Below are 57,671 nucleotides of genomic sequence, written 5' to 3'. Positions count from 1 at the left end.
CGAGCTTGAACAGCTAAGTAATTATACAGCCTGGGTTGACCTTACCAAAAAAATCGTAGTTTAAATAATAAAGAAAATTTTTAACTATTAAAAATATTTTATACTAAATTAAATAGTAGAAGTTTAAAAATTAAGTAGAAGTTAGGTAATTTTAAAAAAGTAATTTTAGCAATAAAGTAGGGGCTTGAACAAATTTGTTCAAGCCCCTAAAAAGTAATTTTGGTTTTGTTATACTTTTTAGTACATATCTGGATTTTGCGGAGCGGTAGGAGCTACGGGTGGAGTAGGTATATCGCAAACTAAGCTTTCGGTTGTAAGCAAGGTGCTTGCAATACTGCCTGCATTTTGTAGCGCGCTTCTTACTACTTTTGTCGGGTCAATAATACCGCTATCAACCATATCGACATACTTGTCGTTAAGAGCGTCGTAACCATAATTAGTTTTGTTAGCTTGTAGAATATTATAAACAATTATACTGCCTTCTACGCCTGCGTTATTTGCAATTTGCATTATTGGAGCGTGTAAGATGTGTTTGATTATCTCAGCGCCTGTCTTTTGGTCGCCCGAAAGAGTAAGAATAAGTTTTTCAACGTCGCTTAGAGCCGATAAGAGCGCAATTCCGCCACCGGGAACAATGCCTTCTTCTACCGCCGCTCTGGTTGCATTAAGAGCGTCTTCAATACGCAATTTTTTCTCTTTCATTTCAAGTTCGGTTGCTGCGCCTACGTTTATAACGGCTACTCCGCCTGCAAGTTTAGCCAGCCTTTCTTGATATTTTTCTTTGTCATAGTCGCTTGTGCAAGCTACCATTTGAGCTTTAATTTGTTCTACTCTTTGCTTGATAGCTTTAACTTTGCCCGAACCCTCTACAATAATTGTATTGTCCTTGTCAACTTTTACTTGTTTAGCTCTGCCTAGCATATCAAGGGTTGTAGATTTAAGGTCAAGACCTAGTTCGTCGGTAATTACTGTTCCGCCTGTAAGAATTGCGATATCTTCTAGCATAGCTTTTCTTCTATCGCCAAAGCCGGGAGCTTTAACCGCTACGCATACAAACGAACCACGAAGTTTGTTAAGTATAAGCGTAGTAAGCGCTTCGCCCTCCACGTCTTCGGCTATAATAAGTAGTTTTTGTCCTAATTTTACAATTTGTTCTAATATAGGTAGAATATCGGCAATAACGCTAATCTTTTTGTCGGTAATTAAAATATAAGGGTTATCTAGGCTTGCAACCATCTTTTCTAGGTCGGTTGCCATATAAGGAGAAGCGTAACCTCTGTCAAATTGCATACCTTCAACTACGCTTAATTCGGTACGCATAGTTTTACTTTCTTCTACCGTGATAACGCCGTCGTTGCCAACTTTTTCCATAGCGTCGGCAATTAAAGCGCCGACTTCTTCGTCGCCTGCCGAGATAGAAGCGACTTGGGCGATGTTGGTTTTTCCGCTTATAGGCTTGCTAATTTGTTTAAGTTTTTCTACGCACGCGTCGATTGCTTGCGAAATACCCTTTTTAAGGATAATTGGGTTTGCGCCTGCGGCTACGTTTTTGCTACCTTCTTTAATAATAGCTTGCGCAAGTACTACGGCTGTTGTTGTGCCGTCGCCTGCTACGTCGTTAGTTTTTGTCGATACTTCTTTAATTATTTGAGCGCCCATATTTTCAAAGGGGTCGTCTAGCTCTATTTCTTTGGCGATTGTAACGCCGTCGTTAGTAATTAACGGCGAGCCATATTTGCGTTCAAGCACTACGTTTCTGCCTTTTGGTCCAAGCGTAATTTTTACCGTGTCGGCGAGTTGATTAACTCCGCTTTCGAGAGCTTGTCTTGCTTCTTGTCCATATTTTAATTGTTTTGCCATAATTGTTTTCTCCTTTATTCAACTATTGCTAGTATGTCATTTTGACGAATAATTGTAAATTCTTGTCCGTCAAGTTTAAATTGACTGCCTGCGTATTTGCTGTATAGCACCTTGTCGCCGACTTTTACTTTCATAACAATTTCTTTTCCGTCGATAATTCCGCCTTCGCCAACAGCTATAACTTCGGCTATTTCTTGTTTTTCTTGCGCCGAAGTAGGAAGAATTATACCCGAAGCGTTTGTCTTAGTTTCTTCTGCCGTTTTTACTACCACTTTGTCAAATAATGGTTTTACTTTCATATTTTGCCTCCAATATATTTATTTTTTATTTTACTAATGTAAATTAGCAGTCTATCTATTAGACTGCTAATATTTTAAACCATATAAAATGAAATGTCAAGATTTAATTACCACTTTTTTTATAAAAAAATGCAAATATTTATAGATTTTGTTTAATTATGTAAAAGAGCTTTTTAAAGCTTTGCGGTAATTTTTGTTTTACTATAACGGCAATTCATAATCGCATTTTTCTACCGTAAGATTAGCTTCTTTAAATAGTTGAAGGGCAAATTCGTCGGGGTAGCCTTCGTTATATACAATTCGGCTAATACCGCTATTGATAATCATTTTTGCGCATATTATACAAGGTTGATGCGTGACATACATAGTTGCGTTGTTTAGGCTTATGCCAATTCTTGCGGCTTGTATTATTGCGTTTTGTTCGGCGTGAACGGCGTAACATAATTCCTGTCTTGTGCCGGAAAGAATGTCTAGTTTTCTGCGCATACATTCGCCTTTATCTAGGCAACTTGTAATATTGCTAGGCGCTCCGTTATAGCCCGTTGTCAATATGCGTTTATCTTTGATAACGACAGCCCCAACGTGTCTATTTGTTTGATAACAACTACTCCACGATGCAACGGCATAGGCAAGTTGCATAAATCTTTTATCCCACTTATCCATACTTGTTTTCTCCTTATTATAGATTAATTGTAGTTTACCGCTAACTTAGTTGTCAAGTGTTAATTAGTAATATTGTTTAGCATATATTTAGTAAGGGCTAATCAAATTTTGTAAAAAGTCTTATTTTATTATAAATATGTTGTGAGGTAAAAACAAATGTTAGGAATTATAGGTTACGGCGCTTTGGGCAAGGCGGTAGAGCAACTTTTGCAAGAACATAATGAGCAAGCCATTATTTATACTTCGCAAAAGAATATTTCTACTTCGTTTGATTATTTTGATTACGATAAACTTGGTAGACACAACTTAACTTACGCTTATATGTGCCTAAGCTCGACCATATTGCCTCAAAAGCTCGGCGAAGTTTTGCGTTATACTTCTACCATTGATTGTTACGACGTTCACGGTAATTTTAAAGAATATTTTGATACCGCTGACAAAAATGCAAAAAGCAATAATAATATCGCAATAGTTGGCGCAGGGTGGGACTGCGGACTTTTTTCGCTTGCTAGGGCAATTTCAAGTCGATTAGGCAATACTCATACTTTTTGGGGCAAGGGCGTTTCGCTAGGTCATTCTTCCGCCGTAAGAAAAATTGAAGGGGTAGAAGACTGCGTAGCTTATACTATACCTGTCGAAAGCGAAATTTCTTTGGCTTATCAAGGTCAACCAAGTAAAAAACCTTACCAAAAACATATAAGAAAAGTTATAGTTTTACCTAAAAACAATGCCGATAACGCAAAGATTGCAAGGCAAATACTAGGCGACTACAACTACTTTGCCGATTATCCCTGCGAAATAATCTTTGTAAATCAAGAAGAATTTGCTTCTGTTAAGAATGATATTTCTCACAAGGGCGAAGTAATTTGCGTAGGTAAAAACTACGACTTAACGCTTGCTTGTCGTATGAAATCTAACCCGTATTTTACGGCTTGTATTATGCGGGCTATATCGTTTTCTATTGATAAATTGACTCAAAAAGGGGCATATACCTTGATGGATATACCATTTAAGTATTTTTTAAGTGAAAGAAGCGACATCTGGACTTTAATTTAAAATAGCTTACCGCTTGCGAAAAATGTTAGAACATTTAAACAAATTGCTATTGACTTATGCCCTAAATAATGTTAAACTCTTTAAGGTTATACTTTAAAAAAATATATTTATACATACCAAAGGGGGAAGACAATGAGCTCAAAAGTAATTCAAGGTGATTTTTTAGAAACAGCCGAACAGGCAAAGAGATTACAAGCCGTTCTTGACAAGTATGCCGGTATTAAAGATTCGGCGGTAGCCGTGCTTGAAGAAGTACAAGTAATTTATGGTTATTTGCCTAAACAAGTACTTACTAGGGTTAGCAAGGCTATTAATAGGTCGGAAGAAGAATTGTACGGTATCGGCACTTTCTACTCACAATTTAGCTTATTTCCTAAGGGAAAATACAATTTTGCAGTATGTTTAGGCACAGCTTGCTATGTCAACGACGCCAAAGCCGTCCTTGATAGGCTTATTACCGTACTCGGTATTAGCGAAGGCGAATGCACAGACGACGGCAAATTCTCAATTACAGTTATGCGTTGCGTAGGTTGTTGCGGTCTTGCGCCGGTGCTTACGGTAAACGAAGACGTATACGGCAAAATGACACCCAAATTAGTTGATGAAATTGTAGATAAATACAGAAATTTATAAGGAAGTAAGTAGTTATGACTATAAGAGAAGTAGCAACTTTATTGAGCGCAGATGTGCTAAACGGAGAAGATTTACTTGATACTAACATCGTATCGGCTTGCGGTAGCGATATGATGTCCGACGTGCTTGCTATGGTCAAAGACCAAGCTGTTCTTCTTACCGGGCTAGCCAATCCGCAAGTAGTTAGAACTGCTCTTATGATGGATATGAAATGCGTTTGTTTTGTTCGTGGCAAGTTGCCCGACGACAAGACCATTCAACTAGCCAAAGAAAACAACATAATTTTGCTTACAACCAAAGAGAAAATGTTTACCGCTTGCGGTAAGCTCTATTCCGCCGGCATAATAGGTGGTATGTGATGCCAAATATAGAGTGGAAGTTTGAGGTAGACGGCAGTAATTTTGACCTTGCCGGTCACGCCTCTCAACAGATTAAATCTAGGCTTAAACAACTAGGTATTGCCGACGAAACAATTCGCCGTGTGGTAATAGCTATGTACGAGGGCGAAATAAATATGGTTATCCACGCAAACGGCGGTTACGCTATTGTTACAATGGACCCTAGCGTTATTACCGTTACGCTTGCCGACACCGGCAAGGGCATAGAAAATATCGAACTAGCGATGAAGGAAGGTTATTCAACCGCTACTTCGCAGATACGAGAATTAGGTTTTGGCGCAGGTATGGGACTGCCAAATATGAAAAAATATAGCGATTCTATGGATATTCAATCAACGGTAGGCGTAGGCACTACCATAACAATGACATTCAAAATGTAATTTTTATTAGGTGGACAATATGACTAAGGGGTTTAAGTCAATTCAATTAGACACCGCTAAGTGTGTGGGCTGTACTAACTGTATGAAGAAATGCCCAACCCAAGCAATAAGAGTTCGTCAAGGTAAAGCGTCAATCAATTATGACAAGTGTATTTCTTGTGGTAATTGCGTTAGAGCTTGCCCTTCTCACGCCATTTCCGCCCAATGCGACGGTTTTGATACGCTAGGCAATTATAAATTTAACGTTGCGCTTGCGCCTTCGTGCTTATTTGCTCAATTTCCTCACTTAGACGACCCAGATTTAATCCTTAATGGTTTATATAACATAGGTTTTGACCACGTTTACGAAACTGCTCGTGCCTCAGACTTATTGTCCTTAATCAAACGTGAAACCTTTATTATGGGCGACTGCAAGACTCCGGCAATTTCAACTGTTTGCCCGGCTTGCGTAGAACTTATTTTAACAAAATATCAATGTTTAAAAGATAATTTAGTAACTCATTTACCGCCTCTTGTGCTTGCCGCAAAGGAAGCCCGAGCCGAAGCGAGAGAGCTTAGCGGTTTACCCGACAGCGAAATCGGCGTATTCTACATTTCTCCTTGCCCGGCAAAAGCGCAAGCTATAATCGATGGTTTTTATTCAAGCGTACCCGAACTTTCTGGGGCGTTAAGCGTGTCAGAAGTTTGCAAACGTTTGCAAAAGGTAGATAAAGACGACGTAGTTATCAAGCAAAGGCTTAAAGCGTCAAGCAACGGCATAGCTTGGTCGACTAGCGGAGGCGAAGCGGCAAGTTTTCCTAACACTCGTCAACTTGCGGCTGACGGCATTGACAACTGCATTTCAATTTTGCGTGAGCTAGAAGACGGCAAATTAGAAAATATTGACTTTGTCGAATTACACGCTTGTCACAGCGGTTGCGTAGGCGGAGTGTTTAACGTTATCAATACTTTTATCGCTAAGAGCAAAATTCACACTTTGCGCAAGACTACTTTATTAAATAAGACAAATTCGTGCGATAGATTAGATAAGCCCGTAGAATATTACCAAGACTCTTGGGAATGGCAAACTAAGGACGTGTACAAGCTAGATAGCGACATAACCGTAGCTATGGATAAGATGGAACACCTCGAAAAAGTTCTTAATTGTTTGCCTAGATTAGATTGTGGCGTATGCGGTTCGCCTAACTGCCGTTCTTTTGCCGAAGACGTAGTGCAGGGTCTAGTCGACATTAAACAATGCGTTATGATGAGGCTTAAAAATGACAAATAATATACCCCTTACTAATAGAGATATAGCCAGTATTGTTTCGGCTACGACTTATGTTCCGGGCGAAACTTGTTCGGTTACAAACTTCTACATAGGGGACTTACTTAGCTTTGTAATGGGCAAAGCTCAAACAAATTGTTGTTGGCTAACAATTATGTCTAACGTCAATGTACTTGCGGTTGCTAAGCTTACCGAATGTAGTTGTGTGTTGCTTTGCGATTCGGTTATACCCGACGCTGTTCTACTTGAAAGGGCGCAAACCCAGAATATTTGCATACTCGGCACAAAGTTAACATCATTTGATTCGGCTAGACTAATTGTGGAGTATATCAATGCAAATAAAGGCTGATTTACATATTCATTCGGTATTGAGCGGTTGCGCAGAAGAAGATAATACAATTTCAAATATTGTCAATATGAGCCATCTTCTGGATACCCAAATTATCGCTCTTGCCGACCATAACGCAATCGAGAATTACCCTGCGTTAGAAGCGTATGCAAGACAGTATGGCATAGTTACAATTCCGGCTATGGAAGTTACTACTAGCGAAGAAATACACGTTCTATGTCTTTTTAGAACATATAAGCAAGGGTTAGATTTATTTAAGCGTATTTATCAGCAAATACCAAAATATCCGCTTAACACCTCTTTTTACAACAAGCAACTTGTATTAGATAAAGACGACAACGTCGTTAAACAATACGACGATTTGCTTAACGTTGCGACTTGTTACGATATTTTTGAACTCGTAGACGAGGTGTCAAAGTTAGGCGGGGTTGCAATTCCAGCTCACATAGACCGAGATAGTTTTAGCGTATTGTCCGTACTGGGTAGCCTTCCGCCAGACCTCAACGTAACTACTCTTGAAGTGTCGTCTGTTTGTCCGGCTAGTTTGATAGAACAATATCGTGGCAAATATAACATCATTTGCGACAGCGACGCTCATAATATCGAGGCGTTAGTTAGATTTAGCAGTTATATCGAACTTGACAGTTTGTCAAAGACCAACTTAATTAATATGCTGTCGGTTAGACCAAACAAATTATGAAAGAATTATCACTAAATATATTAGATATAGTCAACAACTCAATTACAGCGGGTTCAACTCAAATTGATATTGTGGTAGATTATAATTTTAGCGTCAATTTGCTTACCCTAGTAATTACCGACAATGGTTGCGGTATGAGTCAAGAGTTTATAGCTAAGGTTTGTGACCCTTTTACCACAACTCGCACAACTCGCAAAGTCGGCTTAGGAATACCACTATTTAAGCTTTCGGCCTTGCAGTCAAACGGCAGTTTTAACATTACCTCTAAGGTAGGCTTTGGCACGACTATTACGGCTACCTTTGAAATAAACAATATTGACCGTATGCCTATGGGCGACCTTGCTTCGACTATTAGTTTGTTAATTCAAGCAAACCAGAATATTAACTACCTATTTACTTACAGAGTAAATAAACAGGAGTTTATATTTAGCACCTTAGAAATTAAAGAAATGCTAGGCGAAGTATCAATAGTTCAACCCGAAGTGACGCAATTTATTAGTAATTATATTTTAGAGAATATAAATAAGACAAATGGAGGATATGAGATTTTATGAAATCTTTACAAGAGCTTAACGCAATCAAAGAAAAAGTGCTTAATATGGGGCTTAATCGTCAAAATGTCGGCGAAGAAACAACCCGAGTTGTTGTTGGTATGGCAACTTGCGGTATAGCGGCAGGCGCAAGACCAGTATTAAACGAATTAATTGCCGAGGTAGCTAAACGCAACCTTAAAAATGTTATTGTCAGCCAAACCGGCTGTATAGGTATGTGCAAATACGAGCCTATCGTAGAAGTGTTTATGCCCAACAAAGAAAAAGTTACTTATGTGTTGGTTACTCCCGAAAAAGTTGCCAGAATTGTCACCGAGCATCTAGTCAATGGCAACCCAGTAAAAGAATATATAAATTTAGTATAAACGGAGGAGAAAAATGATAAGGTCTTACATACTAGTTTGTGGTGGCACAGGTTGTACCTCTAACCACTCACACGAAATTATCGATGCGCTAAACGCTGAAATTAAGGCTAATAAGCTTGAAGAAGAAGTCAAAGTTATTATGACTGGTTGTTTCGGTCTTTGCGCTAAGGGTCCAATTATGGTAGTTTATCCCGAGGGAGCGTTCTACCACTCAATCACGGTTGCCGACGTAAAAGAAATTGTCGCCGAGCATATTATTAAGGGTAGAATTGTCAAGAGATTGCTTCATACTGAGGACGACACTAAGGAACAAGTCCTTTCTTTAAGTCAAACCGAATTTTTAAAGAAGCAAGTAAGGGTTGCGCTACGCAACTGTGGCGTAATTGACCCCGAAAATATCGAAGAATACATCGCTCACGACGGTTATCAAGCCTTAGGCAAGGTTTTAACCGAAATGACCAAAGAAGAAGTTATCAATGTTATCAAAGATAGCGGTTTGCGTGGTCGTGGCGGTGGCGGTTTCCCCACAGGCAAGAAGTGGGAATTTGCATATTTACAAGATAATCCCGTTAAATATGTTTGTTGTAACGCCGACGAAGGCGACCCGGGCGCATTTATGGACAGGTCAATTCTTGAAGGCGACCCTCACTGCGTAATCGAGGCTATGGCAATCGCAGGCTACGCTATCGGTTCAAGTCAAGGTTTTGTTTATATTCGTGCAGAATATCCAATAGCGGTTAAAAGACTTAAAAAGGCAATAGCCGACGCAAAAGAATATGGCTTGCTAGGCAACAATATCTTTGGCACTTCATTTTGCTTTGACCTAGACATTAAATTAGGCGCAGGCGCATTTGTATGTGGCGAAGAAACAGCCTTAATGACTTCAATCGAAGGTAATCGTGGCGAACCCAGAGTACGCCCGCCTTTCCCAGCCGTTAAAGGTCTTTTTGCTAAGCCCACAATATTAAATAACGTAGAAACTTATGCAAATATCGCTCAAATTATAAATAAGGGCGCAGATTGGTTTAAGACAATGGGGACAGAACGTTCTCGTGGCACAAAAGTATTTGCAATCGGCGGTAAAATTGTTAACACTGGTCTAGTAGAAATTCCTATGGGCACTACGCTTAGAGAGGTAATTTATGAGATAGGCGGAGGTATCCGTAACGGTAAGAAATTTAAGGCAGTTCAAACAGGCGGACCTTCGGGCGGTTGTATCCCTGCGGCTCACCTAGATATACCAATCGAATATGACAAACTTATCGAGATGGGTTCAATGATGGGTAGTGGCGGTATGATTATTATGGACGAAGACAACTGTATGGTCGACATCGCTAAGTTCTACCTAGAATTTATCGTTGACGAATCTTGCGGTAAATGTACTTCTTGTCGTATCGGCACAAAAAGACTGCTTGAAATGCTCACTAAGGTTACTAAGGGTACGGCTACAATGGAAGACCTTGACAAAATGGAGTCGCTCGCCGAATATATGGCAGATACCGCTCTATGCGCTTTGGGCAAGACTGCGGCTAACCCCGTACTATCAACATTAAGATATTTTAGAGACGAATATGTTTCTCATATAGTTGACAAAGTTTGTCCTGCCGGCGTGTGCAAAGCTCTTATTAACTTCCACATTGACCCCGAGAAATGTATCGGTTGTACTTTGTGCGCAAGAAATTGCCCAGTTAAAGCAATCTCGGGCGAAGTTAAGAAAGTTCACACCCTAGACGTAACTAAGTGCATCAAGTGCGGTTTATGCGCCGCTAAGTGTCCTAAGGGCGCAATTTACAAGAAGTAAGGAGAAAAATAAATGAAAACAATTACCTTAAAAATTGATAATATTCAATATGAAGTACCCGAGGGTAGCACGGTTTTACAGGCGTGCCGTCACGTAGGCGTTAATATTCCTACATTGTGCTATTTTAAAGACCTTAATCCTCTCGGCGCTTGCCGTATTTGTGTTGTTGAAGTTAAGAATATGCGTGGACTGCAAGCCGCTTGCGTTCTGCCAGCAACTCCCAATATGGAAATTTTCACTCACACAAACAAAGTTTTAGATAGTCGCAAGACTACGCTAGAATTAATGCTCTCTAACCACAACAACGATTGCAACAGTTGCGTGAAGAGCCAAAACTGCCAACTTCAAAGACTCTCGCAAGAATATAATTGTGACGCTAATCGTTTTGATGGCGCAAAGACTAAGGGCGAAGTTGAAGTTACGCCGTATTTAATTAGAGACAATTCTAAGTGTATTCTTTGTCGTCGTTGCGTAGCTATGTGCAAATCTCGTCAACACGTTTCTGTAATCGGCGCAAACGAGCGTGGTTTTAACACTCATATAGGCACATTCTTTGGCGAAGACTTAGACAAGGTCGGTTGCGTAGCTTGCGGACAATGTATTACGGTTTGTCCAACAGGCGCTTTGCGTGAAAAAGATGACACCGACAAAGTTTTTTCGGCTATTGCCAACAAAGATATTCACGTAGTTATGATGCCAGCCCCAGCCGTAAGAGTAGCAATCGGCGAAGAATTTGGTTATCCCGTTGGCACAAATCAACAAGGCAAACTTGTTACGGCTATGCGTAGACTTGGCGTTGATTCTGTTCTTGACATTGACTTTGCAGCCGACCTTACAATTATGGAAGAAGGCACAGAGTTTATCAACAGACTTACTAAGGGCGGAGTTCTACCTATGTTTACTTCGTGTTCTCCCGGCTGGATAAATTATATCGAACAATACTATCCCGAATTATTACCGCATCTATCAACTTGCAAGAGTCCTCAAATGATGGCAGGCGCTCTTGTAAAAACTTACTACGCCGAAAAGCACAACATCGACCCTCGCAAAATTTTTGCAGTAACCGTTATGCCTTGCGTAGCTAAGAAAGTTGAAATTGCTCGTCCCGAAATGCAGAATGCCGAGGGCATAAGAGACTTAGACGCTACAATTACCACTCGTGAACTTGCTCGTATGATTCGTCGTTGCGGTATTGACTTTGCCGAACTACCCGAAGGCGACTTTGATTCTTTAATCGGTCACGGTAGCGAAGCCGGTCTATTATTTGGAGCAACGGGCGGTGTTATGGAGGCAGCTTTACGTACAGTAAGCGAAGTTTTAGAGAAAAAACCTCTTGAAAAGCTTGATTTTAAGGCAGTAAGAGGCACAGAAGGCATTAAGAGAGCAACCGTTAAAGTAGCAGGCGTTGACGTTAAGGTAGCCGTAACTAATGGTATTGAGAATGCTCACCTTATTCTTGAAGAACTTAAAGCCGGCAAAATTAGCGATTATCACTTTATAGAAGTTATGTGTTGTCCGGGCGGTTGCGTAACCGGTGGCGGTCAACCTATCCAACCCGAAAATGTCTGGGACAAAATTGACGTTAGGGCAGTTAGGGCAAAGGCAATTTACGACACCGACAAAAAGAGCTTAGCTAGAAAGAGTCACGAAAATCCCGAAATAATCGAAATTTATAAGGAATTTTTAGGCGAACCCAACTCTCATAAGTCGCACGAACTATTGCACACCCACTATACGGCAAAGCCTATTAAGTAATTTGGTTAGCTGTAATTTAATTAAATAATTATCATTTTTGCCTCGCTGAGTACTCGGCGAGGCAAATTATTTATCCTTTTATATTATCGCTAAGAAATATTTCTTTTATCTAGGCGATAATTTAATTATGAAGAAACTTTTTATAACGCAACTAGTTATAATTTAGTTTTGTCCTTTGCTTGTTGCGTATCGCATTATTGACTATTATAATACAATTTTAAATCTAAATGTAATTCTATGTAAAATTGTTGTAAAAGGCTTTATTTTTTTGCGTTTATATTGTATTATTATAGTGACTTAATGTAAGGAGAATTATATTGAACTTTACCGATTATTTATATAAAACAATAACAAATTTTAATTATATTTCGGCGATTGAGATTGTGTTTATCTTTGTTGTTATATATTTTTCTTATAGTTTTTACAAGAAAAACAATTCAACTTGGTTTTGTTTTGCTGAAATAATTGCAATTTTACTAGTTTTTTTGTTTAACACACTAGGGTTTGTAGGCGGTAAAATTTATATTTTTGCTTTGCTTATGTTGCTTTGTCTTTTTCCGCTTATATTATTTAGCGGTGAGATTAAGAGAGGGCTATTTAGGCTTAGCTGGAAACGAAAGTTTAATGTTTTGTCGGCGCAAGAGCTATCGCAAGAAGAACTTCAACAGTCGGTTAACAATATTGTAAAAGCTTGCCTTAATATGAGTAAAGCAAATATAGGCGCATTGATAATTATTGCCGACAACATAAATCAATCCATAGTAGAGAGCGGTACTTCGCTAAATGCAGAAATTTCTAGTCAACTTATTGAAACTTTGTTTTTCCCTCGTTCGCCTTTGCACGACGGCGCAGTTTTAATAGTAGGGGACAAACTTATATCGGCGGGCTGTTATTTAACGCTTACTTCCCGCACGGACTTATCCAAAGACTTAGGCACTCGTCACCGTGCAGGCATAGGGCATACCGAGCAGTTCCCTCAAAACACGGCGATTATTGTATCCGAAGAAACCGGCATTATCTCGGCTAGCCACGATGGTAGATTAATTAGGTATTTAGACGGCGAAAGTTTGGTCAAGGTAGTCAAACACGCTTTAAACATTTCTGGCGGTAGCGAACAAGAACAGCTAATTTGGGGTGCGAAATATGAAGAATAAGGGTAAAGCCTTTGGCAATTTTTTACGCAAAATATTTGTAAACAATATAGTTCTTAAACTGCTAGCTTTGCTTGCGGCGGTTGTTATTTGGCTACTTGTAGGCTATTTATTTGTATAATATATTTTTTGGAGGCTATAAATGTCAATAAAAATACCCAATATTTATTTACCTAACAGAACGGTAGATTATTCTAAGTGGGCGGTTATCGCTTGCGACCAATTTACATCTCAACCTGCTTACTGGGATAAGGTCAACGAACTTACCAAAGATGCTTATTCTACTCGCCACATAGTTTTGCCGGAAATTTACTTAAACAAAATTAATGACGCTATGCTTGACGACATCAATACTACAATGCAACAATATTGCGATAACAATGTTTTAGTGTCGCAAGGACAGTGCTTTATTTTAACCGTTCGTTCAACCCCGTTTACGCCTCGAAGAATTGGTCTTATGATTGCAGTTGACCTAGAAGATTACGATTATGCGGTTGGTTCGACTACGCCAATTAGGGCAACCGAAGGCACAGTTCTTGAAAGAATTCCACCAAGAGTTCGTATCCGCAAGAACGCTTTGCTTGAACTTCCTCATATTTTGGTTTTATTTAATGACAAACAAAATAAAGTCCTAGGTTCTCTTTATGAAAACCGTAAGAATTTACCCAAACTTTATGATTTTGACTTAATGTGCAATGGCGGTCATATCGAAGGTTACAGAGTAGATAATTGTTTTGAAATAATTGAAAAACTTAAAGCTACTCAAAAAGACAGCAGTATTTTACTTGCAGTAGGCGACGGCAATCACTCGCTCGCTACCGCTAAGGCAATTTGGGAAGAAACTAAGAAGACCTTAACGCCCGAACAACGTGTAAATCACCCCGCTCGTTTTGCTCTTTGCGAAGCTACAAACTTGTACGACGAAGGCATAGCTTTCGAGCCTATTCACCGTGTAGTGTTTAATGCAAATCAATCTTTAATCGACAGTTTGCAAGCTATCGGCGGTAAGGCAAAACATAAAATTTATTTTGAGGGTAAGGAACTTCAACTTAATTTACCTTCCGGCACAGTCGAAGCAATAAAAATTGTTCAACAAGTAATAGACGACTTTGTCAAGGCAAATCCTAATTCGTCTGTCGACTACGTTCACGGCGATAAAGACGCTGTCGAAGTAAGTAACGCTAATCCGTCTAGTCTTGCTATACTTTTGCCCACCCTTGCTAAAAAAGAATTATTCGCTTACGTTGAAGAACACGGAGCGCTTCCTCGCAAAACTTTCTCAATGGGCGAAGCCGTCGAAAAGCGTTATTATATCGAAGCAAGAAAAATTAGATAATTACAAATATCCGTAAGCTGTTTTTAGTTTATAACAATTTTTCAACTAATTAATAAATTTTTATTAAAGTGGCAAGAAATGTTTCTTGCCACTTTTAATTTTACGACTGTATTGACAGTTTTTCATATTATTTAAAGGTTTTTATATAGAATGTCGGCAATTTTTTCTTTGGTAAAGAATAGACAATATTCTTTTTCTACCTCGCCGTAAATAATCGGTTTTTTGTACTCTTGCAATACCTTGACTATTTTTTGACAGGGCAAACTGTCTCCGTACAATATTTGAGTTGAAGTTATTATTTCTTGCGTTATTTTGTAGTTGCAAAATTGTTTGCTAAGTAACTCAAAAATATCAATATTTGTGGAAAAGTAAGTTTTTTGTCGTCTATCTACTAGCATAATATAATTGTTGTTTAATATCCCAGCTAGTTTTTCTAATTTGCAGTTGCTTTTTTTGTAAATTGTATATAGATAGGCTTTTTCGCTTGTTATAGCGATTAGGCCGTATTTGTTTGGATTATGGCATATTAGAGTGCCTTGATTATCAGGGTTGTATAAATTTTTAATATTTATAGGTATATTCTTATCAATTAACGGTAAAATCGTATCTTTATGAAGCACGTCAGCGCCCATTTGACTTAGGTCAAGTAATTGCGAATAGCTTAATTTTGGCACAGTTTGACTTAGCGAGACAATTTTGGGGCTAATTTGCAAATAGCCGTTTACGTCGATATAATTTAAATATATGTCGGCGTCGACTCCGCTTGCAAGCAAAGCTCCGCTTATATCGCTACCGCCACGAGTAAAAAGTTTTATTTTGTCTAAATATTTGCCGTAAAAGCCAGTTAAAAGTCCGCTTTTTTTATTTTTGAAAGCTAATTTAATGTTTTTTACGCTTTTTTTAATATTTAGCCCCGACTTATCAAAAACAATATAATCTTGACTGTCAAAAAACTCTATATCAAGAAATTTTGCGACAATTCGACCCGACAAATATTCTCCCCGAGAAACAATATAGTCGTAATAAAGCTCATTTTTGTCAAAACACTTGAAAAGTTGGTCAATATCAATTTCAATATTAAATTCTTTTATTAAATTTTTGTGAATTGCATAAATTTGCTTATAAATAGGGCTTGCTAACAATTCTTGTTTATTCTTAATCGAATTTGCAAGTTCTATTAGCATATCGGTAATTTTTGGCAAATTTAAGCCGTCTTTGCCATACGCCGACACCACGATAAACTTTTTGCCCTCTATTTTATCGTATATTTTTTTAACTTTATCTAGATTAAATTTTGTTATGGCAGTTCCGCCAAATTTACAAACAGTTATCATATAAGTAAATTATGTTTGATTTACTTATATTATCAATCATTAATCTGTATAGCGCTTAATTGATATGCTTAAAGTTTCTAGCCACGGTTATAATAATAAAAAATTACCTTAGTTTTTTCTAAGGTAATTTAAAATATTTTTTAATAAATTAAACTTTTTAATAACATTATTTATCTAAACTTTATATTAATATTATTTAGTAAACACTAGTTACTATTGTTAATTCTTTTGTTTGGAAGCGGGAATAAAGTTTTCAAAAATTATGTTGTCAAAAGAAAGATGTTTTTGCGTGATTTCTTGTTGCGAATGAACCGTCCAAGCAAGTACGGGCATACGCTTTTTAACCCTTGTGACTAATCTTGAAGGTAGACCGTCTATGTCATAAGACACGAACTGGCTTTTATTTGATTTAATGAAGAATAAGTTACGCAAAAGGTATCTTTTTAAAGCGTTAAGCGTGCGTTCGCCTTTAAAGCGACTTGAAAGTTGCCCTCTTATATATTGCGGAGCGTTAATTGCAAACCATTTGACAATAAAGGGGTTAAAAGATTGAAGGGCAAATTCGCCTTTGTAAGTTGAGAGGTAGTTAAGAATTTTTTGCTCCATAATACCGATGTTTGCGTGACTTTTAACTTCGATAAGTAGGGGCGTTCTGCCGTTAATTTGTTTTAAAAAGTCGTCGAAAGTAGAAATTTTTTCTTGACTTTTTAATATAGATAAATCTTTAATGTCTTTAAATAGCGTTTGACGAATGTCTTTGTCTAGCCCGGTTAGGCGTTTCATATTGTCGTCGTGAAAAACTACAACCACGCCGTCAAGCGTCATTTGCAAATCCATCTCTATTGCATAGTCGTTATTTATAGCTTTTTCAAATGCCGAAGGAGTATTTTCCGGGCTAACCTCATCGTGAAGCCCTCGGTGCGCAATTTGTTTGTTTACTAACCAAGTATCATAAATGTTCATAATTTAGCTCTCCTTAACTTAATTATTATATAACAATATACACATAAAAACAATATATAAAATATAACTTGTCAAAATTACTTTTTTACTATAAAATATATAGTATGAAAAATATTAGAAATTTTTGTATTATAGCTCATATCGACCACGGTAAGTCAACTCTTGCCGACCGATTGATTGAAAAGACCGAACTTGTAGCCAAACGTGATATGTCGGCTCAACTATTAGACGGTATGGATTTAGAACGAGAGAGGGGCATTACTATTAAACTTACTGCGGTAAGGTTGCTTTATAAGCACAACGGTCAAGACTACATTCTTAATTTAATCGACACGCCCGGTCACGTAGATTTTAATTACGAAGTCAGCCGTTCGCTTGCTGCGTGCGAAGGCGCTTTGCTAGTAGTTGACGCAACGCAAGGCGTAGAAGCGCAAACGCTTGCTAACTGTTATTTAGCGCTTGACAACAACTTAGAAATAATACCCGTAATTAATAAGATTGATTTGCCCTCGGCAAGAATAGACGAAGTTAAAAATGAAATTGAAGATTGTATAGGTTTGTCTGCCGAAGACGCTCCTTGCGTATCTGCAAAAGAAGGTATAAATATCGACCAAGTTTTGTCGGCTATTGTTGAAAAAGTTCCTGCGCCAAAAGGCGATATAAATCAACCTTTGCAAGCCTTAATATTTGACTGTCAATATGACAATTATAAGGGCGTAGTATGTTTTGTTCGCATAGTCAACGGTAGCGTAAAAGTTGGCGACCGAATAAAAATGTTTCAAAGCTCTAAAATTTTTGACGTTGTCGAAGTCGGCGTTCTTGTCCCCGATATGCTTAGCGCTTCCTCGCTTTCTGCTGGCGAAGTAGGCTATATTTCAGCAAGCATTAAGACAATCTCCGACACTTCGGTAGGCGACACAATCACTAACGCCGACCGCCCTTGCGACAAAGCCTTGCCCGGTTATAAAAAAGCCTTACCTATGGTCTTTTGCGGAATTTTCCCAGCCGACGGTAGTAGATATAATGATTTAAGAGAAGCTCTTGAAAAACTTAAACTTAACGACGCCGCTCTACTTTACGAACCCGATACTTCAATAGCCCTAGGTTTTGGGTTTAGATGCGGGTTTTTAGGTCTTCTTCACATGGAAATTATACAAGAAAGGTTAGAAAGGGAGTTTAACCTCGATTTAGTTACAACAGCGCCAAGCGTATCTTACAAAGTTTGTCTAACCTCGGGGGCAATCTTAGATATTGACAACCCTACCAAATTGCCTTCTCCCGACCGAATAGAATATATAGAAGAACCTATTGTCAACGCTTCAATTTATTCTCCGCCCGAATATGTCGGCGCTATTATGGAGCTTTGTCAAGATAAACGAGGAATATTTGTAGATATAAGTTATCCCGACCCAAAAAGAGCCTGCGTTAAATATATTTTACCTTTAAATGAGATTATTTACGACTTTTTTGACACCTTAAAATCTCGCACAAGGGGCTACGCTAGCCTTGACTATGAAATAACAGGTTACAAGCAAAGCAAATTAGTGCGACTAGATATGTTGCTTAACGGAGAAATTTGCGATGCGCTTAGCTTAATCGTACACGAAAGTCGTTCTTACACAAGAGGTAGACAAATTGCCGAAAAATTGCGTGACGTTATACCACGCCAAATGTTTGAAATACCCGTTCAGGCTGCAATCGGCGGTAAAATTATTGCGAGAGAAACCGTAAAAGCTATGCGAAAAGACGTACTGGCAAAATGTTACGGCGGTGATATTTCTCGTAAGAAAAAACTTCTAGAAAAGCAAAAAGAAGGCAAAAAACGTATGCGCCAAGTAGGTAACGTAGAAATTCCCAGCGAAGCCTTTATGTCAATTTTAAAGATAGATGACTGATTTAGCCCTATATATTCATATTCCTTTTTGTGTTAGCAAATGTATTTACTGCAATTTTAACAGTAGCGTTTGCGACGACTACGACAGCTATATCAAGGCTTTGTGCTGTGAAATCGAGCAAAAAGCTCGTAATTTTTCTTGTCGTGGCAAAAAATTACTTAGCGTTTATTTTGGAGGCGGAACACCGTCTTTACTTAGCGAAGAACAATTAGCTTGTATTTTTGAAGCGATTAAATCTAATTTTGTTCTTGAAGATACCGAAATTACATTAGAGGTTAATCCTTCTTCGGCAAACAAAACTAAACTTAAACGGTTTGTTGAGTTAGGGGTTAACCGTTTTTCAGTTGGTCTACAATGCGCAAACGACGATATTTTGCGTTTAATTGGACGTCCGCACAATACTTGCGACTTTGTAAACACTATAAATATTCTCCATAGTCTATCGGTTGATAATATCAGTTGCGACATTATGCTAGGTCTACCCAACCAAACCATTAAGGACGTAGAAGATACGCTTAAACTTTGTCTAGATTTAAACATTCCTCACTTCTCTTGCTACGCCTTAAAAGTCGAGAGGGGAACGCCTATTTACAAAATGAAATTAAATTTGCCCGATATGGACACAGTTGTAGATATGTATGACGTGTGTTGCAAGGTGTTAAAAAATAATAATATAAATAGATATGAAATATCTAATTACGCAAAGCCTAACTATGCCTGTAAACATAATTGTAGATATTGGGATTACGGCGACTACCTTGCTGTTGGCGTTTCTGCAAGTGGCTTTGTCGGTAAAGTTAGATACACAAATATTGCAAATCGGCAAAAATATATTAGCAAAATAAATTCTAATTTGCCTGTTTATTCGTCTAAAAAGCATATTAAGGGCGAAGAATGTTACTTTGAATATACTATGCTTGCGTTAAGGCGAGAAAAAGGACTAAACACACAAGATTTTTTTAATGAGTTTGGCGTAGACTTTTTTGCTTACTACAAAGAAAAGTTAAATAAACTTATCAGTCAAGGACTACTTATCAATAAAGACGGCATAATTACGGCTACAAACTTATATATTCTTAACGCAATTCTAGTTGACCTATTATTTTAATTGTAAAAATTTACTTCTAGCTAATCTATGTTTTTAATTATAATAGATAAAAAATTAATTTATGCGAATAAGTAATAGGTTAATCGACTAAACTAATATCAATAACATCGCAGAAAACAAGTTTATTTAGACAAAAATTAAGTCTTCATAATTTAAATAAGTTTTTTTAAAAATTTATATAAATAAACTTGAAAAAATGTAAAAAAGTGGTAAAAACTACTTGACACATAAATACTGCGGTGTTATATTTTATCTGTAACTTAGCAGTCGACGCACTAGATTGCTAGCACTTGCATAAAATATTGATATAGTAGGCGGTAATATGGCATTATCCGAAAGAAAAAAGAAAATTTTACAAGCCGTTGTAGACAGTTATATTGAAACGGCCAACCCTGTATCAAGCAAAGACATACAGGAAAAATGTCTTAACGACTGTTCTTCGGCGACCATTAGAAACGAGCTCTCGGCGCTTGAAAGTATGGGATATCTTGTGCAACCTCATATTTCGGCAGGCAGAGCGCCTTCGGCAAAAGCGTTTAGGCTTTACGTTGACGAATTAATGGAGACAGGTCCGCTTAGCGAAGAAGAAATAAAACTTGTAGATAGCTACTTTGACCACCAAATAACAAGCGTAGAAGATATGGTCGGTTCGGTTGCAAAAGTTCTTTCTAGCATTACTCACTATACTTCGGTAGTCGTAAAAGGCAGTAAAAACGAAAAATTAGATAATATTAAATTATTGCAACTTAACGATAAATCTGCGCTAGTAGTAATTATCACCGACTCTAACATCTATAAAGATAACTTTATAGATTTGCCACAAGGCATTGACTCTAAGTGGATAAACAAAGCTAGCGTATGGCTTAATAAATTATTTGCAGGCAAAAGGCTACTAGATATTGCAAAAGCAAAGGGCATTGAACAGGCAATAACCGAAGAATTTACTCTCTACCGAGATATTTATAATAAAGTTCTTCTTATATTGATTAAAATGAATAGCGGAAGTAAATATAACGTCATTACCGAAGGGGCGACTACAATATTTGAACACCCCGAGTACGACGACGTAGGCAAAGCCCGAGATTTTATAACCGCTATGGAAGACAAAGAAGAAATTGCCGAAGTAGTAAAAGGCGAGCAAAATAAAGGCGTATCTATTACAATGGCTGACGGCAACAATCACGTGCCGGAAGGTTGCTCGGTAATATCTTCGCCGTTAAACGTAGATGGGCTTACAATAGGTAGCGCAGCGGTAATAGGCCCGGTTAGAATGAATTACAAAAAAGTCTTGTCGGTATTAGACCACATCAATAAATTACTTGATAATATATTAGATAATAAGGAGAAATAATCAATGTCAAAAGACGATAAACAACCAGAAGAAAAGCAAAATCAAGAGCAAACAAATCAAACCGAAGCTCAAAAAGATAGCAAAGAGCAAACTCAAAAAGACCAAGCCCCAAAAGAAGAAAAAGAAAATAAAGAAGACAAAGTCAAACTCGAAGACTTATCTATCGAGCAACTGCGTCACTTTGTAAGCTTTCAAGGCGAGTTGAACAACGCTTTGACCAAAGAAAATGAAAATTTAATAAAGAAAGTTGACGAATTAAGAGCTATGCTTAAAAAAGGCGATTCTTATCTCGACCAACTTGTAGCAATTAAAAATGATTTTGAAAGTTACAAGCAACGCATAAGATTTGACGCAGATATTAGCAAAGAAGAAGGAACATTAAAAACAATCGAAAAAATCTTTCCCTTTATTGATACGCTTGAAAAAGCTCGTGTAGATATAGGCGACGGCAAAGCCTACGAACTTATCTACCGTCAATTTTGTAAGGCATTATTTGAAATGGGCATAACCGAACTTGACGTGCTTGACAAACCTTTTGACCACAACACCGCTAATGCGGTAAATAGTATCGAAGTTAAAGACGAGCAAAAAGGCAAGGTCGTTGAAGTGTACCAAAAAGGCTTTATTTATAAAGACCATATTATCCGTTACGCCCAAGTCGTAGTTGGAAAATAAAAATAAATTTAAAAAGTTTGGTATACTAGACTTAAACAAACTAAAAATTAATAGTAAAAACACAAATTAAACAAACTAAAAGTTGTAAAACAACTTAAAAATTTAAAAAAATAATTATATCAAGGAGAAATAAATTATGGGAAAAATTATAGGAATTGACTTAGGAACGACAAATTCCTGTGTAGCAGTATTAGAGGGCGGAGAACCCGTTGTAATAGTAAATAACGAAGGTAACCGCACAACTCCGTCGGTAGTAGCGATTACAAAAGAGGGCGAAAGATTAGTTGGACAAGTAGCAAAAAGACAATCTATTGTAAACGCCGACCGCACAATTTCTTCAATTAAAAGAGAAATGGGAAGTTCGCACACCGTAGCGATAGATGGTAAAAAATATTCTCCGCAAGAGATTAGCGGAATGATTCTAGGCAAACTTAAAGCTGACGCAGAAGCATATTTAGGTTCGAAAGTAACCCAAGCCGTTATAACTGTTCCGGCATACTTTTCGGACGCTCAACGCCAAGCGACTAAGGACGCAGGCAAGATTGCAGGACTAGAAGTTTTGCGTATTATAAACGAGCCTACGGCGGCGGCGCTTGCTTATGGACTAGATAAGGGCGAGAACAAAAATCAAAAAATACTTATCTACGACTTAGGCGGTGGCACATTCGACGTTTCTATCCTAGAAATCGGCGACGGCGTATTTGAAGTGCTTGCAACAAACGGCAATAATAGACTAGGCGGAGATGACTTTGACCAAATTATTATGAATTATCTTGCCGACGAATATAAAAAGAGCAATGGCATTGACCTAACAAAGGATAAAATGGCTACTCAAAGACTTAAAGAAGCAGCCGAAAAAGCTAAAATTGAGCTGTCTAGCACGCTTAAAACCAATATCAACTTGCCATTTATTACAGCCGACGCAACCGGTCCTAAGCACCTAGACATAGACTTAACAAGGGCTAAATTTGACCAATTAACCAAGCCTCTTGTCGACAAGACGATTACTCCTATGCAACTAGCTATGAAAGACGCTAATTTAACAAATAACGACCTAAATAGAGTTATTCTTGTCGGCGGTTCGACTCGTATACCAGCAGTTGTCGAAGCCGTTAAGAATTTCTGCAACAAAGAACCCTATAAGGGCATTAACCCCGACGAATGCGTAGCTATTGGAGCGGCAATACAAGCAGGCGTACTAGGCGGAGAAGTCAAAGACGTTCTATTGCTAGACGTAACGCCACTTTCACTAGGTATTGAAACATTAGGCGGAGTAACAACAAGACTAATCGAAAGAAATTCTACTATACCTACAAGCAAATCTCAGGTATTTAGCACAGCTTCCGACAACCAAACAAGCGTAGATATCCACGTCCTACAAGGCGAAAGACAAATGGCAGCCGACAACAAGACGCTAGGTAACTTTACTTTGTCAGGCATTGCGCCGGCGCCAAGAGGAATTCCGCAAGTCGAAGTTAAATTTGACATTGACGCTAACGGTATCGTACACGTTACGGCGAAAGATTTAGGCACGCAAAAAGAACAATCGGTAACAATCACTTCTTCAACCAACCTTTCCGAAGCCGATATTGATAAAGCTGTAAAAGACGCTGAAATGTACGCCGAAGAAGATAAGAAGCGCAAAGAAGAAGTAGAAGTTAGAAATAGTCTAGACCAATTAGTGCTTTCGCTTGAAAACTTTATTAGAGAGTCGGGCGACAAACTTCCTAAGGAAGATAAAGAGAAACTCGAAGCCTCGATTAAAGAAGGCAAAGACGCTTTAAGCAAAGGCGATATTGAGAATATTCGAGCAACAAGCGATAAGATTGCCAAAGATAACGCCGAGATTATGCAACGTTTCTACCAAGCTAACGCTCCAAAACAAAAAGAGGGCGAACAAGCTCAAAATACAACCGACGAAGGCGTAGGCTACGACGTTCACGACGACGATAACAAGAACTAATCTAAACTAAAATAATAATAAGGCTTTACCCTAGCTTGAAATATCAAACTAGGGTAAAGATGGTTAAATAATGGCAAAAAAAGATTACTACGGCTGTTTAGGCGTTGACAAAAACGCTAGCGAAGACGAGATAAAGTCGGCTTACCGCAGACTAGCTAAAAAATATCACCCTGACCTAAACCCCAATAATAAAGACGCTGCGGAAAAATTTAAAGAATGTAACGAAGCGTATTCGGTGCTTAGCGACTTAGATAAACGTGGCAAGTACGATAGGGGCGAGCTTGACTTTGATGGTGGCGCAGGCGGTTTCAATCCCTTCGGCGCAGGCGGTGGCGCAGGCGGTTTTGACGATATATTCGATATATTTTCCTCATTTATGGGAGGGAATAGCAATAGAAGCCGTCAACAATCAACTCCGGTTGGTAGCGATATTACTTATACAATCGAGCTTACCTTTATGGAAATGGCGCAAGGAACTACTAAGTCGGTGTCTTTTTCACGCAACGAACAATGTAGCGACTGTAACGGAACAGGCGCAAGAGATTCGGCTAGTTTTGTAACCTGCGATAAGTGTCACGGAAGCGGTTATCTTAACTATCAAAAGTCGACTCTTTTTGGCACGCAAATAGTACAATCGGCGTGCGACAAATGCGGTGGAATAGGCAAAGTTGTAACTAATCCTTGTAAGTCTTGTAATGGCAAGGGCATAAGACTTAAAAAGAAAGTTATGGACGTTAAAATTCCAGCCGGGGTAGAGAATGGCGCAGTGCTTCAACTTAGAGGCGAAGGAAACTCGGCAAGGTCATATAACGGGCAAGCCGGAAACTTATTGCTTGTAATTAAAGTAGCAAAGAGCGGAGTTTTTTCTCGTAACGGACTTGATATTGTGTGCGAGATACCTATTCCTTACGCAACTGCGGTGTGCGGAGGAGATATAGAAATTCCAACTTTACAGGGTATGCAAGTTCAACACATAGCCGAAGGCACTCCTAACGGCGAGTTGTTCCGTTTTCGTGGCAAAGGCATTAAGACTTTGCGAGGAACAGGCGACCTATACGTAAAAGTAAATATAGAAATACCTAAAAATATTACAAAAACACAAAAAATAGCCTTAAACGACTATGAAAAATCTAATAGCCTTAACAACTATCCGCTAAGACGAGTTTTTTTGGAAGAAGCCTCAAAACTTTATAAATAGCAATCAAAATAACAATTCTAATATATCAAATAATATTTAATTAAGGTCTTTAATTAAGACCTTTTTTTGTTTATCAAATAAAATGACAAAAAATCATATAATTTGCCTTTGACAAATAAAATAATATGTACTATAATTATTACTGACATAGTAAAGGAGATTAAGTATGGCTATCATTTCTAGTGATTTATTAAGAGGCAATTTCGATACTATCGTACTAGCTTGTCTACTTGACGGCAAAAAATACGGTAACGAGATTAGAAAAGAGATTATCGCAAAGACTAAGGAATTATTTCTTCCTAACGAACAGAGTTTGTATTCCGCTTATCACCGTTTAGAAGAACTTGGGTGCGTTAAAGGCACTTGGGGGAGCGAACTTGCCGGCGTCACTCGTAAATATTACGAGATTACCGAACAAGGTAGGCAATTCTACAAGTCAAATGTTTTAGCTTGGCAAAACGCTAAAAAATTAATCGACATTTTAATCGAAGGCTAACCGTTACACAAATGAAATTTTACGAAATTGCGGTTGAAACGACGACAGAGTTAAGCGAACTTGTCGCATACATTTTGCAAGAAGTCACAGGGCAAAGCGTGGCTATATATGACTCCACCGACCTTGAAAAACTCAATATCGAGTATATTGAGCAAGGCGTAACGCAGAGCGGTTGCGTTGTCAAAGGTTATTTGGGCATTGACGAAATTGATAAAGTCGAACTAATCAAGCAAGAATTAATCAAGGCTAACCTTGCTAGCAATCTTAACGTAGTTTGTAAAGACGACGTAGAGTACCTCGACAAATGGAAAGAATACTTTACGCCTATTGACATAGACAATTTGACCGTAGTTCCTTACGGATATAAAGGCAAAATTTGTAAAGAGCCTATCTTTATAGATACTTGCCTAGCTTTTGGCACAGGGCAACACGAAACAACTTCTATGTGCCTTTCTTTTTTGCAAAAAATAAATTGTCAAGGCAAAACTGCGCTTGATATCGGTTGCGGTAGCGGAATATTAAGCGTAGCCGTTTGTAAATTGGGCGCAAAACAAGTTGTTGCCGTAGACTATGACGACGAAGCCGTAAATACCACGCTAAAAAATGCAAAGATTAACCATTTTGACCAACAAATTATTGTAAAAAACAGTAACTTACTTGAAAAAGTCGAAGGAAAGTTCGATATAGTAATGGCTAATATCACTATTGATATTTTGTCTAAATTAAAAGACAGTTTGCCAAAAGTTCTTAAAAAAGACAGTTTAGTTATTTTTTCGGGCATTTTAACAACTCAATTAGATAAACTTTATAGTGTTTTTAATCTCAGTAAATTAGACACGATTAGTCAGGGGGAGTGGTCGGCAACGCTACTTATAAATAAATGGGACAATTAAGAAGATTTTTTGCCCTTAAAGAAGAACATATCGGCGACAGCTTCGCAATAGTTTCTAGCTACAACCATATAGCTAAGGTACTTAGGGCAAGGGTCGGCGAACGCTTCGTAATCAACATTGAGAATGAGCTTATAGACTATGTTTGCGAAGTTACAAACATTGACAAGTCTACCGTTTATCTAAACATAGTAAGCTCGAATATAAACTATTGCGAAAGCAAACTAGATATTACCTTATTTTGTGGTTGTTTAAAAGGCGGAAATATGGACTTAGTAGTTCAAAAAGCCGTCGAACTTGGGGTAAACTACATTAAACCTTTCGAGTCGCAGTTTACAATTTCTTGCGTAGACAACGACAAAGCAAACAGACTTACAAAAATTTCTCACGAAGCAAGCAAGCAGTGTTGCAGGGCAAAGCAAGTGGGGGTTGAACCTTCAATAAATTTTAACGCTCTATGCTCCCTTTTGCCTAACTACGACGCCGTTATATTTTGTAACGAAAACGGCGGAGAAAAGTTGCTTTCGCTTGACTTATCTTGCGCAAATAGAATTGCCGTAGTAGTTGGAAGCGAAGGCGGTTTTAGTCAACAAGAACAAGATATTTTAGGTAAAATTTCAATTTCAATAAGTCTGGGCAAGCGAATTTTACGAGCCGAAACGGCAACTTTTTACATTCTTTCGGTTTTAAACGAACTAGCCGAAACGACTTTTAGAGGTTAAAGAATATTAATAATATTCTAATATTTATCTAAAATAAAATAAAGTCTGTTTTGATATACAACTAAAATAAATAATACGCATATTTAGATTGATATTTTTTAATTTATAATTGCAGGATATAACATATATATTTAAATTTTTGTCAATTTGTTTAGCAAATATTTACCTAATAAATTAGATATTTTAGCTAAGTTTATAGACAAAACTTGCAAATGCAAAACTTAATTTAGTAAAAAATTACAATTAATCATAACCTTTCTTAGAACTTTTTAAAGGAAAATAAATGGAAAATAATAATGCAAAAGTTACAATTTCAGTCTTTACGCTAGGCTGTAAAACCAACTATTATGAGAGCCAACAAATAGTCGCAGACTTAATTAGTCGGGGCTACGGGGCTAGTGACGGGCTTAAAATGGCAGATATTTATATCATTAACACTTGCGCTATCACAGCCGAGGCAGAAAGCAAGAGCCGTCAAGCAGTTGCGAGGGCAAAGAAATTTAATCCTAAGGCAAGCGTAATTGTGGTAGGTTGCGCCTCTCAAAATAATCCAACGCAATTTTCTTCTTTGACAAACGTTGTCTATTTGTCGGGTAACGCAGACAAGCTAAACTTGGGCAAGGTCGTAGACGACATTGCCAGTAAAATTTCTCAAAATACTTGCTTAGAGCAAATTACAAGCATTGACACTCTACCTAACAAATTTGTAGAAGGTATCTACGCTTATCCTAGTCATACAAGGGCTTATATTAAAATTCAAGACGGTTGTAACAACTTTTGTAGCTATTGCCTTGTGCCATATCTTAGGGGGCGTAATCGCAGTCGAAGCGTAGAAAGCATAGTAGACGAAGTTAAGCAAACTAAGTCAAACGAATATGTTTTAACAGGCATTGACATCTCTCAATACGGAGTAGATATTAATACAAATTTATCAACCTTACTTAACGCTTTACAATTTGCCGATTGCCGTATTAGATTAGGTAGTATTTATCAATGCGCAATCAACGGCGATTTGCTTTCTTCTATGCAAAAAAACGTATGCAAACATTTGCACTTGTCTTTGCAGAGCGGTTGCGACAACACTTTGCGAGCTATGAACCGCCATTATACTACTAAGGAATATGAAAATAGCGTTAATTTAATTCGTTCGTATTACCCCAACATAAGCATAACCACCGACGTTATAGTCGGTTTTTGTGGCGAAACTAATCAAGATTTTTGTGACACCGTAGACTTTATCAATAAAATTAAATTTGCCGATATTCACATTTTCCCGTTTTCACCACGCAAAAAAACTAAGGCGTACGGGCTTGAAAAACCAAATAGCCTAGTCGTAAAGCAACGGCTAGCTATACTTACCGAACTTAAACATAAATTAAGAAGCGAATATCTAACTAAGCAAATAGGCACGACTACTTCTACGCTTGTAGAAGAAATTAAGTCAGGCTATTATGTAGGCTATACCGACAATTATTGCAAGGTTTACGTCAAAGAAAAGGTAGCAATCGGGGAATTTGTCAACGTCAAGTTAAAAGAGCTATATTTAGACGGCATTTTAGGCGTAGTCGAAAGCTAAAAACAAATATTTAAGCAAACTAATCACAATTTACATTTTAAAACAACTATTATAATTTAAGGAGAAAAACAATGTGTATATTTTGTAAAATAATCAATGGTGAAATTCCCAGTAAAAAAATTTATGAAAACGACTATGTCTACGCATTTTTAGATATCGCCAAAGATACCGTCGGGCATACTCTTGTAATTCCTAAAAAACATTGCGAAAATATCCTTGATTGCCCCGAACAATATCTATGCGAAACGATTAAGGCTGTAAAACTTATCAGCAATCACTATATAGACGACTGCGGTTACGAGGGCGTTGATATTTTTAACGCAAACAACGCTTGCGCCGAACAGACTGTATTTCATTTACATTTTCATATTATTCCTCGCAAAGTTGGCGACAACCTTAAAGCCTGGAACTTTATTGACAAATTTGATATGAATTTGGACGAAATTTGCCAAAAATTAAAACTTTATTAAAATTATTTGACAATTTAATACATATAGGTTATAATCAAAAAGCTAGTTTAAAGCAAATATTCCCGTTTTTACGGAAGGGAGGCGAAAGATATGTCAACAATAAGAGTAGGAGAAACAGAGACCCTTGACTCAGCGCTACGTCGTTTCAAACGCAAATGCGCAAGAGATGGTATCATTGGCGATCTTCGTCGCAAAGAACACTACGAAAAACCAAGTGTTCGCCGTAAAAAGAAGGCGGAAGCCGCAAGAAAGCGTAACGCTAAGGGCTAGACACAAGTATTACTTATGATAAATTAAACAACTGCTTATCCGTCAAGGGTAGGCAGTAGTTATTTATACACGTTTCGACATTTTTCTACATTTTTTACATTCGTTGTTGGGCATAATTTTACACTTTTTACATTATTGTTTGAGGGAGGGGTAGTAATTGAGCTTTAAAAAGTATGCCAAAGACGCCAAAAAAAGATTAGCTAGCGGATTTTGGGACGAAATTAAACAAACACGTATTCAAGAAAAAGAAGTAGCCGCAACTTGTGGCAAAAGCGCAGTGCCACTGCTTGAAGAAAATAAAGCCGAAATAAAAAATAAGATTTACAATCACGACTTTGAAAATGAAAAAGAGTTTGAGCGTAGAGTTATAGAATTAATTACAAGTCAAGAAGTTCTAGTTAATCCTATCGGTATGCTTGCAAATAAAAAAGAAATGGAGCAAATGTCGTCAAGTCAGCGTCAAGCCTATCTACTCAAATTAGCCAGTAAGTACCGTCAAGTTAAAGATAAATATTACGCAAAACAAAAAACGCTCGAACAAGATAAAAATATATAGTGTTTTAGCCGTTAGTTTTTATGTCTTTTAAAATTAGTTTACAAAGCAGTTATAAATAAATAACTGCTTTTTGTTTTTACCCTTGATTAATTGACGCAAATTTGGTATAATACAATAAGGAGAATTTGTAATGAATGAACAACAGCTTAACAGCGCTCAACAGCGGGCAGTAGATTGTATAGAAGGCGCAGTATTAGTACTTGCAGGCGCAGGTAGCGGAAAAACAAAAGTGCTTACTTATCGTATAGCAAATATGATAGCTCGTGGTATATCGCCTTACGAGATACTTGCTATTACGTTTACAAATAAAGCGTCAAATGAAATGAAGGCTAGACTTAACGATATGGTAGGTTCAAAAGGGCTTACCGTTTGCACAATTCACTCGCTTGCGGTTAGAATATTGCGTAACGAAGCCGAATTGTTAGGCTACCACAGTAATTTTAGTATTTATGACGAACAAGATACGGCAACTCTGCTTAAAAGTATTTTTAGCCAAAAAAATATCGATGACGATAAACTAAAAAAAGAAATAGTTAATAATATCAATATGGCAAAAACTTACAATTTAACGGTAGAAGAAGCAAGCGAGATTGTTACAACCGATAGCGAATTGTTCGCCTACGTTTACGAAAAATATCTTCAACAACTTAAAAAAAGCAACGCTTTCGACTTTGACGGACTTCTTAACAACTGTTTATACTTATTTGAAAATTTTCCGCAAACGCTAGAAAAGTATCAAGAAAGATTTAAATATATCAGTATCGACGAATTTCAGGACACTAATAAGGTTCAATATAACATTATTAAGTTACTTAGCAAAAAATATGGCAATTTGTTTGTAGTTGGCGACGACGACCAGTCAATATATGGTTGGAGAGGGGCGGAAATTGACAATATTCTTAATTTTAACCAAGATTTTCCCTCGGCTAACGTCTTTACGTTAGAGCAAAACTACCGTAGCACCAAAAAAATACTTCAAGTTGCTAACGAAATAATTAGCAAGAACGAGCAACGCCATAAAAAGGAACTTTTTACCGAACACGAAGCCGGAGTAAAAGTCGAACAATTCTCGGCAAACGAAGAAGGGCAAGAAGCTAGATACGTTGTCGAACAAATGTTAGCGTTAATTAGATTTAATAAATATAATTATAGCGACTTTGCAATTCTTATGAGGGTTAACGCATTAAGCCGTAACTTTGAGCAAGAGTGCTTAAAGTATAATTTACCGTTTAAAGTTTTTGGCGGGTTTAAATTCTTTGACCGCAAAGAAATTAAAGACTTATTAGCTTATCTTAAAATTGTCAATAATATATATGATAATTCGGCTTTGCTACGTATAATCAACACGCCTAAACGTGGAATAGGGCTTGCGACTATTAATAAAGTAACTCAACAAGCAAATAGTTATGGCATATCCATATTGCAATTTTTAGCCGACGAACGCAATCTTGAATTTTTGGGTTCGACAACAAGCCACAAATTAGTTGATTTTTATGCTCTTTATGAAGATTTAGTTAAGTTGCAACAAAATAATAGCTTATTAGATTTTGTTAAAAAGGCCATTTCTCGCACGCAATATAAGCAAACTTTAACTCAAAGCGAAGAAGACGCCGAACGAGCATTAAATATTGACGAACTTATTTCTTCCGTCGAGCAATTTTGCCAAGAAAACGGGCAAGAAGCCACTCTTGCGGAATATTTGCAGTCGGTTTCTATTATGGCGGACAACGGCGAAGTTGACCAAGATAACTTTGTGACAATTTCTACAATCCACTCGGCTAAGGGACTAGAATTTAAGGTTGTTTTTGTTGTCGGGCTTGATAATGGTATTTTCCCGCTTTCAAGGGCAAGTTATTCTAACAAAGAAATGCAAGAAGAACGCCGTCTTGCCTACGTTGCCGTAACAAGGGCAAAAGAAAGGTTGTATTTAACTAGGTCACAATCTCGTTTTGTGTATGGTAGCCGTAGCTTTTGTTCGGCTTCGCCATTTTATAAGGAAGTAAGCGACCTTATTACGCCACCGCCTACGCCTAGTTACGATAATGAAGGCGTGCCCACTTACACTCCTCGCACTAGACAAGTTACCCCCAAGCTCAACATTGACCCTAGCATTTATACCGTAAGCGAAGTGGTAGTTCACTCTACTTTTGGCAAAGGAATAATTCTTTCAATCGACAGCGGTAACGCAATCGTCGCCTTTGACACCGTAGGCAAAAAGAATTTATCTCTTAAATACGCTCCGTTAACTAAGGCTTAATTACTAAATATTTAAGTATTAGTAATGGTTATATAACTTAAATAACGGCAAAACATAAACGCCGAAATAAGCAAATAAAATCGCTATTTAACACAATATTTATAGCAAATCAAATCGCTATTTACACAATATTTTTATGAGGTTTGTTTCATAATATGATGCAACAAATAATCGACCAACTTAATAAATGGGCTTACGAATACTATTGTCTTGACCAACCAAGCGTTCCCGACAGTACTTACGATGCCCTCTACGACAAATTAGTCAAACTTGAAAAAGAAAGCGGTATTGTTTTGCCTTGTTCGCCTACGCTTAAAGTAGGCGGTGAGCCTCTCTTGAAGTTTGAGCAGTACGTTCACCCTAATAGACTGTATAGTCTTGACAAAGCGCAAACTTATTTAGCTATTGAGGACTGGACTACTAAGGTTGAAAAAGCCGTAGGCAAGGTTACTTATACGGTCGAACTTAAATATGACGGGCTGTCGGTTTCGGCAATTTATAATAATGGTCTACTTCAAACCGTCGCTACACGGGGCAACGGCAAAGTGGGCGAAAATATCACCGCCCAAGCTAGGTGCGTACGCACTTTACCGCTTACAATAGGGTACAAAGAGCAAACTACTTTTATCGGCGAAGCTATTATGAAATTATCTTCGCTTGCTAACTATAATAAACTTTTTCCTAATCAGCAACTTAAAAATGCTCGTAACGGAGCTGCCGGGGCGTTAAGAAATCTTGACCCTAAGGTGTCTATGCAACGCAATCTTGACATAATTATGTATGCGCTCGGCAACGAAGTCGCAAGCGTTAATTCCCAAGTCGAGTTGGTTGCATTTTTACAAAAAAATCTTTTTAAAACAAATGATGTTTTTAAAACAGCAAAAAATTATCAAGAAATATTAGAAATTATTAAGCGAATAGAAGTTGAAAGAGATAACTACGACTTTCTTATTGACGGCATAGTAATCAAGGTAGACGACTTTGAAAAAAGAAAAGTTCTAGGTTATACCGATAAATTCCCTCGTTGGGCTATCGCTTTCAAGTTTGAGGCGGAAGAAGTCGCCACAACTTTGATTGATTGCGTTTGGCAAGTTGGCCGTACCGGCAAACTTACACCGCTTGCCATACTCTCGCCCGTTGAGTTATGCGGTGCGACTATTAAAAGGGCTACTCTTAATAATTTTGACGATATAAGACGAAAAAAGCTGTCGAAAAATAGTCTTGTGCTTATTCGCCGTAGCAATGATGTTATCCCCGAAGTGTTAAGTATATTAGAAGAGAATGAAAATTCTACAAAAATTGAATTGATTAAAAATTGTCCGTCTTGTAACAGCGAACTTAAATCAATAGGGGCGCATATATTTTGTCAAAATCACTTAAACTGCTCGGCTCAAATTATAGCTAGGCTAACTCACTACGCAAGTAAATCAGCAACCGATATCGTAGGGCTTTCCGGCAAGACCGCCGAACAACTATCCCAAGTATTAAATATAAGACAAGCAAGTCAGCTCTATAAATTAACTTCAAATGACCTTGCAAACCTAGAAGGCTTTAAACAAAAGCGAATAGACAACTTACTTAGCGCAATAGAGCAAAGTAAAAAAGTTCAACTTGCCAACTTTATTTATGCGCTAGGCATAGATAATATCGGCATAGTTTCGGCAAGACAACTTGCAAAGCGTTACGGTAGCGTAGAAGCGTTAAGCCACGCAACTAGGGAAGAACTTATGCGGTTAGACGAAGTCGGCGAGATTGTAGCCGAGGGAGTAGCCCAATTTTTTGAAGACGAATTTAACATAAACGAAGTTGCCGAGCTTGCTAGGTTAGGCATAGCTCCAACCTATAAAGAAAACGCAGTAGGCATCTTTTCAGGCAAAAAAATGCTTATTACCGGCGTTTTGACAAATTACACAAGAGAACAAGCCCAAAAGTTGATTGAGCAAAACGGCGGAGAGATTGCAACTAGCGTTTCTAAGTCGGTAGATATCCTAATAGTAGGCGAACAGGCAGGTAGCAAGCTTGCAAAAGCTCAACAGCTAAATATACAAATAATGACAGAAGACGAATTTATCAAGTTGCTCTCTTAAAGATTAATTGAAAAATAGATAAAACATTATTAATTATTTGGAAAAAGTAACCAAGTGTGTTATAATACAATGTGGTAATTTACAAATTAAATTTGCATACTGCTAATTATCAATGTAGTTGCCAACGGTAAAATATATTTAGGAAGAATTATATGAATAGTATGACAGGGTTCGGCAAAAGCCGAATTGAAAGACAAGGTAAAGAAATATCCGTCGAGATTAAGTCGGTAAATCACCGTTATCTTGATATTAATATCAAAATGCCCCGCATTTTTAACGCTTACGAAGACTTAGTTAGAAAGACCGTATCAAACAGCGTTTCAAGAGGGCATCTCGATATATTTATTAATTATATTGACCGAGATACAAGCAACAAGCAAGTCGTAGTTGACTTTGCCCTTGCGGAAGAAGTAATTGATAAGACAAATCAACTTGCCAAACAATTTGGGCTAAAAAACGACTTTCAGCTTAACGCCTTAGTTAAAACTCCCGATATACTCACTTATATTGTCAAGGAAGAAGAGGAAAACGACTTAAATCAACTTTTAATCGAATGTGTAAACAACGCTCTTTGCGCTCTTAACAAAATGCGTCTTGACGAAGGTACGAAACTTACGACAATTATGAAAGAACGCTTAGCCGAGATATCTAAGTGCAAAGATAGTATTAGCTTTGTCGCTCCCCAGGTCGCCAAAGAATACGCCGAAAAACTTTCTATAAGACTTACCGAAGCATTAAACGGCGTAGATATAGACAAAGCAAGGTTAGTCAACGAAATCGCTTTTTTTGTAGACCGTAGCAATATTGACGAAGAACTCGACAGGCTTACTAGTCATATTCACCAATGCGGTAAATTTTTGTCTAGCGATATAGCAATCGGGCGCAAACTTGACTTTTTAATACAAGAAATGAACCGAGAGGCTAACACAATTTGCAGTAAATGTAACAACTTAGCCGTAACTCGTAGTGGCGTAGACCTCAAAAATGAGATTGAAAAGTTAAGAGAACAATGCCAAAATATCGAATAACTTTAATATAAATTAAACAATAAAAACAATAAATAACAAACTTATAAGTAAATTAAAAAATCTAATTTTTTTAGGAGATATAATATGATTACAAAACCACCTATTGACGATTTAACCAAGATTGCAGGCAACAAATATGTTCTTTGCTGTTCGACTTCTAAAAGAGCTAAGAAATTGAACGAAAAATTATCAAAAGAAACCGTAACCACAAACGCTAAGGCGATTACAATCGCTTCGGAAGAACTTGCTTCGGGCAAGACAGTTATAGTTAAGGAAGATTAATAGAGTGCTTAAAGGTAAGACCGTAGTAGTAGGCGTTTCGGGCGGAATAGCCGTTTATAAGGCTTGCGAGCTTGTAAGCAGACTTAAAAAAGCCGACGCAAATGTTATTGTCGTTATGACTGCCCACGCAACAGAATTTGTTTCGCCCCTAACTTTCGAGAGTTTGTCGGGCAACCGAGTAATCACCGATTTGTTCGGTCAAAACGAATGGGAGATTGAACATATTTCGCTTGCAAACAAAGCTAATTGTTTTGTAATTGCTCCTGCGACGGCAAATATTATCGGTAAAATTGCTCGTGGCATAGCCGACGACTTTTTGTCTACCACTATTCTTGCAACTAAATGTCCTATTATAGTAGCGCCTGCAATGAATTGCAATATGTACCAAAATCCCGCTTTTGAAGAAAATCTTCTAACGCTTACAAAGCGTGGTATGACTATCGTCGAAGCTACTTGCGGTAGATTAGCTTGTGGCGACGTAGGCGTAGGTAGACTTGCCGACATTGACATTATTTTTAACGCTATTGTCGACGTTTTAATGCCTAAACGAGATTACTTAGGTAAAAAAGTCTTAGTTACGGCTGGCGCTACTATCGAAAAAGTAGACGCCGTTCGTTTTATAACCAATTTTTCTTCGGGCAAAATGGGCGTAAGCTTAGCAAATTCGGCAATTAATAGGGGGGCTGAGGTCACTTTAATATTAGGTAGACATTCTTGCGAACTTCCAAAGAATTGCAAAATTATTAACGTTGACACTACTCAACAAATGTACGAAGCTGTTATGCAAGAGCTCGAACACGCCGACATTATCATTAAATCGGCAGCCCCAAGCGATTACAGGGTAGAAAATTACCAAGAAACAAAACATAAAGAGAACGTTTTAACGCTCAACCTAGTTAAAAATGTAGATATAGCAAAAGCCGTCGGCAAAATTAAAGGCGACAAAAAACTCGTAATTTTTTCTGCCGAAACAAACGACTTAGTCGCTAACGCCACCGCAAAACTGATTAATAAGTCAGCCGACCTAGTAGTAGCTAACGATGTTACTAAACTAGGCGCAGGTTTTAACTGTGATACCAACATAGTTACTTTAATCGATAAATCTTCTCAAACCGAACTTCCTTGTATGAGTAAAATTGACCTTGCCGATATTATATTAGACAAAATAATCAATCTTAAATGATATACGAAGTCATTGTAGATATTTCAAGTAGCAACGTAGATAAAGTTTTCGATTATTATGGCGAAGACTTTTTTTGCGTGGGACAACGTGTGCTTGTGCCTTTTGCAAATAAGCAAATCGAAGGGTTTATCGTTGGCAAAAAAGAACATACCGACGTACCCGATAATAAGCTTAAATCGCTATTGTTACCGCTTGACGAATATGTGGCGTTAAGTCCCGAGATGCTCTCGCTTGCAAGCTACCTACAATATAAATATCACTTGCGACTAATCGATGCGTTGAGGCTGTTTATCCCTTCTCAAATGCGTGGAGGCAAAGTTAAAGAAGTTTTTAGCAAAACAGCCAGTATCTCAACAAATTACACCAGTCAGCAAATTCTTATAGAACTAGGTAAAAAAGCAAAAAAACAAGTAGAATTAATAAACTATTTAGTAGAAGTTGGCAGTCAAGATACAATAACGCTTAACAAAATGTTTGGCGTTGCTTTAAACGCTCTTACAAAAAAAGGCTACATAGATATTTCTTTTACTCCTCGTCAAAGAACGCCTTACAAGTCTTTAAGTCAAACAAAACAAGCGCATATTTTAACTACCGACCAACAAAATGCTTACGATACAATAATGTCAAATTTAAGCGACCCATATCTTCTTTTTGGAGTTACGGGTAGCGGTAAGACCGAAGTATATTTAAGAGTAATAGAACAAGTTATAGCTAGCGGTAAAACGGCTATTATGTTAGTGCCGGAGATATCTTTAACGCCCAATATGCTTAGACTATTTAGGTCTAGGTTTGGCGAAAATGTAGCTATACTACATAGCGGACTATCGGTCGGCGAACGCTTTGACGAATGGCAAAGGCTTAAACGAGGGCAGGCTCGCATTGCCGTTGGGGCAAGAAGCGCTATTTTTGCTCCTTTACAAAATTTAGGCGTTATTATTATTGACGAACAACACGATTCTAGCTATATTAGTCAATCTAACCCACGTTATGATACCCAAGTAGTAGCCGAATTTAGAGCCAAATACAACAACTGTTGCCTTGTGCTAGGTAGCGCAACGCCAAGTTTAGATACGTTTTATTACGCTACAAAGGGCAAATATAAATTGATAAATATGCCTAGTCGCATAAACGAACGACCTTTGCCCAAGGTAGAGCTTGTAGATATGTCGCTAGAAATGCGAATGGGCAACAACGCTTTGTTTTCGGTTACCTTAAAAAATGAGCTTGACGAATGTTTGGCTAAGGGCAACCAAGCAATGCTGTTTGTCAACCGTAGAGGGTATTCGAGTTTCTTAATGTGTCCCAAATGCGGTTATGTAGCTAAGTGTAAAGATTGCGACGTAGCCTTAACTTACCACAAAGAAGACAACCAGCTTAAATGTCATTATTGTAAAAATAGATATAAAGTTTTGGACGTTTGCCCCGTATGCAAAAATAATAAACTACGGCAGGGCAGAATGGGCACAGAACAAGTCGTCGCCTATTTAAAGACGCTTTATCCCGAAGTAGAAGTCTTGCGTATGGATTTTGACACCACTCAAACCAAAGAGTCCCACGTTCGTATTCTCGACGCTTTTTCACTTCGCAAGGCGCAAATACTTGTAGGCACTCAAATGATAGCCAAAGGACACGACTTTCCCTATGTAACTCTTGTAGGTATTCTTGACGGCGACCAAAGTTTGTATCACAGCGATTATTTAAGTAGCGAAAAGACTTACCAATTACTAACCCAAGTTAGCGGTAGAAGCGGACGAGATAAGCAAGTAGGCAAGGTAGTGTTACAAACTTATACCCCAAAGCACTATTGTTTGCAACTTGCCAAAGACCAAGATTACTTAGCTTTTTATAAAAAAGAAATAAATCTTAGAGAAGCGACAAATTTCCCACCCTTTACCGAAGTTATAAGAATATTATATACTAGCCCAACAAGTCAAAAGTGCGTAGACCTACTCAATAAGCATTACGCAGTAATTGAGAATATTAAAGAAAGTTACCCAAATGATTTTTTATTTTTGCAACGAATGAGATGTCCTTTGCAAAGAATAGAGAATAAGCACCGATATCAAATTTTAATTAAGTTGTCGGCTGATAGCGCAGACCAAATACTACAACAAATTTACCAAGCTACCGATATTCAAGATAAGGAGGTTTCAGTATTTTGCGAGAGAAATCCGCAAAATTTAAGTTAAAATGGCAAGAAGAAATATTTTAAAGAGTCCAGACCCAATTTTAAGAAAAATTAGCAAACCCGTAGTCAATTTCGACCAACATCTAGGCGAATTACTTGACGATTTGCACGAAACTTTGCTTCACGCCGACGGATTAGGGCTTGCGGCAGTTCAAGTTGGCGTGCTTAAAAGAGTATATATAGTAGAAATTGACGATAAACGTTACGAAGTTGTCAATCCTTGTTTGGTTTCTTACTCGGGTAAGTCGGTAGACAACGAAGGTTGCCTGTCCGTCGCCGAATGTCGAGGGGTTGTCGAGCGTCCTCAAAACATTGTTTTAGAGTACTTCGACCGCTTTGGAGTAAAGCAAACCGTAACGGCGGAAAACTATACCGCAAGAGCTTTTCTGCACGAGTTAGACCATCTTGACGGCATATTATTTATTGACAAAATGCAAAAACGCATAAGCAACGATTAAATGTTGTTAAATGCAAAAACGCATAAATAACGATTATTTATTGACAAAACGCATAAACATTAAACACAAGGGAGAAATAATGAAGATTGTATTTATGGGCACGCCGTCCTTCGCCGTTGCCCCGCTAGTTAACCTTAGTCAACATCACGAAATATTAGCCGTAGTAACGCCGTTAGATAAAATAGGCAATCGCAATAAAATTACGCCTTGTCCGGTAAAACAAAAGGCAAACGAGCTAGATATTCCAGTTTTACAATATAGTAGCGTAAGTAAATTTGGTATTGAAGAAATTTCTTCGCTTAACCCCGATGTCATAATCACTTGCGCCTTTGGACAAATGCTTAGCAAGGAATTTTTAAGCATAGCAAAATATGGCGTGCTAAATGTTCACGCTTCGTTACTACCTAAATATAGGGGAGCAGCTCCCATTAATTGGGCGTTAATCAATGGCGAAACGCATACAGGCGTTACAATAATGCGTACTATTCTTGCTCTTGATGCAGGCGACGTAATATTAAGTAGCAAAATAGCAATTTCAAAAGACGACAATTTTGGCAGTTTAAGCGCAAAATTAAGCGTGCTTTCTAGCCGTTTAATTGTAAATGCCCTAGATTTAATTGTGCAAAACGATATTACTTCTATACCGCAAAACAATTCGCTTGCGACTAAGTGCGGTAAAATAACTAAGTCGCTTGAACTTATCGATTGGAGCAAACCAAGTTATCAAATTGTAAATTTAGTTAGAGGACTCTCTCCTACGCCTTCGGCATACACTTTTTTGCAAGGTAGACGAGTAAAAATAATAGAATGCGAGCAAATCGCTCAAATAGGCAAAGACCAAGCGGGCAAAGTAATCGAACTACGAAAGGATAGAATAGTCGTGGCTTGTGGCAAAGGGTATGTTGGACTTAAAGTTATACAATTAGAGGGAAATAAGGCTGTAACCGCAAAAGACTTTATCAACGGAAGAAAAGTTAGTTTGGGTATGGTATTTGGCAATGAATAACGCTTTTTTAGCTTCTTATAATTGTTTAGACCAAATATTTAGGCAACAAGCGTATAGCGAGATTGCCCTAAATAACACTTTAATTAGCTGTAATGTCAGGGATAAATCGCTTGTGACTAAGATTGTCTATGGCGTGCTTGACAACAACTTACACCTAGAATATATTATTTCGGGGTTTGCAAAGTCAATTAAACCCGTAATAAAAATTATACTTAAAATAGGCGTTTATTGTTTAAAATTTTTATCCATACCTGTTTATGCCGTAATCAACGACTGCGCCGAACTTACTAAAACAACAGGCAAAACTCAACTTGTAGGCTTTGTAAACGCAACTTTACGTAATATTTATGACGCCCTTACCGCCGACAAAATATTTTATCCTAAGGACAAAACGACCTATCTATCAATTTACTATTCTTTTCCACTTTTCGCTACGAAATTGTTAATCGAACAATACGGCGTTAGCGATACAATTAAAATTCTTTCTCACAAATTTGACCACAATACGCATATAAGAATTAATTTAGAAAAAATAAGTCTTAACGACTTTTTAGAATATGTCAAAGACAAAAAGTCCGCAACTTTTGAGTCGCCTCTTGACGACTGCTTGTTTGTAAAAGGCGGGTTAATTGGAATTGACCCAACGTATTATACGGCTATGTCGCTAGGTAGCTGTCTTGTAACAAGATGTATTAGTTGCGTAGGTCAAGCCCGAGTGTTAGACTTGTGTTCTGCGCCCGGAGGCAAAGCTGTTTATCTTGCTCAACTCAACAAGTCTGCAAGAATTGTAGCTTGCGACATCTATCCGCATAGACTCTCTTTAATCGCCTCGTACGCTAAACGTATGGGGGTTGAGAATAGACTTAATATAGTTGAAAGCGACGCAACCGAATTTAATCCAAACTTTGCTTCTAACTACGACTATGTTTTATGCGATGCGCCTTGTTCGGGTTTTGGCGTCTTTTATGGCAAGCCCGATATTAAACTATTTAGAACGGAGCAAAATTTACAAGAATTAATTGCAATACAAGGCAAGATTTTAGCAAATGCCTCAAAATATGTAAAAGTAGGCGGAATTTTAGTATATTCGACTTGTTCGCTACTCAAACAAGAGAACCAAGATATAGTTGACGCTTTTCTTGCAAATCATTCGAATTTTGCCTTGTCGCCGTTTAGCCTAGACGGATATGTAATCAATCAAGCTTGCAAACAATTTCTTCCTTACGAAGATAATGTCGAGGGCTACTACGTAGCAAGACTTGTTAGAAAATCTTAAACATTTTAACCAATCTATAAACTAATAATAGTGGAGAATATGAAAATTTTAACCGACTATAATTTGCAAGGGCTTGAAGAAGTTCTAAGCGAATACAATATACCTAGCTACAAAGTCAAACAAATTGCCGTATGGCTTGCTAAGGGCTACGAATTTAACGATATGTCAACGCTAGACAAACAGCTTAGGACAACGTTAGATTCTAATTTTTATGCTCAGGGAGCAAAAATTTTACAAAAATTTATTTCTCGTGACGGAACAATCAAATATTTGTTTTCTCTTACCGACGGCAACGTTGTAGAAGGCGTATTTATGCGTTACAATTATGGTAATACACTCTGTATTTCTACCCAAGTGGGCTGTCGAATGGGGTGTTCTTTTTGCGCAAGCACTTTAAAAGGGCTAATTCGTAACTGTTCGGTAGGCGAGATGGTTTCTTTCGTTACGCTTGTAAACTTAGATAATGGCGGAACAATAGAGAAACGCTCTGTGACAAATCTTGTGCTTATGGGTAGCGGAGAACCTCTTGATAATTTTGACAATGTTGTCGCTTTTTTGTCGGCAATTAACAGCAAAGACGGACTTAATATTAGTTATCGCAATATTTCTCTGTCAACTTGCGGAATTGTTCCTAATATCTACGCTCTTGCCGACCTAAAACTCGGCGTAAACTTAACCATATCGCTACATTCGGCATATCAAGAAAAGAGAGAAGAAATAATGCCGATTGCTAAGCAATACAATTTGACCGAACTAATCGAAGCGTCAAAATATTACTTTACAACTACGGGTAGGCGAGTTATTTTCGAATATACTTTAATAGACGGCGTAAATGACGGGCTTGACGACGCTTATCAATTAGCTCAACTTACAAGAGGGTTTAGCCACCATATAAATTTAATTAGGCTCAACCCCGTAGCCGAACGCAAGCATCGTCCAACAAACGACCAACACGCTAAATATTTTTTAACCAAACTTACCGAATTTGGTTGTTCTGCAACGCTTAGACGCCAACTCGGCGTAGATATTGCCGGCGCTTGCGGACAGCTTAGGCAGAGCTATTTAGAACAAAAAGTTTCAAAACCTATTGACAAACCAATAGATAACAAATAAAATGAGTAATAGTAAGAATAAAATTTTAAACGGTAAAGTAATTAAAGGCGTAGGCGGTATGTTTACGGTTTTTTCGGGCGAACGAACATATCGTGTCGTTGCACGGAAAAAACTAAAAGATTACGCCATAATGGTAGGCGACTATTGCACTTTTTCGCTTGATGGCAGGGTAGGCTGTATCGAAACAATTTTGACCAGGAAAAATAGTCTTGTTCGTCCGCCGATTGCCAACATAGATAGAGTTTTTATAGTAACTGCGCCCGAACCTAGCCCGGACTTATCTTTAATCGATAAGATAATAGTAAACTGTATTTACCAAAATATCGACTATGTAATTGTGGTAAACAAAAGCGAATTAGCTAGTTGCGAATTTATCCAAAAAATTAATCAAAACTATAAGGAAATAGCAAGTATTATTTACGCTTCTTGCTACAACAACCAAATAGATGAGCTTTTTAAGTCGGCGCAAGGCGGTGTAAGCTGTTTTGCAGGGCAATCGGGTGTTGGTAAGACCTCGTTAATCAACGCTCTCGTAGGGCATAGCGTAGGGCTTACAGGCGAGTTGTCAGCACGTATTATGCGTGGTAAAAATACTACTCGCTACGCATCGATTATAAATTTTGAGCAAATTCAGCTTGTGGATACTTCGGGGTTTTCTTTGCTTGATATTGACGAATCAACCGTAAAGAGTAGCGAACTTATGACTTACTACCCAGATTTTAGCGAGCATGCAAGACAATGCAAATTTAGCACTTGCACGCACACGGCAGAACCCGATTGTATGGTCAAGCAAGCCGTAAGCCAAAACATTATTTGTCAAGGCAGATATGAAAGGTATGTCGAGTTATATAAGCAACTTTGCCAAAAAGAAAAAGACAAATATTAAAGTAAAGCATATTATAAGTAATACTAAAAATAAATTAACGGTTTTTAAAACAATCATTATAAAAATATAATATATAAATTAAGTGAGAAATATGAAAGTAGCCATTATTCGAGATGTTTGTAAGGCAAATAACGACCAACTATGCACAAATCAATACGTAGTAGCGGTAACAAGTCAAGGGGCGGTGGCGGATATAATCGATTATCCGCTAGATGAAAGTTCGGCAAAAGAAGTCTATGAGAATTATGACGCTTTTGTAATTTCAGGCGGGGCTGACATTGACCCTGCTCTTTACGGCGAAGAACGACTGTATTACGTAGCAGGCGGCGAAAAAAGAGACGAGCTTGAAAAAAATCTTATTCCGTTATTGCTTAGCGGCGATAAGCCTGTGTTATGTATTTGTAGAGGAATGCAAATGAGCAATATTTTATGTGGCGGAAGTTTGTATCAAGACATCAATAAACAAATATTCAACGACGATGTTTTAATAGAACATAACAAAGAAGGTTTGCTACATCAAGTTAGCATTTTACCCGACACCAAACTGGGCAAATATTTAAGCGGAACAATTCTTGTCAATAGTTTGCATCATCAATCCGTAAAGACTCTTGGCAAGGGTTTTGTAATTAACGCCGTATCTAGCGATGGAGTAATCGAAGGAATAGAACGTGACGATAATGAGTTTTATCTTTGCGTTCAGTGGCACCCCGAAAAATTAGTTGAGCAGACAGCTCAACAGAGTTTATTTAAGGCGTTAATCGACCATATAAATAAATAAGTACATAAATTAAATAAGAAGTAGACATATATTTATAAATAATATACATAAGGAAGGGCATAAATTATGATTTATATTTCTCCGTCGTTACTGTCGTTTGACTTTGCTAATATTGGCAAAGAGGCGCAGGAATTGACGGCAAACGGCGCTGATATGTTGCATTGCGACGTTATGGACGGTGTGTTTGTCCCTAACATTACTTTTGGCATTAAATTTATCAACGATATTAACAAAGTATGCGAAAATGTTCTAGACGTACATCTTATGATAATTAATCCCGAAAAATATGTCGAGCTATTTATTTCTTCGGGCGCAGATATTGTTACCATTCATTTAGAAGCGTGCGGTTGCGTTAAAGAAACGCTTCAACTTATTCGCAATAACGGCGCAAAAGCCGGTCTATCAATCAAACCAAATACGCCGGTAGAGGCAATAAAACCCTATTTAGATTTAGTCGACTTAATTCTTATTATGAGTGTCGAGCCGGGTTTTGGTGGGCAAGGCTTTATTGACGGTAGCTTAGAAAAAATTAAACAAGCTAGAAATTTAATAGGCGACCGCAATATTTTGCTTGAAGTTGACGGTGGCATAAGCCAAAAAAATTCTGCCGAAGTAATTAAGGCGGGCGCAAATTGTTTAGTTGCGGGTAGCGCAATATTTAAGTCAAACGATAGGGCAAAGAGTATAATCGACCTAAGAAAAATATAATTTCTAGATTATTTTATCCATTATAGTTAAATATTTATTAGTGTTACAAGTTAATTTTTGTAACACTTTTATTTTAATAAACATATAATAAAGAAAAACATTAAGGAGTATTTATGAAGATAATTTGTTTTGTTCCGCCCAAATTTTTTAGACCTTTTTTTAGACTTATATTTAAAAAATATATTTGCAAGTAATTAAAATACTAGTCATAACAAATGTTATGACTAGTATTTTTTAATTGAAATTAAATATTGTTGTGATTTAATTGTTTTTAATATTTTTAGTCTTGCGTTTGATTAATTTCGCCTTGTTTTGCCGTATTCTCTTGATTATCTTCTTTAATTGATGTTTCTTGCGTAGCCGTAACAACATTTTCGGTTGTAACTGCTTGCGTAGCCGTAACTTTTTTTATTAAGCCCATTTTCAGCCAAAGTTTGTCAAATAATTTAAAACTCATAGGATATATTCCAATAGCGATAAAAGTGACCAAGGCGTATCTAATAGTACGGAATGCAAAGTTGCCTGCCGAAGCTGTTTCTAACCAAATTTTACCTGCTTCGCCCCAAAAAAGAGTTACGGGAAGTTTGAACAAAGCGTTTAGACCCAGATACAGTCCTCCGCCAACGGCAACCCTTAATATAACTCGCCACCAAATTTTAGTATTTTCAAACTTAGTTATTTTTTCTTCAAAGAAAATACCGCCGACAAACCCAAGTAGCAAACCATAGCTTGTAAAATAGTCGTTTGTTCTACAATAAAACATACCCGCCGAACATACTATAAGCATAGCTAGATAAATAAAATATTTATTTTTAACTGCTTTTCTAAGTAAATGAACAAGAAAGACAACTGCAAGACCTAGCGCCCAACCGCCGATTACGTCGGTAGGATAGTGTACGCCGAGATAAATTCTTGTTAGCCCGACAATTAAAGGTATAACAATAGCTAGCACTATTAACCAATTTTTCTTTTTATAAAAGGGTAGGCTGGGATACAACGCTCCTGCGCCGGTTGAGTGACCGCTGGGAAATGAGAAACCTTGCGTTACTGCGTCCATAATATCGCCGTCGGCTACGGGTTTTAGGCATTGAATAGAGGAATTGTCCATATAGGGTCTTCGACGATTAGCTATATTTTTTGCAAGCGGGTTAAGCGTAATTGCGACAAGAAGGTTAAAGCCAATATACTCGCCGAATTTTTTGTCTAAACCCCAATAGAGAAGACCAAGTATGCCTATCATTATAAGTTCTTCGCCAAACATTGTTAATGCCGAAGCTAAAAAAGTTAGAAAAGCGCCATTTGCTTGTTGAAGCCAAACAATTAAGTCAACTTCCCAACCAAACCAAAACGAATTGCCTATAACTGATAAAATTTGCATAAATAGTTCTCCTTACCTGTATTTAAATATTCTAACACACAATTATCAAAAATCAAGTAAAATTTAAAACTAGCCCAAAAATTTAACAAAATTTAACAAAATTATATATTTTAAATCTCTTACTTAAAAAAGAGTATAAAAAAACCCTTTACTCAAAAAGGGTTTAATGGTTAATAAAAAATTATTTTCCGTCTTTGTCCAACGTTCTTAAACAACGGGTGCAAACATATTCGGAAGATTCTTTGCCGTCAATTTCTAATTTAACCTTTTGTAGATTAGCGCTATAAGTCCTTGGTGTCTTGCGTTTAGAGTGAGATACAAGATTGCCAGACATTTTGCTTTTGCCACATAAAGCACATACTTTTGCCATTATTGAGTACACCTCCCGTTTGTTATTTGAATTGACCTTAGGTATAATAGCATTATTCGTTAAATTTGACAACTGTTTTAGATTAATTTAATTAAAATATGATAAAATTAATTAATTCGCTTGAAAATATTCGTTAAGTGTTGTAAAATAGAATGAACTGCAAAGGAGGGTACTGTTCTATGTCACTACGCACCCAAAATTATTATGGTGCTATTATCATAACTAGCGACGTAATAGCGTCACTGGCTGGTTATTATGCCTTAGACTGTTACGGCGTTGTCGATATGGTCCCTACACGTTTTTCTGATACCCTAGCAGATTTATTCAAAATTAATAACAAGAGCAGAGGCGTTAAAGTGGTAGTTAAGGGCGACAGAATTTTTGTCGACCTCTTTGTCGTGTTTAGATATGGCATATCCATTTCCGCCGTTGCCGAGTCTTTAAAGAGTACAGTCAAATACGAACTTGAAAAATTTTCTGGTATGATTGTACAGACAGTCAACGTTCACGTCGTTGGCGTAAAATTGTAATTGTAGGAGTATTAAATGGTAGCAGCTAGACTTAACGCAAACAAAATTATAACGCCTCCAATACTCAAAAAGATGTTAATTGCCGGCGGAAAAAATATTAAACTCAATCGTGCTCAAATAGATTCCTTAAACGTTTTCCCCGTGCCTGACGGCGACACCGGCACAAATATGTCGCTAACTATGGCATCGGTTATTGACGGACTTAGCGTTGACGCCGGGTCTAAAATGGAAATTGTGTGCGATATTGTAAGCAAAGGCGCTCTTAAAGGCGCAAGGGGTAACAGCGGAGTTATTCTATCACAAATTCTCAAAGGTTTTAGCCTTGTTGTAGCCGAGTCGCAAGAAATAGACACAAGAATATTTGCTAAGGCTATGAAAAAAGGCACAGAGTTAGCTTACTCGGCGGTTTCTCGTCCTAGGGAAGGCACAATGCTTACCGTAATTAGAGTAATGAGCGAAAAGGCGCTTGAACTAAGCAAATTTGTAAATGACTTTGAAGATTTTTTCAATAAACTTATCTCTTGTGGCGAAGAAATTTTGGCGCAAACACCCGAAATGCTTGATGTGCTTAAAAAGGCCGGCGTAGTTGACTCGGGCGGTTTTGGTTTAGTCGTTTTATTTAGGGGTATGTTGAAGGGCTATCTTGGACAAGAAATTGAAGAGGGTCTAGAAACTTCTTCTCCCGATAACAACGTTATACAGAGCAAAGGCTTTGACGATGGTAGCGACGGCGTATTTATAGATTATCACAATTTAGACGAAATAGAATTTGCCTATTGTACAGAATTCTTTATTATTAATATTTACAAGAAGACAACTTTGTCTAATATTGACAAAATGCGTGAGTATTTTAACGAAATAGGCGACTCGGTTGTAGTAGTAGGCGACCTTGATTTAATAAAAGTTCACGTTCACTCTAATAATCCCGGCTTAGTGCTTGCTCACGCCCTTCAATTAGGCGAGCTTGACAGGGTTAAAATTGAGAATATGCTTGAACAGAACCGTGAGCTTAAAAAGAAGCTCGAAGCCGAACGCAAACCCATTGGCGTTTTGTCAATTTGCGCAGGCGAAGGTTTTGCAAATATCTTTAAAGATTTGCTGGTAGACCAAATTGTGTCCGGCGGACAAACAATGAACCCTTCGGCAGAAGATATTGCGTCTTCGGCTCGTAAAATTAATGCCGACAACATTATCATTCTACCCAACAACAAAAATATTGTTTTAGCCGCAGAACAAGCGAGAAGTTTAATCAACAACAAAGACCTTTACGTTATACCAACTTCAAATATTCCTCAGGGTATTTCAGCTATGCTTAGCTACAACCCCGACAGTTCTCTACCCGAGATTTTAGCCGAAATGAACAGTTCTATTGTATCGGTTAGAGATGCAAGCGTTACTTATGCGGTTAGAAATTCTCAAATAGACAATCTTAAACTTTCGCAAGGCGATATTATAGGCATCGAAAGGGGCAATATCGTTTGTAAGGGCAAAGACAAGGGCGAAGTTGTTAAAGATTTAATTAAAAAGATGAAGAAGGAAAGCGACGAGATAGTCACGCTTTACTACGGCGCCGATGTTCCCGAACAAGAAGCTAACAAACTTCTTGAACAGTTACAAGAAGCTTACCCCGATTGCGAATTTTGTATGTTTTTTGGCGGTCAACCATTATATTATTACATTATGTCTATCGAATAATTTAATACTACTTATCAATAATTTTTTAAAGGTTGCGAGATTGCAACCTTTTTTTGTGACACTTTTCCAACTTACTTTAATTATTTATTAAAATAAGCTAAGTAATTACAAACTGTACAATCTAGTTATATAATTCAAAAGTCTATTCTTATATTTTTTACAGTTGTTGACAAAATAGACAATATTAGATATACTTATACCATTAATCTTCAAGTTTAAGGAGCATTTTATGAAAAAAGTTAAAATTAGCATATTTATTCTAGTCATACTTTTATTTGCCACCTGCTTAGTTAGCTGTAATAGCGACCACGAACATTCCTATGGTCGTTGGACTACAACACGTGAAAGTACTTGTACCAAAGAGGGCGAAAGAGAACATTCTTGCGTTGATTGTGGTCATACCGAAAAGCAGGCTTTGCCCCTTGCTAAACACGACGGAAGTAATTTAAAATGTCAAATATGTATTGAACACTACTCAAATGAAGCGACACACTCTTCTCTTGACTGGGTCTATGAAGAAATCGACGGCGTAGCTCACAATATAAAACATTGTGCTAAATGCGACTATAACTATGAAGATATTATTGTCACTAAGGGCTTAACCTATGTTGAAGTAGATGGCGGAGTAGAAGTAATTGGCGCAGAAGACCAAAAAATCAAAGAAGTATACGTGCCTTATATCAATGAGAAAGGTCAAAAAGTAGTAAGTATTGCTTCGCAAGCATTCGACGGTTACAAAGATATCGTTGAAGTTTCTATACCTAGCGAATTAAATCACTTAGGCAAATTTATATTTACCAACACACGTTGGTGGGATAGACAACAAACGGGAATAGTTTATTTAAATAATTGGTTACTTGGCTACAAGAGCCAAAAGCCGATAGGCAGTTTGGAAATAGAAAGCGGTACCGTTGGTATTGCCGACGAAGCTTTTTATAGCTGTACCACATTAACCGGCAAGTTAACTATTCCTAACTCGGTCAAACATATAGGCGAGAGAGCCTTCACTAACTGTCAATTTACTTCGATTGAAGTCGATAGCGGTAACTTAGCTTATAAAAGTTTAGGTAATTGTTTAATAGACATTAACTCAAAGACTTTGATACTTGGGTGCTTGGGTAGTGTTATTCCAAATACTACTGACGACTTTACAAAAATTGGCGATTACGCCTTCTTTCATTGCGTAAATCAAAGTGGCAAAGGCATTAACTTTACAAATATAATCTTACCTAACGGCTTGATAAGCATTGGCAAATATGCTTTTGCAGAGTGCTCCGGACTTACAAACAATTTAATCTTGCCTAATTCTTTAATTGATATTGGCGAGGGAGCGTTCTCTAAGTGTTCTTCGCTTGTTGGCGTAACATTACCAAACGCCATTACTGAAATTAAAGCAAAAGTATTTGAAAATTGTACTAAATTAAGTGGCGAACTGATAATTCCTAAAAACATAACAAAAATAGGCGACAGAGCGTTTTATAGCTGTTCGAGTTTAACTAGTTTGTCTTTGCACGACGGTTTAACACAGTTAGGAGAAGAAGCTTTTTCTAGGGCAAGTAGTTTAAATGGGACGTTAATTATTCCGTCCTCAATTACTGCGATTTTAGCAAGAACTTTTTCATATTGCGGATATGACGTAATTACACTTAACGGTAATCTTGATTGCATTGGAGAAGGAGCATTTTTCAACTGCGGTAATCTCAAATCAATTATTTGGAATAATAAAATAAGTACGATAGGAACTAGCGCCTTTGCAAATTGCGTCAATCTAGAAGGAAAGTTAGATTTACCTAATTCAATTTCCTTTTTAGGGGCAAATGCTTTTTCAAACTGCGAGAAATTAACAAGCGTTGATTTACCAACTAAAATTGATAAAATTAGCGACGGATTGTTTTCTAATTGTACCGGGCTTAGCGGTAAATTAGTGCTTCCCGACGGTATTTTAAGTATCGGCGCTTACGCCTTTTATAACTGTAAGAATCTTATCGGCGAACTAACTATACCAAATAGCGTTACCGCCGTGTTAGATTGCGCTTTTCAGGATTGTACAGGCTTTACCAAACTTAATATGTCTTCTTGTATTAAAGAGATTGGTCAATCTGCCTATGATAATTGTAGCGGTCTTGTAGGCGAGATTAGTCTAAGCGGTACTTTAATTGAAATTCGTAAGGAAGCATTTCATAATTGTACCGGAGTAACTTTAATAAATATTCCTAGTTCAGTCCAAATTGTCGGTAGCAACGCATTTATGCGTACGGGTTGGTGGAATAGCCAACCTAACAATATGCCGGTTTATCTTGACGGCTGGCTAATAGGATATCGTGGCGAAAGGTTAAGCGGAGATTTTGTTTTGGACGCTTCTGCTTTTGCAATAGCCGAACGTGCGCTTGCAAGCTGTGATAAATTGACAAGAATTTTAATACCAAATACAATTAAATATATTATGAACGACGCTTTTTCGGGGTGCGACTCGCTAGTTATCTATGCAAATGTCAAACTACCAAGCCAAGGTTGGCTTGCTAGATGGAATGCTAATTCGGCTGAGGGTTTTTGCACTACGGTTATGGATTGCACTTTTGACAGCCAGAATACGTATCTTATTTCTTTTGTAGTTAGTCAAACTAATCCCTACGGACAGTTGGAAATTGACCCTACTAGACAAGGCTATATATTTGAAGGTTGGTTTGATAACGCCGAATGTACGGGCGACAAAATTAAAAATATCTATTTTCTTAAAGATGACACAAGAGTTTACGCAAAGTGGACAAAAGTTTAAGCAAACTTATAGGTTAAATTATAAGCTACTTAATTATTTAAGTAGCTTTTTATGTTATACAAAATTTTAATTAAAAAAGTATAATTTATGGCTAGAAAAATTGTTGAACAATCGGCATAGTAATGTTAATATAGTCGTGGAGGAAATTAAATGGAGTGGAAAGACGTTTACATTTTTATAAGTAGCACTTTTAACGATATGTTTGCCGAGCGTGATTACCTTATTAAAAGGGTAATTCCCGAATTGTCGCAACGTTGCGAAAAGTATAAACTGCATGTTAAAGATATTGATTTAAGGTGGGGCATAACTTATAAAGATGCAACCGAAAATAAAAAGACGGTAGAAATTTGTTTGAAAAATGTTGCTTTTTGCAAGCCTTTTTTCTTGTGCTTTTTAGGACAACGGCGAGGTTGGGTTCCTAAAAAAGACGATGTTAATTTGAGCGAGCTTGACGGCATAGATAGCCAAATTTTGCTTAAACATTTGTCAAGAAACGAATCAATAACCGAAATGGAAGTAAATCAAGCCGTACTTGATAAAATAATATCTAGCGCAGACAAAAACGCATTTTTTTATTTTAGGCAAGATGCTTATTTACATAGCTTGCCAAGCCATTTTTTACCAATTTATACAAATAAAATTAATCTTGATAACGAATACGAACTTACGCAAGACAAACTCTTGCTAGACTTTAAACAAAAAATCAAAGCTAAATTCGACGTTACAAGTTATTCGGCAAGTTGGAACCGTAAGCAATTAACTCCCGAATTTGCATATTTAAATCAAGGCGGGCTTGACTACACGCAGGGTCGACTCGATTCTTTTAAGGTAGAAGAAATTCCGCTTTGCCAAATTATAATCGACCAACTTTGGAACGCTATCGTTGACAGCTATCAGCTTGACACTGTTTCAAACGCCGAAAATGAAGCGGACGAGCTAAGCATACAAGACAATTTTTTATACGAAAACAGCCAAACTTATATTAAACGCCAAGATATCGAGAGTCAAATAGACGCCTTTTTTGATAGCGACAACAAGCTACTTGCAGTTATCGGGCAAGCGGGACAGGGCAAAACTACTTTGCTTGCTAACTACATTATAAATAATAAGGTAAAACACAATATTTATTATAGATTTTTGGGTATTTCCTCAAATTCGTCTACTATCGAGAGCGTGTTGACTTCTTTAATCAAACAAATTTTTCCTAATTCTTACAAAGATGAAATGTTTGAGCTTAACGAAATTATTGACTATTTCGCTAAACTTTTAAATGGCGAGAGCAATATCACGCTTGTTTTTGACGGACTTGACCAAATCAGCCAAAATTTTGCTCAATGGAAATACGTTTTTAGCAAACTAAACGTTAAGATTATTTATAGTTTTAAGTTAAACGAGCAAACGGAAGAGTTTTTTGAAAGTTTAAATTCAAATATAATAACAATTAATCAACTTAATAAAAACCAAACGATATTGCTTATAAACAACTATTTAAATCAGTATTTAAAAAGTTTAGACCATAATTTTATCGAACAAATTGTAAACAGTCAAAATGTTAACCCCTTGTTTTTAAAAGTTGCTTTAAACGAGTTAAGGCAGTATGGTTCTTACCAAATTTTAAAAGATAAGTTTTACGAGTTAGGCGATACAATCAGTAGTTGTTTTACTTCAATGCTAAATAGACTTGAAAATGACGCAAATTATTGCGATATTCCGTTTAACGTTGCCGTACCGCTTTTCTTTGGGTTGTTGTCGGCTTCTAGAAATGGTTTAAGTATTAAAGAAATGTCGCAAGCTATGAAACTTAATTTAGACCAATATTCTATTTTACAAATAGAGGACACAATTAATTATATCGTTAGACAATGTAGAGGCTTTATAACTAATAGAATTACAATCAACTTTTTTTATCATTCTTTTAAATTAGTTTGTATAAGTCGTTATAGCGTAAACTTCTCCCTTTATCATAATTTGTTATTTAAAGTTTTTAATTCCTTTGCAGACGTCGATGGAAATTCCACATATAAAGGAAAAGATGCAAACGCTTTTAACGAATTAACTTATCATTTGCTTTGCCTAAATAGTCGTACAAAGCAATGTCAAGCCATACCTTACCAAAGTTTGTTGACAAACTATTATTTTGTAACCAATAAAATGCGTTTGTGCGGTCTTGCAAAAGTTTTTAATGATTTTAATAATTTTTTATATGACAATACTCCAACCGACAAACAAGGTTACTCTCAAAAAATTGAAGAACTTGCAAATGCCCGAATTTTTCGTCTTAATCAAAGGTTATCCCAAACTAAGCAAAGTTTAGTTTATATAAGAAAAGCCTTAACGAGTAGTCTAGATTTATTTAAGAGCGATATTTCCGCCTTTAATAATTATATTGCAAGCTATTTAATAGGAGCTTGCGAATTAAACCAAAAGTCAAATTTTTCGCCTTATCAAGATATGGAGATTAATTTGTTTTATTTGCCCAGAGTAAAGCAACAATTATTAATAGGCGGAGAGTTTTTGCCTATCTATCAATTTCTTAATAGTATGTTTTTGGCAAATAGCAATTTAACCATTGATTTAGAGGCTTACTTTAACTGTTTAATCGTAGACGCTGTGTTTAATCTTGATTGTGATTGGGACGGTAACGCAGACGCCGTATCTTTTATTGACGACAAACTCTACTATGCAAATATTCAAGGCGAATTGTGCGTGATAGATATCGACCATAACAAAGTTAAATTCGACTATCCCGCAAAACTGCTTGCGCTTGAAAACGACGGACATAACTTGTTATCCGCCTTTGACGACGGCTCATTTACGGCTATTTTTCTTGACAAAGTTAAAAAATTGTTTACAACTGATATAAAAATTGTAAAAATATATCAATTTAATGGTTTTGTGTTTTTGCAACTAGAAAATAACAATGTTTTAGTCTATTATAATCAACGACCCATTGACTGTATTAATGGTATTTGTGGCGAAATAAGAAATATACAAATGGATAGCTTAGGTAATTCTCAGCAAGACGGCAATTTAGTTATGCTTGTAGACAATCTCAACAGTATATTTTTGTATTCGCTTGATAGTAAACAAATGCTTGTAGCTTATAAAACGAATGAAATACTTGTAAATAGAAATAAAGAAAGATATTGGTGCTTTTATAAGCAAAAGTGTTTCTATATTTGCGACGACAATGCAATTACCATTCTTGACTTAGTAGACGGCTCAAAAACCGTATCTAGTATTGAAAACGACGGCGAAATTTACACGCAGGGCGACAAACTTCTACTTAGCAAAAACGGTGAAATCTTTTATAACGATATAAAGATAAAAAACGCAGTTGCGCCGTTGCTTAAAATAAACGAGTATAAGGGCAATCTTTGGTTTATAGATAGTTCAAATAAATTATATTTACTTAGAAGTTGTTAATTATTGTCAGCTTGTCTATGTTTTTGGTTTAATAAGATAAATTTTTAGATTATCTTTTTTATGTTTAATCAAATAAAGCGATAGTTTATCTTTAATTATCGAATATAAATAATTTATATTTTTTGCCAGATAATGACTATTGGTATCTTTTATGATATTATTATTAGTAATTAGCCAACACACTAATGAATTAATTCTAGGAGGAACACTATGGATATTAAGAAATTGACAAATGAAGTAGGCTCTCCAATACCCGATAACGAGAATGCAATTACAGCCGGAGAACGTGGACCTGTTGTTATGAGCGACGTTTGGTTAATGGAGAAGATGGCTCACTTTAATAGAGAAGTTATACCCGAAAGGCGTATGCACGCTAAGGGTTGGGGAGCGTATGGCGTATTTACGTCAAACAGCGACATTTCAATGTATAGCAGGGCAAAAGTCTTTGAAAAAGGCGCTAAGACCGAACTTTTTACTAGGTTTTCTACTGTTGCCGGCGAAAGAGGCGCAGCCGACTGCGAACGTGATATTAGAGGCGTAGCCGTCAAGTTTTACACCCAAGAAGGCAACTGGGATATGGTTGGCAACAATACGCCGACTTTCTTCATTCGTGACGTACATAATTTTGCCGACCTTAACCGAGCAGTTAAGCGTGACCCTCTAACCGGAAGACGTTCAGCGCAAAACAACTGGGATTTTTGGACTTTATTGCCCGAGTGTTTCCACCAAATAACAATAGTTATGAGCGATAGAGGTATTCCTGCAAGTTTCCGCAATATGCACTTTTTTGGAGAGCATACCTACTCTCTTTATAATGCCAAAAACGAGCGTGTTTGGTGCAAATTCCACTTTAAAACTCAACAGGGCATAGCAAATTTGTCTAACGAAGAAGCTTGCAAAATTAACGGAATGGATAGAGAATTTCACGGTAAAGACTTGTATGAGGCAATAGAAAGGGGAGATTATCCTAAGTGGACTATGTATATACAAGTTATGACCCAAGAACAAGCAAAAAATCATTATGAAAATCCTTTTGATATTACTAAAATATGGCGTCATAGCGAATATCCTCTAATCGAAGTTGGCGTGCTAGAACTTAACCGCAACCCTGCAAACTATTTTGCCGAAGTTGAACAATCAGCCTTTACGCCCGCCCACGTTGTGCCGGGCATAGGGTTTAGCCCCGATAAATTTTTGCAAGGTAGATTATTTGCCTATGGCGATGCTCAGCGTTACCGCTTAGGCGTAAATCACAATTTAATTCCTGTCAATCGTGCAAAAGTCGAAGTCAACGAATATCACCGAGACGGAGCTATGCGTGTAGACGGCAATTATGGCGGACTGCCGGCGTATACTCCAAATAGCGCAGGCGTTTGGTCGGCGCAACCCGAAGTAGCCGAGCCACCGCTAGATTTGTCAGGCGCAATGTATCGTTACGACCCCAAAGGCGACCCAACCGACGACTGTTTTAGAGCAGGCGGAGATTTATGGCGAGTGCTTAGCGAAGACAAAAAGCAAATACTTATTTCAAATACGGCAGGAGATATCGCTCCTTGCACGCAAAATATTAAATATCGTCACGCAGTTCACTGCTATCTTGCCGACAAAGAATACGGCGAGCGTTTTACTAAGGCTTGCGGACTAGACTTATCAAGAGTAATCAAACTATCAAGGCTTGATAATACTGCGTTAATTAAAGCGACGTTATAATTTAATAATTACCTTTATAATATATCTATGCAACGCAATTATTAACGTAATTTTACTTAAATTATCGTTAAGCAAAACATAAAGCTGTCTAATCAATTTTAAAACATTTTTGGCTGTCGTAAATAAATACGACAGCCTTCGTTTTTAGCTTGACTGCTAAACTATAAATAAAATATAAAAATTTATTCTATTTAATAATAATAAAAGCAATAATCATATTTGTTTTTGGTCTAATAATGTTAAAACACTTGATAAAACAACATATTTATGCTAAACTATCACAGTATTTTGTAAGTAAATCAAATTTTGGAGAGCTGGCAGAGCGGTTGAATGCGGCGGTCTTGAAAACCGTTTTAGGCGAGAGCCTAACTGGGGTTCGAATCCCTAGCTCTCCGCCACCGCAACCACCCAAATAGGCTATTGCCTTTTGGGTGGTTTTGTATTGCTACGAGCTAGGGCTGCGAACAGTAACGCATTTTGGCATTCGCCAAAATGCTATCCCGTC

At 37.3% G+C, this 57,671-nt stretch carries 53 protein-coding genes and 1 tRNA gene (1 of these 54 running past the window's edge); 47 read left to right on the top strand and 7 right to left on the bottom strand.

Annotated elements, in window-relative coordinates; translation table 11 throughout:
- A protein-coding gene (locus tag RR062_04115; protein MEG2026894.1) for a YbaK/EbsC family protein crosses the window boundary here: on the top strand, positions 1–64 show its 3' portion. Its footprint begins 410 nt before the window's first position; the window shows 64 of its 474 coding nt (coding positions 411–474); its start codon lies beyond the left edge, outside the window; it ends in the stop codon at positions 62–64.
- 173 nt (positions 65–237) lie between these two features.
- Here RR062_04115 and groL read toward each other — a convergent pair whose 3' ends face one another.
- The 3 genes from groL to RR062_04100 all read right to left on the bottom strand — a co-directional run bounded on the left by groL (position 238) and on the right by RR062_04100 (position 2,822).
- Positions 238–1,860, bottom strand: coding sequence for a chaperonin GroEL (gene groL / locus RR062_04110; GenBank protein ID MEG2026893.1), 1,623 nt, complete (start codon positions 1,858–1,860; stop codon positions 238–240).
- 14 nt (positions 1,861–1,874) lie between these two features.
- On the bottom strand, positions 1,875–2,159 hold the full coding sequence (locus RR062_04105) for a co-chaperone GroES (GenBank protein ID MEG2026892.1): 285 nt from the start codon (positions 2,157–2,159) through the stop codon (positions 1,875–1,877).
- A 201-nt stretch (positions 2,160–2,360) separates the two neighbouring features.
- Positions 2,361–2,822, bottom strand: coding sequence for a dCMP deaminase family protein (locus RR062_04100; GenBank protein ID MEG2026891.1), 462 nt, complete (start codon positions 2,820–2,822; stop codon positions 2,361–2,363).
- Between the two features lie 156 nt (positions 2,823–2,978).
- Here RR062_04100 and RR062_04095 point away from each other — a divergent pair, with 156 nt between their 5' ends.
- The 14 genes from RR062_04095 (at position 2,979) to RR062_04030 (ending at position 14,564) form a co-directional block, all read left to right on the top strand.
- Complete coding sequence (locus tag RR062_04095; GenBank protein MEG2026890.1) at positions 2,979–3,878, top strand: diaminopimelate dehydrogenase; 900 nt, start codon at positions 2,979–2,981, stop codon at positions 3,876–3,878.
- A gap of 132 nt (positions 3,879–4,010) precedes the next feature.
- Positions 4,011–4,511 carry an NAD(P)H-dependent oxidoreductase subunit E gene (locus RR062_04090; protein ID MEG2026889.1) on the top strand — a complete coding sequence of 167 codons (501 nt, stop codon included), beginning with the start codon at positions 4,011–4,013 and terminating at the stop codon, positions 4,509–4,511.
- A gap of 14 nt (positions 4,512–4,525) precedes the next feature.
- Complete coding sequence (locus RR062_04085; protein MEG2026888.1) at positions 4,526–4,870, top strand: DRTGG domain-containing protein; 345 nt, start codon at positions 4,526–4,528, stop codon at positions 4,868–4,870.
- Entirely contained in the window at positions 4,870–5,289 is a 420-nt protein-coding gene (locus tag RR062_04080) for an ATP-binding protein (protein ID MEG2026887.1), read from the top strand. Before RR062_04085 ends, RR062_04080 begins: the two co-directional genes overlap by 1 nt.
- Positions 5,290–5,308: 19 nt before the next feature.
- Positions 5,309–6,559 (top strand): [Fe-Fe] hydrogenase large subunit C-terminal domain-containing protein, encoded by a 1,251-nt coding sequence (locus RR062_04075; GenBank protein MEG2026886.1) that lies wholly within the window; start codon positions 5,309–5,311, stop codon positions 6,557–6,559.
- Positions 6,549–6,905: a hypothetical protein gene (locus tag RR062_04070; protein MEG2026885.1), complete on the top strand. Its 357-nt coding sequence runs from the start codon at positions 6,549–6,551 to the stop codon at positions 6,903–6,905. Before RR062_04075 ends, RR062_04070 begins: the two co-directional genes overlap by 11 nt.
- Complete coding sequence (locus tag RR062_04065; protein ID MEG2026884.1) at positions 6,889–7,605, top strand: phosphoesterase; 717 nt, start codon at positions 6,889–6,891, stop codon at positions 7,603–7,605. The genes RR062_04070 and RR062_04065 overlap by 17 nt, the downstream gene beginning before the upstream one ends.
- The gene (locus RR062_04060; protein MEG2026883.1) at positions 7,602–8,159 is read left to right on the top strand and encodes an ATP-binding protein; all 558 of its coding nucleotides are present in this window, start codon (positions 7,602–7,604) and stop codon (positions 8,157–8,159) included. The genes RR062_04065 and RR062_04060 overlap by 4 nt, the downstream gene beginning before the upstream one ends.
- Entirely contained in the window at positions 8,156–8,521 is a 366-nt protein-coding gene (locus tag RR062_04055) for a (2Fe-2S) ferredoxin domain-containing protein (GenBank protein MEG2026882.1), read from the top strand. Before RR062_04060 ends, RR062_04055 begins: the two co-directional genes overlap by 4 nt.
- A gap of 13 nt (positions 8,522–8,534) precedes the next feature.
- The gene (locus tag RR062_04050; GenBank protein MEG2026881.1) at positions 8,535–10,322 is read left to right on the top strand and encodes an NADH-quinone oxidoreductase subunit NuoF; all 1,788 of its coding nucleotides are present in this window, start codon (positions 8,535–8,537) and stop codon (positions 10,320–10,322) included.
- Positions 10,323–10,334: 12 nt separating this feature from the next.
- Entirely contained in the window at positions 10,335–12,077 is a 1,743-nt protein-coding gene (locus RR062_04045) for an NADH-dependent [FeFe] hydrogenase, group A6 (protein MEG2026880.1), read from the top strand.
- Between the two features lie 317 nt (positions 12,078–12,394).
- Positions 12,395–13,231: a diadenylate cyclase gene (locus RR062_04040; protein ID MEG2026879.1), complete on the top strand. Its 837-nt coding sequence runs from the start codon at positions 12,395–12,397 to the stop codon at positions 13,229–13,231.
- Positions 13,221–13,349, top strand: a complete 129-nt coding sequence (locus tag RR062_04035; GenBank protein ID MEG2026878.1) for a hypothetical protein — start codon at positions 13,221–13,223, stop codon at positions 13,347–13,349. The genes RR062_04040 and RR062_04035 overlap by 11 nt, the downstream gene beginning before the upstream one ends.
- A gap of 21 nt (positions 13,350–13,370) precedes the next feature.
- Positions 13,371–14,564: a DUF1015 domain-containing protein gene (locus RR062_04030; GenBank protein MEG2026877.1), complete on the top strand. Its 1,194-nt coding sequence runs from the start codon at positions 13,371–13,373 to the stop codon at positions 14,562–14,564.
- 131 nt (positions 14,565–14,695) lie between these two features.
- Here RR062_04030 and RR062_04025 read toward each other — a convergent pair whose 3' ends face one another.
- Entirely contained in the window at positions 14,696–15,898 is a 1,203-nt protein-coding gene (locus tag RR062_04025; protein ID MEG2026876.1) for a hypothetical protein, read from the bottom strand.
- Between the two features lie 219 nt (positions 15,899–16,117).
- A complete protein-coding gene (locus tag RR062_04020) occupies positions 16,118–16,861 on the bottom strand; it encodes a glycerophosphodiester phosphodiesterase family protein (GenBank protein MEG2026875.1) in 744 nt (247 codons plus the stop codon).
- A 95-nt stretch (positions 16,862–16,956) separates the two neighbouring features.
- Between RR062_04020 and lepA the strand changes: the two genes are divergently transcribed.
- From lepA to rpe, 26 genes are all read left to right on the top strand, one after another.
- Positions 16,957–18,756, top strand: coding sequence for a translation elongation factor 4 (gene lepA, locus RR062_04015; GenBank protein MEG2026874.1), 1,800 nt, complete (start codon positions 16,957–16,959; stop codon positions 18,754–18,756).
- Positions 18,749–19,864: a radical SAM family heme chaperone HemW gene (gene hemW, locus RR062_04010; GenBank protein MEG2026873.1), complete on the top strand. Its 1,116-nt coding sequence runs from the start codon at positions 18,749–18,751 to the stop codon at positions 19,862–19,864. Before lepA ends, hemW begins: the two co-directional genes overlap by 8 nt.
- Positions 19,865–20,186: 322 nt before the next feature.
- Positions 20,187–21,215 carry a heat-inducible transcriptional repressor HrcA gene (gene hrcA / locus RR062_04005; GenBank protein ID MEG2026872.1) on the top strand — a complete coding sequence of 343 codons (1,029 nt, stop codon included), beginning with the start codon at positions 20,187–20,189 and terminating at the stop codon, positions 21,213–21,215.
- A gap of 3 nt (positions 21,216–21,218) precedes the next feature.
- Entirely contained in the window at positions 21,219–21,890 is a 672-nt protein-coding gene (gene grpE / locus RR062_04000; protein ID MEG2026871.1) for a nucleotide exchange factor GrpE, read from the top strand.
- A gap of 136 nt (positions 21,891–22,026) precedes the next feature.
- The gene (dnaK, locus tag RR062_03995; GenBank protein MEG2026870.1) at positions 22,027–23,853 is read left to right on the top strand and encodes a molecular chaperone DnaK; all 1,827 of its coding nucleotides are present in this window, start codon (positions 22,027–22,029) and stop codon (positions 23,851–23,853) included.
- Positions 23,854–23,923: 70 nt separating this feature from the next.
- Entirely contained in the window at positions 23,924–25,051 is a 1,128-nt protein-coding gene (dnaJ, locus tag RR062_03990) for a molecular chaperone DnaJ (protein ID MEG2026869.1), read from the top strand.
- 166 nt (positions 25,052–25,217) lie between these two features.
- Positions 25,218–25,547 (top strand): PadR family transcriptional regulator, encoded by a 330-nt coding sequence (locus RR062_03985; GenBank protein MEG2026868.1) that lies wholly within the window; start codon positions 25,218–25,220, stop codon positions 25,545–25,547.
- An 11-nt stretch (positions 25,548–25,558) separates the two neighbouring features.
- The gene (locus tag RR062_03980; GenBank protein MEG2026867.1) at positions 25,559–26,440 is read left to right on the top strand and encodes a 50S ribosomal protein L11 methyltransferase; all 882 of its coding nucleotides are present in this window, start codon (positions 25,559–25,561) and stop codon (positions 26,438–26,440) included.
- Positions 26,428–27,159 carry a 16S rRNA (uracil(1498)-N(3))-methyltransferase gene (locus RR062_03975; GenBank protein MEG2026866.1) on the top strand — a complete coding sequence of 244 codons (732 nt, stop codon included), beginning with the start codon at positions 26,428–26,430 and terminating at the stop codon, positions 27,157–27,159. The genes RR062_03980 and RR062_03975 overlap by 13 nt, the downstream gene beginning before the upstream one ends.
- A 283-nt stretch (positions 27,160–27,442) precedes the next feature.
- Positions 27,443–28,735 carry a tRNA (N(6)-L-threonylcarbamoyladenosine(37)-C(2))-methylthiotransferase MtaB gene (gene mtaB, locus RR062_03970; protein ID MEG2026865.1) on the top strand — a complete coding sequence of 431 codons (1,293 nt, stop codon included), beginning with the start codon at positions 27,443–27,445 and terminating at the stop codon, positions 28,733–28,735.
- Between the two features lie 71 nt (positions 28,736–28,806).
- The gene (locus RR062_03965) at positions 28,807–29,205 is read left to right on the top strand and encodes an HIT family protein (protein MEG2026864.1); all 399 of its coding nucleotides are present in this window, start codon (positions 28,807–28,809) and stop codon (positions 29,203–29,205) included.
- 90 nt (positions 29,206–29,295) lie between these two features.
- Positions 29,296–29,475, top strand: a complete 180-nt coding sequence (gene rpsU, locus RR062_03960) for a 30S ribosomal protein S21 (protein ID MEG2026863.1) — start codon at positions 29,296–29,298, stop codon at positions 29,473–29,475.
- A gap of 157 nt (positions 29,476–29,632) precedes the next feature.
- Positions 29,633–30,031: a hypothetical protein gene (locus RR062_03955; GenBank protein MEG2026862.1), complete on the top strand. Its 399-nt coding sequence runs from the start codon at positions 29,633–29,635 to the stop codon at positions 30,029–30,031.
- A 130-nt stretch (positions 30,032–30,161) separates the two neighbouring features.
- Entirely contained in the window at positions 30,162–32,288 is a 2,127-nt protein-coding gene (locus RR062_03950) for a UvrD-helicase domain-containing protein (protein ID MEG2026861.1), read from the top strand.
- Between the two features lie 155 nt (positions 32,289–32,443).
- Complete coding sequence (gene ligA / locus RR062_03945; protein ID MEG2026860.1) at positions 32,444–34,375, top strand: NAD-dependent DNA ligase LigA; 1,932 nt, start codon at positions 32,444–32,446, stop codon at positions 34,373–34,375.
- Positions 34,376–34,527: 152 nt separating this feature from the next.
- A complete protein-coding gene (locus RR062_03940; GenBank protein MEG2026859.1) occupies positions 34,528–35,403 on the top strand; it encodes a YicC/YloC family endoribonuclease in 876 nt (291 codons plus the stop codon).
- 84 nt (positions 35,404–35,487) lie between these two features.
- Complete coding sequence (rpoZ, locus tag RR062_03935; protein MEG2026858.1) at positions 35,488–35,685, top strand: DNA-directed RNA polymerase subunit omega; 198 nt, start codon at positions 35,488–35,490, stop codon at positions 35,683–35,685.
- 4 nt (positions 35,686–35,689) lie between these two features.
- Positions 35,690–36,868 (top strand): bifunctional phosphopantothenoylcysteine decarboxylase/phosphopantothenate--cysteine ligase CoaBC, encoded by a 1,179-nt coding sequence (coaBC, locus tag RR062_03930; protein MEG2026857.1) that lies wholly within the window; start codon positions 35,690–35,692, stop codon positions 36,866–36,868.
- The gene (gene priA, locus RR062_03925; protein ID MEG2026856.1) at positions 36,865–39,057 is read left to right on the top strand and encodes a primosomal protein N'; all 2,193 of its coding nucleotides are present in this window, start codon (positions 36,865–36,867) and stop codon (positions 39,055–39,057) included. The genes coaBC and priA overlap by 4 nt, the downstream gene beginning before the upstream one ends.
- A gap of 1 nt (position 39,058) precedes the next feature.
- On the top strand, positions 39,059–39,514 hold the full coding sequence (gene def, locus RR062_03920; GenBank protein ID MEG2026855.1) for a peptide deformylase: 456 nt from the start codon (positions 39,059–39,061) through the stop codon (positions 39,512–39,514).
- A gap of 79 nt (positions 39,515–39,593) precedes the next feature.
- Entirely contained in the window at positions 39,594–40,520 is a 927-nt protein-coding gene (gene fmt / locus RR062_03915; protein MEG2026854.1) for a methionyl-tRNA formyltransferase, read from the top strand.
- Positions 40,513–41,796 carry a 16S rRNA (cytosine(967)-C(5))-methyltransferase RsmB gene (rsmB, locus tag RR062_03910; protein ID MEG2026853.1) on the top strand — a complete coding sequence of 428 codons (1,284 nt, stop codon included), beginning with the start codon at positions 40,513–40,515 and terminating at the stop codon, positions 41,794–41,796. The genes fmt and rsmB overlap by 8 nt, the downstream gene beginning before the upstream one ends.
- Before the next feature lie 39 nt (positions 41,797–41,835).
- The gene (gene rlmN / locus RR062_03905; GenBank protein ID MEG2026852.1) at positions 41,836–42,909 is read left to right on the top strand and encodes a 23S rRNA (adenine(2503)-C(2))-methyltransferase RlmN; all 1,074 of its coding nucleotides are present in this window, start codon (positions 41,836–41,838) and stop codon (positions 42,907–42,909) included.
- 1 nt (position 42,910) lies between these two features.
- Complete coding sequence (gene rsgA, locus RR062_03900; protein MEG2026851.1) at positions 42,911–43,795, top strand: ribosome small subunit-dependent GTPase A; 885 nt, start codon at positions 42,911–42,913, stop codon at positions 43,793–43,795.
- 91 nt (positions 43,796–43,886) lie between these two features.
- On the top strand, positions 43,887–44,573 hold the full coding sequence (locus tag RR062_03895) for a gamma-glutamyl-gamma-aminobutyrate hydrolase family protein (protein MEG2026850.1): 687 nt from the start codon (positions 43,887–43,889) through the stop codon (positions 44,571–44,573).
- A gap of 66 nt (positions 44,574–44,639) precedes the next feature.
- Positions 44,640–45,281 (top strand): ribulose-phosphate 3-epimerase, encoded by a 642-nt coding sequence (rpe, locus tag RR062_03890; GenBank protein ID MEG2026849.1) that lies wholly within the window; start codon positions 44,640–44,642, stop codon positions 45,279–45,281.
- A 280-nt stretch (positions 45,282–45,561) separates the two neighbouring features.
- On the opposite strand, the gene RR062_03885 is transcribed toward rpe, so the two are convergent.
- Together RR062_03885 and rpmB are read right to left on the bottom strand one after the other, a co-directional pair.
- Entirely contained in the window at positions 45,562–46,659 is a 1,098-nt protein-coding gene (locus RR062_03885; protein MEG2026848.1) for a phosphatase PAP2 family protein, read from the bottom strand.
- A 181-nt stretch (positions 46,660–46,840) separates the two neighbouring features.
- Complete coding sequence (gene rpmB, locus RR062_03880) at positions 46,841–47,029, bottom strand: 50S ribosomal protein L28 (GenBank protein ID MEG2026847.1); 189 nt, start codon at positions 47,027–47,029, stop codon at positions 46,841–46,843.
- A gap of 179 nt (positions 47,030–47,208) precedes the next feature.
- On the opposite strand from rpmB, the gene RR062_03875 reads away from it, so the two are divergent.
- From RR062_03875 to RR062_03850, 6 genes are all read left to right on the top strand, one after another.
- A complete protein-coding gene (locus RR062_03875) occupies positions 47,209–47,559 on the top strand; it encodes an Asp23/Gls24 family envelope stress response protein (GenBank protein ID MEG2026846.1) in 351 nt (116 codons plus the stop codon).
- Positions 47,560–47,574: 15 nt separating this feature from the next.
- Complete coding sequence (locus RR062_03870; GenBank protein ID MEG2026845.1) at positions 47,575–49,254, top strand: DAK2 domain-containing protein; 1,680 nt, start codon at positions 47,575–47,577, stop codon at positions 49,252–49,254.
- A gap of 229 nt (positions 49,255–49,483) precedes the next feature.
- On the top strand, positions 49,484–52,030 hold the full coding sequence (locus tag RR062_03865) for a leucine-rich repeat protein (protein MEG2026844.1): 2,547 nt from the start codon (positions 49,484–49,486) through the stop codon (positions 52,028–52,030).
- A 150-nt stretch (positions 52,031–52,180) separates the two neighbouring features.
- Entirely contained in the window at positions 52,181–55,456 is a 3,276-nt protein-coding gene (locus tag RR062_03860) for a DUF4062 domain-containing protein (protein MEG2026843.1), read from the top strand.
- A gap of 210 nt (positions 55,457–55,666) precedes the next feature.
- Positions 55,667–57,166, top strand: a complete 1,500-nt coding sequence (locus RR062_03855; GenBank protein MEG2026842.1) for a catalase — start codon at positions 55,667–55,669, stop codon at positions 57,164–57,166.
- 308 nt (positions 57,167–57,474) lie between these two features.
- Positions 57,475–57,564 (top strand) — tRNA-Ser (locus tag RR062_03850).
- Positions 57,565–57,671 lie beyond the last annotated feature (107 nt).

The sequence above is a fragment of the Clostridia bacterium genome, assembly GCA_036654455.1.
Classification (GTDB): domain Bacteria; phylum Bacillota; class Clostridia; order Christensenellales; family CAG-314; genus JAVVRZ01.
The sequence above is the reverse complement of the archived record's forward strand: the minus strand, read 5'-3'. Positions and strand labels throughout refer to the sequence as shown.

Bases quoted from the DNA above. Each gene is read 5' to 3' on its own strand.
- RR062_03980 (MEG2026867.1), top strand. From the start codon at position 25,559: ATGAAATTTTACGAAATTGCGGTTGAAACGACGACAGAGTTAAGCGAA.
- hrcA (MEG2026872.1), top strand. From the start codon at position 20,187: ATGGCATTATCCGAAAGAAAAAAGAAAATTTTACAAGCCGTTGTAGAC.
- def (MEG2026855.1), top strand. From the start codon at position 39,059: ATGGCAAGAAGAAATATTTTAAAGAGTCCAGACCCAATTTTAAGAAAA.
- RR062_04085 (MEG2026888.1), top strand. From the start codon at position 4,526: ATGACTATAAGAGAAGTAGCAACTTTATTGAGCGCAGATGTGCTAAAC.
- groL (MEG2026893.1), bottom strand. From the start codon at position 1,860: ATGGCAAAACAATTAAAATATGGACAAGAAGCAAGACAAGCTCTCGAA.
- RR062_03985 (MEG2026868.1), top strand. From the start codon at position 25,218: ATGGCTATCATTTCTAGTGATTTATTAAGAGGCAATTTCGATACTATC.
- RR062_04055 (MEG2026882.1), top strand. From the start codon at position 8,156: ATGAAATCTTTACAAGAGCTTAACGCAATCAAAGAAAAAGTGCTTAAT.
- rsmB (MEG2026853.1), top strand. From the start codon at position 40,513: ATGAATAACGCTTTTTTAGCTTCTTATAATTGTTTAGACCAAATATTT.
- RR062_04030 (MEG2026877.1), top strand. From the start codon at position 13,371: ATGTCAATAAAAATACCCAATATTTATTTACCTAACAGAACGGTAGAT.
- hemW (MEG2026873.1), top strand. From the start codon at position 18,749: ATGACTGATTTAGCCCTATATATTCATATTCCTTTTTGTGTTAGCAAA.
- rsgA (MEG2026851.1), top strand. From the start codon at position 42,911: ATGAGTAATAGTAAGAATAAAATTTTAAACGGTAAAGTAATTAAAGGC.
- rpe (MEG2026849.1), top strand. From the start codon at position 44,640: ATGATTTATATTTCTCCGTCGTTACTGTCGTTTGACTTTGCTAATATT.
- RR062_04070 (MEG2026885.1), top strand. From the start codon at position 6,549: ATGACAAATAATATACCCCTTACTAATAGAGATATAGCCAGTATTGTT.
- grpE (MEG2026871.1), top strand. From the start codon at position 21,219: ATGTCAAAAGACGATAAACAACCAGAAGAAAAGCAAAATCAAGAGCAA.
- RR062_04105 (MEG2026892.1), bottom strand. From the start codon at position 2,159: ATGAAAGTAAAACCATTATTTGACAAAGTGGTAGTAAAAACGGCAGAA.
- RR062_03965 (MEG2026864.1), top strand. From the start codon at position 28,807: ATGTGTATATTTTGTAAAATAATCAATGGTGAAATTCCCAGTAAAAAA.
- RR062_04090 (MEG2026889.1), top strand. From the start codon at position 4,011: ATGAGCTCAAAAGTAATTCAAGGTGATTTTTTAGAAACAGCCGAACAG.
- rpmB (MEG2026847.1), bottom strand. From the start codon at position 47,029: ATGGCAAAAGTATGTGCTTTATGTGGCAAAAGCAAAATGTCTGGCAAT.
- RR062_04025 (MEG2026876.1), bottom strand. From the start codon at position 15,898: ATGATAACTGTTTGTAAATTTGGCGGAACTGCCATAACAAAATTTAAT.
- RR062_03875 (MEG2026846.1), top strand. From the start codon at position 47,209: ATGTCACTACGCACCCAAAATTATTATGGTGCTATTATCATAACTAGC.
- RR062_04095 (MEG2026890.1), top strand. From the start codon at position 2,979: ATGTTAGGAATTATAGGTTACGGCGCTTTGGGCAAGGCGGTAGAGCAA.
- rpsU (MEG2026863.1), top strand. From the start codon at position 29,296: ATGTCAACAATAAGAGTAGGAGAAACAGAGACCCTTGACTCAGCGCTA.
- RR062_04080 (MEG2026887.1), top strand. From the start codon at position 4,870: ATGCCAAATATAGAGTGGAAGTTTGAGGTAGACGGCAGTAATTTTGAC.
- RR062_04065 (MEG2026884.1), top strand. From the start codon at position 6,889: ATGCAAATAAAGGCTGATTTACATATTCATTCGGTATTGAGCGGTTGC.
- priA (MEG2026856.1), top strand. From the start codon at position 36,865: ATGATATACGAAGTCATTGTAGATATTTCAAGTAGCAACGTAGATAAA.
- RR062_03870 (MEG2026845.1), top strand. From the start codon at position 47,575: ATGGTAGCAGCTAGACTTAACGCAAACAAAATTATAACGCCTCCAATA.
- RR062_03885 (MEG2026848.1), bottom strand. From the start codon at position 46,659: ATGCAAATTTTATCAGTTATAGGCAATTCGTTTTGGTTTGGTTGGGAA.
- mtaB (MEG2026865.1), top strand. From the start codon at position 27,443: ATGGAAAATAATAATGCAAAAGTTACAATTTCAGTCTTTACGCTAGGC.
- RR062_03895 (MEG2026850.1), top strand. From the start codon at position 43,887: ATGAAAGTAGCCATTATTCGAGATGTTTGTAAGGCAAATAACGACCAA.
- RR062_03940 (MEG2026859.1), top strand. From the start codon at position 34,528: ATGAATAGTATGACAGGGTTCGGCAAAAGCCGAATTGAAAGACAAGGT.
- fmt (MEG2026854.1), top strand. From the start codon at position 39,594: ATGAAGATTGTATTTATGGGCACGCCGTCCTTCGCCGTTGCCCCGCTA.
- ligA (MEG2026860.1), top strand. From the start codon at position 32,444: ATGATGCAACAAATAATCGACCAACTTAATAAATGGGCTTACGAATAC.
- RR062_04100 (MEG2026891.1), bottom strand. From the start codon at position 2,822: ATGGATAAGTGGGATAAAAGATTTATGCAACTTGCCTATGCCGTTGCA.
- dnaJ (MEG2026869.1), top strand. From the start codon at position 23,924: ATGGCAAAAAAAGATTACTACGGCTGTTTAGGCGTTGACAAAAACGCT.
- RR062_03975 (MEG2026866.1), top strand. From the start codon at position 26,428: ATGGGACAATTAAGAAGATTTTTTGCCCTTAAAGAAGAACATATCGGC.
- rlmN (MEG2026852.1), top strand. From the start codon at position 41,836: ATGAAAATTTTAACCGACTATAATTTGCAAGGGCTTGAAGAAGTTCTA.
- RR062_03950 (MEG2026861.1), top strand. From the start codon at position 30,162: ATGAATGAACAACAGCTTAACAGCGCTCAACAGCGGGCAGTAGATTGT.
- RR062_03860 (MEG2026843.1), top strand. From the start codon at position 52,181: ATGGAGTGGAAAGACGTTTACATTTTTATAAGTAGCACTTTTAACGAT.
- RR062_04020 (MEG2026875.1), bottom strand. From the start codon at position 16,861: ATGAACATTTATGATACTTGGTTAGTAAACAAACAAATTGCGCACCGA.
- RR062_04045 (MEG2026880.1), top strand. From the start codon at position 10,335: ATGAAAACAATTACCTTAAAAATTGATAATATTCAATATGAAGTACCC.
- RR062_04035 (MEG2026878.1), top strand. From the start codon at position 13,221: ATGAAGAATAAGGGTAAAGCCTTTGGCAATTTTTTACGCAAAATATTT.
- RR062_03855 (MEG2026842.1), top strand. From the start codon at position 55,667: ATGGATATTAAGAAATTGACAAATGAAGTAGGCTCTCCAATACCCGAT.
- dnaK (MEG2026870.1), top strand. From the start codon at position 22,027: ATGGGAAAAATTATAGGAATTGACTTAGGAACGACAAATTCCTGTGTA.
- rpoZ (MEG2026858.1), top strand. From the start codon at position 35,488: ATGATTACAAAACCACCTATTGACGATTTAACCAAGATTGCAGGCAAC.
- RR062_04050 (MEG2026881.1), top strand. From the start codon at position 8,535: ATGATAAGGTCTTACATACTAGTTTGTGGTGGCACAGGTTGTACCTCT.
- RR062_04075 (MEG2026886.1), top strand. From the start codon at position 5,309: ATGACTAAGGGGTTTAAGTCAATTCAATTAGACACCGCTAAGTGTGTG.
- RR062_04060 (MEG2026883.1), top strand. From the start codon at position 7,602: ATGAAAGAATTATCACTAAATATATTAGATATAGTCAACAACTCAATT.
- RR062_03865 (MEG2026844.1), top strand. From the start codon at position 49,484: ATGAAAAAAGTTAAAATTAGCATATTTATTCTAGTCATACTTTTATTT.